The organism is Citrobacter amalonaticus Y19 (assembly GCF_000981805.1).
Lineage (GTDB): Bacteria > Pseudomonadota > Gammaproteobacteria > Enterobacterales > Enterobacteriaceae > Citrobacter_A > Citrobacter_A amalonaticus_C.
Map to the genome: position 1 here is coordinate 1,956,307 of NZ_CP011132.1, position 57,446 is coordinate 2,013,752.

The following is a 57,446-nucleotide window of genomic DNA, read 5'->3' on the forward strand; positions in this document are numbered from 1 at the left end:
CACTACCCTGATCATATTCTTCGCAAGAACTATCAATCACATGAATAAATCCCAGGCCGACGGCCTGCCGCTTCCGCAGCGATATGGCGCCATTTTAACCATTGTCATTGGTATTTCGATGGCCGTGCTGGACGGTGCCATTGCCAACGTGGCGCTCCCCACCATTGCCGGTGATTTACACGCCTCAGCCGCCAGCTCAATCTGGGTGGTCAACGCCTATCAGATTGCCATTGTCGTCTCGTTACTGTCGCTGTCGTTCCTGGGCGATATGTTTGGCTATCGACGTATCTACAAATGCGGGCTGGTCGTCTTTCTGCTGGCTTCACTGTTCTGCGCACTCTCGGACTCGCTGCAGATGTTGACGATGGCGCGTGTCGTGCAAGGGTTTGGCGGCGCGGCGCTGATGAGCGTCAACACCGCGCTGATCCGTCTGATTTATCCTCAGCGTCATCTGGGACGCGGGATGGGCATCAACTCCTTTATCGTGGCTGTCTCTGCAGCGGCAGGCCCGACCATTGCCGCAGCAATCCTCTCGATAGCCTCCTGGAAGTGGTTGTTCCTGATCAACGTGCCATTAGGAATTATTGCCTTGATTCTGGCGATACGATTCCTGCCGCCCAATGGTTCACGCAGCAATAAACCGCGCTTTGATATCCCCAGCGCCGTGATGAACGCACTGACGTTTGGTCTGTTGATCACCGCACTGAGCGGTTTTGCACAGGGACAGTCCCTGACGCTGGTCGGTGCTGAACTGGCGGCGCTGGTCGTGGTGGGCTACTTCTTTATCCGCCGTCAACTCGCATTACCGGTGCCGTTATTGCCGGTCGACCTGCTGCGTATTCCTCTGTTTTCACTGTCGATAGGGACATCAATCTGTTCCTTCTGTGCACAGATGCTGGCGATGGTCTCCCTTCCCTTCTACCTGCAAACGGTACTGGGGCGCAGTGAAGTTGAAACGGGCCTGCTGCTCACTCCCTGGCCGCTGGCAACGATGGTCATGGCGCCGCTGGCCGGGTATTTGATCGAGCGCGTCCATGCCGGTTTGCTGGGCGCGCTGGGCCTGCTGGTGATGGCAAGCGGACTGTTTGCCCTCGTGTTGCTTCCTGCCGTACCGTCCGATCTCAATATCATCTGGCCGATGATCCTCTGCGGTGCCGGGTTTGGTTTATTTCAGTCACCCAATAATCACACGATCATCACGTCAGCGCCGCGCGAACGCAGCGGCGGCGCGAGCGGCATGCTGGGAACCGCCCGTTTGCTGGGACAAAGTTCAGGCGCGGCGCTGGTCGCGCTGCTGTTGAACCAGTTCGGGGATAACGGCACGCATGTTTCTCTGCTGGCGGCGGGGATCCTGGCGACCGTGGCAGCGGTGGTGAGCGGTTTACGCATCACGCAACCCAGGGCGCAGGTATAAAAAAAGCGCGTCCGTGGACGCGCTCTCTCTTTGCCGACAGGCTTACTTCAGGTATTCCCCACTGCGCAGCGCTTCGATACGTTTATCCAGCGGCGGGTGAGTCATAAACAGTTCGCTCAGTGATTTACCTTTACCGTTAATGCAGAAGGCCATCATGCTGGACGCTTCCTGCGGTTCGTAACTGGTTTTCAGACGCTGTAGCGCGGCAATCATCTTTTCACGACCAACCAGTTTGGCAGAACCCGCGTCGGCGTGGAATTCACGATGACGAGAGAACCACATGGTAATAATGCTCGCCAGGATACCGAAGACCAGTTCCAGTACCATCGCGACCGCAAAATAGATCATCGGGTTGCCATTGCTGCCTTCGCCTTCATCGCGGTTGCCACCGAGAAAACCGGCGGCAATCTGCGCCAGAATACGCGAGATAAAGATAACAAAGGTGTTCACGACACCCTGAATCAGCGTCATGGTGACCATGTCACCGTTCGCGATATGGCTAATTTCATGAGCAATAACCGCTTCTGCTTCATCCGGGCTCATGTTTTGCAACAAGCCGGTACTGACCGCGACCAGAGACGCATCACGGCGCGCCCCGGTAGCAAACGCGTTGATATCCGGCGCATGGTAAATAGCGACCTGCGGCATGGCGATACCGGCCTGACGCGCCTGCGTGGCGACCGTATTCATTAACCAGCGTTCTCTTTCGTTACGCGGTTGCTCGATCACTTCCCCACCAACGGAACGTAACGCCATCCATTTGGACATCAGCAGTGAAACGAAGGAACCACCAAAACCGAACAGCAGCGCCATAATCATCAGGCCCTGAACGCTGCTCGACTGAATCCCTGTCAGGCTCAGCACCAGCCCGAAAACGACCATGACGGCAAGGTTCGTCAACAGGAAAAGCGCGATTCGCATCATAATCTTCTTTTAACCTCAACTTAACAAAACGCACTATGCGATTACCCACATCGTATGGGTCGTACCGCTATTTTCAAGTATCAATGCCCGGTAAGTCACCAGAAAGACACAACTTTACATTTTGTTGCACCAGACTGACGACTTCATGCGCTTGTTAAAAAAAACAGGCACAATTTCTTGTGCCTGTCAGGAGGTTACTTCGCGGGGGCGGGTTGTTCCGCAGGCTTCGCTTTCTCAAGCGTCGCCAGATCCAGCGCAATCTTCACCGTTTCATCAAGATACGGATCCGGTTCCTGGTAATCTTTTGGCAGGTCGTCCAGTTTCTTCAGAACCGGTTTTCCTTCACGTTTAAACCGGTCATTGATTCGCGCCAGACGCATCGCATCATCTTCGTTATTCTCTTTTTCACGCTGCGCGTAATTCAGAGACGCGATGTTACGTTTGTCCTTCATCGCATTGAAACGGGCGATATCCTTCATGATGTACTGGAACTCAGGATCCTGCGCGATGCGCGCGTTGTGATCTTTGAGTAACTCAGGACCGAGCGGCGTCAGATCGTCTGATTTCACATACGTTGCGGCGTCGATGCTATCCCACGGCAGCGCATTATCTTCAAACTTCTCGCCGGTTTCTGTCTCTTCATTCCCTGTCGGCATGATGATATCCGGCGTGACGCCTTTACGCTGGGTACTGCCGCCATTCACACGATAAAACTTCTGGATCGTGTACTGGACGGAACCCAGTGCAGGCCATTCCGGACGCAGCATCTGATCGTAAATCCGGTTCAGCGAACGATACTGCTGTACCGTACCTTTACCGAAAGTCGGTTCGCCGACGATCAGCGCACGACCGTAATCTTGCATAGCCGCTGCGAAAATTTCCGATGCCGACGCACTGAAGCGATCGACCAGCACCACCAGCGGACCTTTGTAGTAAACAACGCCATCGGTATCGCTGTCCTCACGGACTTTACCGTTGTTGTCGCGGACCTGAACCACCGGACCAGAAGGAATAAACAGGCCGGACAGTGAAACCGCCTCAGTCAGCGCTCCGCCACCATTGGTCCGCAGATCGATGACGATACTGCTGACGTTCTGTTTTTCCAGTTTCTGCAACTGAACTTTGACATCGTCAGTCAGACCAACATAGAAGCCTGGGATATCCAGTACGCCGACTTTCTCTTTACCCACCGTCTTCACAGACATCTTAACCGCACGGTCTTCCAGACGGATGCGTTCACGCGTCAGTGTGACCGTTCGGGTTTTTGTTCCTTTGCCGGCAGGCAGAACTTCAAGACGGACCTTGCTGCCTTTTGGCCCTTTGATGAGCGCAACAACATCATCCAGGCGCCAGCCGATCACATCGACCATACTCTTGCCGGTCTGACCCACGCCGACGATGCGATCGCCAACGCTAATCGCTTTACTCTTCGCCGCCGGGCCGCCTGCTACCATGGAGTTAATGACCGTATAGTCATCGTCCATCTGCAACACGGCACCAATCCCTTCAAGGGACAGGCTCATCTCGGTATTAAACTGTTCGGTGTTTCGTGGCGAGAGATAGTTGGTATGCGGATCAATTTCGCGAGCAAACGCCGTCATCGCCAGTGAGAAGACGTCTTCACTGTTGGTTTGCGTCAGACGACGGATCGCGGATTTATATCGACGCGTCAGCGTCTCACGAATTTCTTTATCGTCTTTGCCTGTCAGTTTCAGACTTAACTCATCGAACTTCACCTTGCCGTCCCACAGCGCGTTCAGCTCAGCCTCATCTTTCGGCCAGGGCGCTTTGCTGCGATCGAGGTTAAAGGTGTCAGTCCCGGTGAAATCCATCGGGCGTTCAAGCACTTTCAGGGCATACTGAAAACGCTCGAAGCGGCGCTTTTGCGCCAGATTATAGAGATCGTAAAAAACGTCGAGCTTACCCGAGCGCAGTTCGTCGCCCAACTGCCCTTTCTTCTTCGCAAACTGCTCGACATCCCCCGCCAACAGCACGTTGTGGCTGTAGTCGAGTAAATTCAGATAGCGGTCGAAAATTTTGGCGGAAAAGGCCGAATCGAGATCGAACTGACGATAGTGAGAACGCGTAAAACGCGACGTAACGCGTTCACTCACTGTCGCGTGCTGGGTCTCTTCCTTCAGAACAGGAATCTGATCGGCACGCGTGATGTCGTCCACAGCGAAGGTCTGGCCTGCTATTGCAAGCAAGCCAGCTAACGCGGTAAGCCTAAAAAATGTGTTCATGCCAGGCCTGGCCTCCGTTTCAGAACACCAGGTGTTCTGCGCGTACAATCAAAGACATACCCGAATTCAGCTGTACACGGACGCCATCTTTGGTGATTTCTAATACGGTGGCATCCATCGCATCATTACCCGCTTTCACCTTCAGAGACTGTCCAACGCTCAGCGCTGAAATATCCGAAACCGGAGTCAATTTCTCTTCACGAGGTGCGCGCGGCGCTTTCGCAGCCGGTTTTTCAGCATGCGGTTTGCGCTCAGTCGCTTCTTTGCGGCGTGGTGCAGGACGCGGCTTACGTTCACGGCGGGGGGCGTCTTCGCTTTCCCCTGCGGCGGCGGCAGCTTCGCGTTTTTTCGCTTGCTGTTCTGCACGCTGCGCCTGAACGCGAGCTTTCGCTTCTTCAAGCTGTTTACGCGCATGTTCAACGTGCTGCTCGTCCAGCTCCCCGCATGGGTTGCCGTCGAGATCGACACGCGTTGCGCCCGGCTTAACGCCGTACAGGTAACGCCAGCTTGAAGTATAAAGACGTAAAGCGGAACGAAGTTGCGTTTTGCTGAGGTTCATTTCGCCCTCAATACGCTCTACCAGATCCTGAAAAATGCCAATTTTCAGTGGGCGCGCTTCGCCTTCCGCACTAAAACACTGCGGAAAACGCTCGGCCAAAAACGCGATTACTTCTTTACTGCTATTCAACTTAGGTTGATTTTCCATGAAATTTCCTGATTACAACGGACGTAGCCAACAAGCCGCAGGCATGAACAGGCGTCATTATAATGACGCTATCAGTAATTGCTACGGTATCCGTTGATTATCCTGCGATGCTCGCAAAGAATTTTTTGTAATCCGTCATTGCAAGCACGGTTTCAAGCTGCGCAACGAGCCGGCGAAGACCTTGTTCATCTTCAGCGGTGAAGCGCCCAAACGCCGTACTGTCGATGTCCAGCACGCCAATAACATGACCTTTAACGGTTATTGGCAGGACAATTTCCGCATTACTGGCCGCATCGCAGGCAATGTGACCATCAAACGCATGAACGTCGTCAATCCGCTGTACCTGGTTTTGGGCAACAGCAGTGCCGCAAACGCCGCGACCCACCGGGATCCGCACACAGGCAATTTTGCCCTGAAACGGACCTAATACCAGCGTATCGCCCTCGAGCAGGTAAAACCCCGCCCAGTTCACTTGCGAAAGACGTTCGTACAACAGCGCGCTGGTGTTCGCCAGCGTGGCCAGAAAACTGGTCTCTCCTGCCATTAATGCCTGAAAATCGCGGTTCAGATCCGCGTATAGCTCTGTCTTGTTCATTATATAATCACTTAGTTGTCTTACTCTGATACTGCCAGCCTATTAAAATAAGCATTAAATGCGTTAATGCTCAAGATCATTCCCGTCATGAGTTAAGATTACATAATTCTAACACTTTGATTCGCGATACATGGCTCTCAAGACACCCCAGATCACGCCAACGAAAAAAATAGCGATCCGATCCATCAGCGAAGCACTGCCTCGTGCGCACTATCAGCGGTGTCCTCAGTGTGACTTGCTGTTTAGTCTGCCGAAGATGCGCTCTCACCAGAGCGCGTACTGTCCCCGCTGCCAGGCGAAAATTCGTGATGGTCGCGACTGGTCGCTGACGCGCCTGGGGGCGATGGCAGTTACCATGCTGTTGCTGATGCCTTTCGCCTGGGGCGAGCCGCTGCTGCATATCTATCTGCTGGGCATCCGCATTGATGCCAACGTGATGCAGGGGATCTGGCAGATGACAAAGCAAGGCGATCCCATTACCGCGACGATGGTACTGTTTTGCGTCGCGGGCGCGCCGCTGATCCTCGTGACCGCGATTGCTTACCTGTGGTTCGGCAATATTCTCGGCATGAATCTGCGCCCGGTGCTATTGATGCTGGAAAAACTCAAAGAGTGGGTGATGCTGGACATCTATCTGGTGGGCATTGGCGTGGCGTCGATTAAAGTTCAGGATTACGCCTTTTTGCAGCCTGGCGTGGGGCTTTACGCCTTCATCGCGCTGGTGATCCTCAGCATCCTGACGCTGTCGCATCTGAACATTGAGCAATTGTGGGAGCGTTTTTATCCACAGCGACCGGCAAAGCGCCCGGACGAGCAGTTGCGGATTTGTCTCGGTTGTCATTTTACCGGCTATCCGGATCCGCGTGGACGCTGCCCGCGCTGCCATATTCCCTTGCGGGTGCGCCGAAATCAGAGCGTCCAAAAATGCTGGGCGGCGTTGCTGGCATCGATTGTTTTGCTGCTGCCTGCTAACCTGATGCCAATCTCGGTTATCTACGTGAACGGTGGGCGACAGGAAGACACCATCATGTCCGGTATCCTGTCGCTGGCGAACAGCAACGTCGCCGTGGCCGCCGTGGTCTTTATCGCCAGTATTCTGGTGCCATTCACCAAAGTGATCGTCATGTTTACGCTGTTGCTCAGCATTCAGTTCAAATGTGAACAGGGTTTACGCACGCGTATGCAGCTCTTGCGACTGGTCACGTGGATCGGTCGCTGGTCGATGCTGGACCTTTTTGTTATCGCCTTAACCATGTCGCTGATTAACCGCGACCAGATTCTTGCTTTTACTATGGGACCGGCTGCGTTTTATTTCGGCTCAGCGGTCATTTTGACTATTCTTGCAGTGGAATGGCTGGACAGCCGCTTACTTTGGGATGCACATGAGTCAGGAAACGCCCGCTTCGCAGACTGAAGCGCAGATTAAAACTAAACGCCGTATTTCACCGTTCTGGTTACTCCCGCTGATTGCATTAATGATTGCGGGATGGTTGATATGGAACAGCTATGAAGATCGCGGTAACACCGTGACTATCGACTTCATGTCTGCGGATGGCATCGTCCCGGGCCGCACGCCCGTTCGCTATCAGGGCGTCGAGGTGGGTACGGTTCAGGACATCAGCCTGAGTAAGGATCTGCGTAAAATTGAGGTGCGAGTCAGCATCAAGTCCGACATGAAAGATGCCCTGCGCGAAGAGACGCAGTTCTGGCTGGTGACACCTAAAGCGTCGCTCGCTGGGGTCTCTGGCCTTGACGCGCTGGTTGGCGGTAACTACATCGGCATGATGCCGGGTAAAGGCGAAGAGCGAGATCATTTCGTCGCCCTCGATACCCAGCCGAAATATCGCCTGGATAACGGCGATCTGATGATTCATCTCAATGCGCCCGATCTGGGGTCGCTGAACAGCGGTTCGTTGGTCTATTTCCGTAAGATCCCGGTCGGCAGAGTTTACGATTACAGCATTAACCCAAACAAACAGGGCGTCACTATCGATGTCCTGGTTGAACGCCGCTTTACCAACCTGGTGAAGAAAGGCAGCCGTTTCTGGAATGTTTCAGGGGTCAATGCAGACATCAGTCTGAGCGGTGCGAAGGTCAAGCTCGAGAGTCTGGCGGCCCTGGTAAACGGCGCTATCGCCTTTGACTCTCCGGACGACTCAACGGTCGCGGAACAGGATGATACCTTTGGCCTGTACACCGACCTGGCGCACAGCCAGCGCGGCGTCATTGTTAAGCTCGAACTGCCCAGCGGCGAAGGGCTGAAAGCGAACGCCACGCCGCTCATGTATCAGGGGCTGGAAGTGGGTGAGCTCACCAAACTGAATTTAGAGCCGGGCGGTAAAGTCACCGGCGAAATGACCGTTGACCCCAGCGTCGTGACGCTGTTACGCGATGGCACACGCATTGAACTGCGCAGCCCCAAACTCTCGCTAAGTGACGCGAACATCAGCTCATTGCTGACGGGCAAAACCTTTGAACTGGTGCCCGGTACCGGTGAATCGCGCAGCGAGTTCGTGGTTGTTCCCGGTGAAAAAGCGCTGCTTCACGAACCAGACGTTCTGACGTTTACCCTGACCGCGCCCGAAAGTTATGGCATCGATGCGGGTCAACCGCTGATCCTCCACGGTGTCCAGGTAGGCCAGGTGATCGAACGTAAGCTCACCAGCAAAGGAGTCGAGTTCACCGTGGCGGTCGATCCACAGCATCGTGATCTGGTTCAGGGTGACAGTAAATTCGTGGTCAACAGTCGTGTGGATGTCAAAGTGGGTCTGGATGGCGTTGAGTTCCTCGGCGCCAGCGCCAGCGAATGGTTAAGCGGCGGTATCCGCATATTGCCGGGCAGCAAGGGGGAAATGAAGTCCAGTTATCCGCTGTATGCCAACCTGGAAAAAGCGGTGGAGAACAGTCTGAGCGATCTGCCGACCACCACCCTGAGTCTGCGTGCGGAAACGCTGCCGGACGTGCAGGCCGGTTCTGTGGTGCTGTATCGTAAATTTGAGGTGGGTGAAGTGATCACCGTACGCCCCCGCGCCGACGCCTTTGATATTGATCTCCACATTAAGCCGGAGTACCGCAACCTGCTGACCAGCAACAGCGTATTCTGGGCGGAAGGCGGGGCCAAAGTGCAACTCAACGGTAGCGGCCTGACCGTGCAGGCCTCTCCCCTGTCGCGTGCACTGAAAGGGGCCATCAGCTTTGACAACCTGAGCGGTGCCAGCGCCAGCCAGCGCAAAGGCGATAAGCGCATTTTGTATGCCTCCGAAACCGCCGCGCGCGCGGTCGGCGGGCAAATCACACTCCACGCCTTTGATGCCGGGAAACTGGCGGCCGGGATGCCTATTCGCTACCTCGGCATTGATATCGGACAGATTCAGACGCTTGAACTGCTTACCTCGCGCAACGAGGTACAGGCGAAGGCGGTACTGTATCCGGAATACGTGCAGACCTTTGCCCGTGGCGGGACGCGCTTCTCCGTGATTACACCGCAGATCTCGGCCGCTGGCGTGGAGCACCTCGACACTATCCTGCAACCCTACATCAACGTCGAGCCGGGTCGGGGTAATCCGCGTCGAGACTTCGAGTTGCAGGAAGCGACCATTACTGACTCTCGCTATCTTGACGGGCTGAGTATTGTACTCGAAGTTCCCGAAGCGGGTTCGCTGGCGATCGGTACGCCGGTGCTGTTCCGTGGAATTGAAGTCGGTACGGTAACCGGTATGACGCTTGGCACATTGTCTGACCGCGTGATGATCGCCTTGCGCATCAGTCAACGTTACCAGCACCTGGTTCGCAACAACTCTGTCTTCTGGCTGGCCTCCGGATACAGTCTGGACTTTGGCCTGACGGGCGGCGTCGTGAAGACCGGCACCTTTAATCAGTTCATTCGCGGCGGTATTGCCTTCGCCACACCGCCAGGCACTCCGCTGGCGCCGAAAGCGCAGGCGGGGAAACACTTCCTGCTGCTGGAAAGTGAGCCGAAAGAGTGGCGTGAATGGGGTACTGCGCTACCACGTTAATGTCAGGCTCCGGCGTGCTCGCGCCGGAGCCTTTATGCTACACTGCGCGCTTGTTTTACTGCCGGTGGTGCTCCCCCGTGACTCAACACGCTGTTTATTTTCCTGACGCCTTTTTGACGCAAATGCGCGAGGCAATGCCCGCACACCTCTCTTTTGATGATTTTCTCGCCGCCTGCCAGCGCCCGTTACGCCGCAGCATCCGTGTGAATACGCTTAAGATTTCGGTTGCCGATTTTCTCACCTTAACTGCCCCGTATGGCTGGTCGCTAACGCCGGTTCCCTGGTGTGAAGAGGGCTTCTGGATTGAACGCGACAATGAGGATGCATTGCCGTTAGGCAGTACCGCCGAGCATCTTAGCGGTCTGTTTTATATTCAGGAAGCCAGCTCCATGCTACCGGTTGCCGCCCTGTTTGCCGACGATAATTCGCCGAACCGCGTGATGGACGTTGCTGCCGCGCCGGGTTCAAAAACCACGCAAATCGCGGCGCGTATGGGCAATCGTGGGGCGATTCTCGCGAATGAGTACTCCGCCAGTCGGGTGAAAGTGCTGCATGCCAATATCAGTCGCTGCGGGATCAATAACGTGGCGCTGACCCATTTTGACGGCCGCGTATTCGGCGCGGCGCTGCCGGAAATGTTCGACGCGATTTTGCTTGATGCCCCCTGCTCGGGTGAAGGCGTCGTGCGAAAAGATCCGGATGCGCTAAAAAACTGGTCCGTTGAGAGTAATCATGAGATTGCCGCAACCCAGCGCGAACTGATCGAAAGTGCGTTTCACGCCCTGCGCCCTGGCGGCACGCTGGTCTATTCGACCTGTACATTAAACCGTGAAGAAAACGAATCGGTGCTGGCCTGGCTGAAGGAGACCTGGCCTGAGGCGGTAGAATTTTTACCGTTAGGCGATCTTTTCCCTGAGGCGACTCAGGCGCTGACAGCAGAAGGTTTCCTGCATGTATTTCCGCAGATTTATGACTGCGAAGGATTCTTCGTTGCCCGTCTGCGTAAAACGACGTCCATTCCCGCGCTGCCTGCGCCGAAGTACAAAGTGGGTAACTTCCCTTTTACCCCCGTCAAAGGTCGCGAAGCCGCGAGCGTAACTCAGGCGGCTAGCGCCCTCGGCCTGCTCTGGGGTGAAAACCTGCATCTCTGGCAGCGTGATAAAGAGGTCTGGCTATTCCCGGCGGAGATTGAACCGCTGATCGGTAAAGTCCGCTTCTCCCGCCTCGGCATTAAGCTGGCTGAAACCCATAACAAAGGCTATCGCTGGCAGCACGAAGCGGTTATCGCGTTGGCTGATGTGAATCACCGCTGTGCGTTTGAACTGTCTCACCAGGAGGCGGAAGAGTGGTATCGCGGGCGCGATGTCTACCCGCAGACCGCCCCAGCCACTGACGATGTGCTGGTGACCTTCCAGCACCAGCCGATTGGCCTTGCCAAACGGATCGGTTCGCGGCTGAAAAACAGTTACCCGCGTGAACTGGTTCGCGATGGCAAATTGTTTACCCGTAACGTCTGAAATAGGAAAATTTGCGCATTTTTTGACTGGCGCTTTTGTCTGCGTTGTCTACGCTGAGAAATGGACGGTCTAACTGGTCGTACCACAATCAGCGAATCAACGGAGAGCACGATGATGAAAACCAGTGTGCGCATTGGCGCCTTTGAAATTGACGATGCCGAGTTACACGGCGAGTCGCCGGGAGACCGAACGTTAACCATTCCGTGTAAATCCGATCCGGATTTATGCATGCAACTGGATGCCTGGGACGATGAGACCAGCATTCCTGCCATTCTCAACGGAGAACATTCGGTCCTCTTCCGCAACCATTACGATCGACAGTCTGATGCCTGGATCATGCGTCTTGCCTGATTCAAAAAGAACCCGTCTGCCGGCGGGTTATTTATTTCCCCCTTCCCGCTTGCGTTAATTCCTCCTACACTTTTGTCAGGGCTGTACAAAATGAGGATAGGATGTTCGCACTGGTTCTGTTTGTCTGTTATCTGGATGGCGGTTGCGAAGATATCGTAGTGGATGTTTACGATACCGAGCAGCAGTGCCTGTATTATATGAACGATCAACGGATTCGCCAGGGTGGCTGCTTTCCGGTCGAGGATTTTATCGATGGCTTCTGGGCACCCGCGCAGCAATACAGTGACTTTTAATCATTGCAGTTGTACCAGCGTTAACTCACCGCCGAATACCGCCCCCGTATCAATGTAGTGCAGATTGTAGCTGTCAATACGCTGACGCAGCGGCGTATGACCGAACCAGAAATGGTCCGCACCGGTAATCGCGCGCCCTTCTCCCGCCAGATGCGCACTCAGTCGTGCACGCCGCCACAATACTTCCGTCAGGTTAACCGGCTTTTGCCATTGATAGATGTCGTCCGGATAATCGGCATGAGCCACCACATGCATCCCCTCGCGACAATGCAATTCCAGAATCCACGGCAGTTGCTGGCAATACTCCAGTGCCAGCATGGCCTGATGACGCTTCTGCGCAGGCAACATCGTAAACCAGCCTCCGCCATTCATCGTCCATAGCGACCATTGCAACGTGCGCAGGGCATCTATCGCCATCTGCTCATGATTCCCTCTGACCGCTACCATCCAGCGTTTATGCAACAGTTGCAGGCAGCGCAAACTGTCGGGACCACGATCGATGAGATCGCCCACCGAGACCAGCAAATCCTGCCAGGGATCAAAGCGACAGGCCCGTAATTTCGCCATCAACAGTGCAAAACAGCCATGGACATCCCCGACCACCCAGATGTGGCGCCAGTGTGCCCCCTCGATCATTTGGTAACTGTTTTCAGGCTGTTTCATGAGCGTTTTGTCCTCTGTCACGCCCTGATTCAAGTTTAGCAGTAGCAACAAAAAGTGTCTGACTGTAGTGAATTCGGCCACCTGAACAAAGGTGATATGCCCATCTCAGAACAACACGGGTACCCCAATGAAAAGAAGAAATTTTAGTTCCGAATTCAAACGTGAATCGACTCCGTTGGTTTTCGATCAAAATTACACGGTTTCTGATACAGCTAAGGTTATGAACATTGGTTTTCTACGAAGACGAAATAGGTAAAGCGACTGCGTGTGAATGTAAGGGCAAAACGCCTAAAACCCCAAGAACCCTTGAAAAAATTAAAATACGAGAGCTCAGGAATGGACTACAACTAATTAAAATATTAAAAATCTACCACTTTCTTGGTGTCAGACTCCCTGAGCAGTCCTTGATAATCGGGACACCCAGGGGGCGTATCCTGTGGACTCTCTTTGCCATGTGTTCTGGGTTCAACGCAACAGCTACAAATCTAACCTGTTTCTTATATGCCTCAAGTGATACGTCGATCATCGCATACCTATCTGTCGTCTCCAAAACACGGCTATTCATCAAGATCCCACAAATTATCTTTACCGTTAAAGGTCTTCCAGTGTAGTCAACCGCTGGCGATAAGAAGCATATGGTTGCCACCTCAATTCACACTGTATATATGAACAGTATTCTATAATTGATAGGGGATCAGGTGCTGATCAGAGTCGTCAGAGATGTTAAACTCCAGCGCAATGAAAGGAAGGCTCATTTTTTAAGGTTACTAGTATGTCAGTTAAATTTAGGCCTGAGTTGGATGGACTTAGAGCTTTAGCTGTAATGGCTGTTATTTTTTACCACGCTAAGTTGAATATTTCAGGTCACACCGTTTTGCCTGGTGGTTTTTTTGGGGTGGACATATTTTTTGTTTTGTCAGGTTTTCTAATCACAAATATTGTTAGACACTCTTTGCAAAACAAATCTTTTTCTTTTGCAAACTTTTACATTAAAAGAATAAAAAGAATTTTCCCCGCATTATTGTTTGTACTCTTTTCAACATCATTGGCAGCATACTATTTTTTGCTTCCTTCAGACCTTATAAAATTCAGTAATTCTCTACTGTCAGCAATTTCATTTACTTCTAACATATTTTTCTATAACGAAGATCCTTATACATCAAGCGCAAGTGAGCTAAAACCATTATTACATACATGGAGCCTTTCCGTAGAGTGGCAGTATTATATTATATTTCCCGTTCTACTTTATATATTTCATAAAATTTTAAAAGGGAAAATTCTCCCTCCTCTGATCGTTATATTATTCTTGTCATTATTCTATGCAATATATCAATCTCATAATGATATTAGTTATGCATTCTATATGTTGCAGACAAGAGCATGGGAGTTAATTGCGGGTGGATTATGCGCGTGGGTTGTAACACATATAGAAAAGAAAAAAACAGCCGAACTTATTACTGCAACTGGTATAACACTAATATTAATCTCATTTTTTTCATATGATGATTCTATACTGCACCCCTCATTTATAACTATAATTCCTGTTTTGGGAACATGCTGTTTTATTGTTGGATCTCTACGTGGGGAATTATGCGCTTCCCCATTTAGGGTTAGACTTGTAGTGTTCATTGGCGGAATCTCATATTCCTTGTATCTATGGCACCAACCCGTTTTTGCATTCTTCAGAATACAAAATGACCATATTACATGGCATTCTTTTGCTGCACTCACATCAATTACATTCATTTTATCCATTATTACTTATACATATGTAGAAAATGTATTCAGAAAAAATCCACATATTAAATATAACATTATATTTTACGTACCTTTAATTGCTCTAGTGTTATCTGGTTCAATAATTAACATTCAATACAACGGATTACCATCCCGCTTGACACCACTTGCAAGGGACATGTATGAAAACTATTCTCAACCAGAGTTTAAAAGGCTTACTGGTACGCAAGGAATAAAATTAAGGGGTAATATTTTATCCACATCATGTACGATGCGCGATCCATTTTCTGCGTGTAAATTTGGAGATGGCTCTGTAATTGTGCTTGGTGATAGCTATGCAGGAAGTTTTACATATTCATTAAAAAATAAGTTATTAAAAGAAGGAAAGGGACTAATTGCAATGGATTATGAACAATGCCCGTTTGTTTCAGGTCTTTGGTTTGGAAACGTTGCAGAATGTCCAGAAGTTAACAGAAGAAGATGGAAGGTTCTTGATGAAATCAAAGATAAAAATAAAACAACTATTTTTATTGCAACAAACTATGAACAATTTGCGTATCCTAAAGTAGAAACGCAAAATCCGTTATCAGACGGTATAAAAAACATCACTGTAGGTAAATTTGTTGATAGTAGTGTTGCCTGGGAATCCTACAGAAAAAATATTACACAACTGCTAGATAAAGGGTTCAAAGTAATAATCGTATATCCAATACCTTCAGTAAAAGAAGATGTTAAAAATAAATTTTTCAGCCTTATCAAGACATCAAATGCTAAAATAACAGAAGATCATTACGAGAAAGATATCTCAGGCCTAATGAAAGCAAATGACTTAGGAAATAAACTAGATGTTTTGTTCAATAACGAAAAAAGACTGTTAAAAATAAAACCTGTTGATACTTTATGTAATTCTGGAAAATGTAAAATTCTAACACAGCATGGAGCTTTATATAACGTAGGATCGCATCTATCATTTGCAGGAGTGCAAGAAGTTTTAGAATCCACTCAACTTTAATATGTAAAATGGACAGACATGTAAAAACTGTCCATTTTTACCTTGATGAGGTCAATTTCAAGTGATGTTTCCCCAGTGGGATTCCACTCACTATTGGAGCAGTATCATGAAGAAAAAAACTACTGACTGCCAGGTGTAATTAACCTAAAACCTGATGTGACTCCTGTTGCAGGTGACTGGTCTCTCTCTTAAAGAGTATTTGCGTGACGTTTTCACCTTTTTTTAAAACATACTCATACCCACCCTCTTGTCCGAGATAAGAAGTCTGGCCGGGTGGCTGTATGAGAGTGAGCCTGGACAGGATTTCGCTCAACGCTTACTGGGCCACAAAAATTTAACAATGACCAAAAAATACCTGGACGCACGCAGTGCAGAGTATGTTATGGTTTAGACAGGATATGGAAATTTCGAGTAACTTTTGTGTTCTTTCGGGTTAAGACGAAGAAACACCATGTAAAACAGATAGATAAAAAGAGACCGAATACGATTCCTGTATTCGGTCCAGGGAAATGGCTCTTGGGAGAGAGCCGTGCGCTAAAAGTTGGCATTAATGCAGGCTAAGTCGCCTTGCCTTTTAAGAATAGATGACGACGCCAGGTTTTCCAGTCCGCGGCTTATGCGGCCGGAAAAAAACGGCAGTGGTCACTGACTGAAATGTAAAAACCGCAAGACCCTCTTCAGAAGGCTTGCGGTTTTTTATTGGAAATCAGAAAGATATTTCTGGGAATTAACAGAGCTTTTCTGCTCGTTCAATAAACGGTGCCAGGCTCATTTTTTCACCTGGTTTTGCCGGATCGTCAATCTGAATCACTGACAGAGGTTGTGCCGTCGTTTTGCCGCTTGCCACCTGCTCTTGCGCGATATCGTTCAGCGGATACTGCACGAGTGTGCTGGGGTTAATCACATACAGCGCGTTTCCCGGCCGACAGGTCAGCATGACCTCTTCGCGATTGAACGCCCACTTGTCTTTGCCAATTTCAAAGCGGCTCACGGTGATGACCTGCGGCGCCGCCAGCGCAACCCCTGAACTGGTCAGAAGCAGCAAAGAAAGAATCACTTTTTTCATGAATTTTGCCTGTCCCTCAGAACGGTTCCAGCGTCGCAAACAGGCTGACGATTGCCAGCACGACGGCGCCGATTCCCCATTCGATCTTCGTCATCCAGATAAAGTACAGATTGATGCGTCGACTATCCTGGCGCATTCGTGGTACGAGAAGATACCGATTCGCCAGCGCGATTGCCACCATTAGCAGGACAAGTGCACATTTTAGCAAAAGCAGTTGCCCCCACACGGTTCGCCACGGAACTAAAAAAACCTGTATAAACAGGATATTGGCAATACCGGTTAGCAACACGCCAGCCACCGCAAGATGCCCATAACGGGAAAAACGCATCATGGTGTAAACCGCCTGCTGCTGCCAGCGCCCTCTTGCCATCTGCATACAGTAAATCACCGGCAACAGACCGCCAAACCAGGCGGCAGCGCAAATTAAATGCAGCGCATGATTTGTCTGCTGGAGCGCGCCAATAACGCCAGAGTGCAACGTGGCATGCCCAACCCCCGTCAATAGCGCAAACTGCGCGAGGGTTAAGAGCAGCAATAGCCGCGGTAAATTACGCGGCACAATCAGCGCAGCAACCAGCGTGACCAGCGCCAGAACAATCTGCCAGAGCCACACCCCGCCAAACTGGGTTTGCAATACCATGTTCCAGACAGGTACAGAGATAACATCCTGCCAGCCGGACCCCATGAGGCCACCCTGGATAGCCAGCATCAGTAACGCGCTCAGGAAACTCCACAATGCTGCATGCTGTTGCAAACGTAAGAAGCGTCGACTCATCAGACGGCGGACAGATACCGGTGCCAGCCACGCGCCGTAGAGCGCAGAGCCAAACACCAGCATCAGGGCGGTAAAATGGATGAAGCGGAGTGCAACCCAGGTCAGCGTCAGCATGTTTATTTCACGCTAAACGTGTATTGCCCTTTGGTTTTATGTCCATCGACGGACACCACGTGCCAGTTCACCGTGTATTGACCCGGCTTCAGCGTTTCATCAAGCGGGACGATCAACTGTTTCTTATCCTGGTCGTTACGCTTCGCCTGAAGGGTTTTGATTCCCTCTTGCTGTGGACCGGTAATCGTCACGCCACTGAATCCGGGCTCGATACCTTCAGAGAAATTGAGCGTCAGCGCTTGCGGCGCGGCAGTAACTTCTGCATCCGCAGCCGGATACTGGTGTGTCAGATGCGCATGGGCCCATACGGTCGGCGTCGCCAGAACGGAGGCCAGAAAAAGAAGCGTATAACGAAAAGTACGTGCAGGAGAGACCATATCAACTATTCCCTTTTGTTATGCCTTATCCAGAGAGGATAACCTTCAATAATGTTCGCGTCGACAATCTTCAATTGCGGCTTGCCATTCTGGCAGACTCTTAGTAACTTTTGCGCGCAACACCGGAGGAGAAGCCCATGCACAAAAATCTGGCTCAGCTCGAACAGGCTGAAATGGACAAGGTAAACGTTGACCTGGCCGCTGCTGGCGTCGCGTTTAAAGAGCGCTACAACATGCCCGTTGTCGCCGAAGTCGTAGAACGCGAGCAACCCGCCCATCTGCGCGAATGGTTCCGCGAGCGTCTGATCGCCCACCGTCTGGCGTCCGTTTCGTTGTCTCGCTTGCCGTATGAGCCCAAACCCAAATAATATTTTTGATGTAGAGTTACATATCCTTACATATTGCCTGCTACAGTATAAGTATATTCTTATTCTATGATTTAAGGATGATTGTAGACAATATGAAAAGGAAGTCATTATGTCACGCTGGAAAATAGCTGCTGCGCAGTATGAACCGCTAAAAACATCTATTCGCGAACATATCGCTCACCATCTGAATTTCATCGACGCGGCAGCCCGACAACAGTGTGAACTGCTGGTGTTTCCTTCACTCTCATTACTCGGTTGTATGGACGAATCGCAGTCGCTGCCCGCACCGCCGGATATCAGTCTGTTACAGCCGCTCTCTCAGGCCGCCCACGCGCACCGCATGACGATTATTGCTGGCCTTCCGGTCGAGCATAACAACCGCTTTGTCCCTGGTATTGCTGTTTTTGCCCCGGGGATGACCTCTCCGCGCCTGTTTCATCAAAGCCACGGTACGTGTCTGTGCGAAGACCTGAAAACCATCAACGTGGTGGATGAACAACCGGAAGGTGTCGATATGGATCCGGCATGTTCTCTTTTTACGACCAGTCAAAGCGTCAGCGAACCCGAGTTGCTCACCTCAACGTCGCGGTTACAGCATTTCTCGCATAAATTCTCGATTGCCGTACTGATGGCCAATGCGCGGGGGAGTAGCGCATTATGGGATGAAAGCGGGCAACTTATTGTCCGCGCCGATCGCGGTTCGCTATTATTAACCGGACAGCGCACCGCGCAGGGTTGGCAAGGTGATATCATTCCATTACGCTAATCGTTTTCGGTCAGGAGTTTTCCATGCTGCGCATCATCGATACTGAGACCTGTGGCCTGCAGGGCGGGATTGTAGAGATCGCCTCTGTCGACGTGGTTGATGGTAAAATCGTGAACCCTATGAGCCACCTGGTGCGCCCTGACCGACCGATCTCGCCGCAGGCCATGGCGATTCATCGCATTACTGAAGCGATGGTGGCGGATAAGCCGTGGATTGAAGAGGTCATCCCCCACTATTACGGCAGTGAATGGTATGTGGCGCACAACGCCAGCTTTGACCGTCGCGTGCTGCCAGATATGCCGGGCGAGTGGATTTGCACCATGAAACTTTCCCGCCGCCTGTGGCCGGGTATTAAGTACAGCAATATGGCGCTCTACAGGTCGCGCAAACTGAACGTGCAAACCCCTGCGGGACTGCACCACCACCGCGCGCTCTATGACTGTTATATCACCGCCGCGCTGCTCATCGATATCATGAATACCTCCGGCTGGACGACAGAGCAGATGGTCGACATCACCGGGCGACCAGGGTTACTGACCACCTTTACCTTTGGCAAGTATCGCGGCAAAGCCGTCTCGGATGTCGCTGAGCGCGATCCGGGCTATCTGCGCTGGCTGTTTAACAACCTTGACAGCATGAGCCCGGAACTGCGCTTAACGCTCAAGCACTATCTGGATAACGCTTAAGCCTCACGGTTGCCGGGCAATGTCCCCTGCGCCAGGCCTATCAGGAACGCAAATTCCAGCGCAACCCCCTCCCAGGATTTAAAACGACCTGATTTTCCGCCATGCCCGGAATCCATGTCAGTGCACAGCAGCAGCAGATGGTCATCCGTTTTCAGCTCGCGCAGTTTCGCTACCCATTTCGCCGGTTCCCAGTACTGGACCTGCGAGTCATGCAGCCCGGTGGTGACCAACAGATGCGGGTAAGTCTGCGCCCTGACGTTATCGTACGGGCTGTAGCTTTTCATGTAGGTGTAATACTGCGGATCTTTCGGATTCCCCCACTCTTCAAACTCCCCGGTCGTCAGGGGTATCGACTCATCGAGCATTGTGGTCACCACATCCACAAACGGTACCTGGGCAACCACGCCATGAAAGCGTTCGGGGCGCTCGTTGATCGCCACACCCATTAGCATTCCTCCCGCGCTGCCACCCATGCCATAGCACAAAGAGGGCGAGCCGTAGCCCTGGGCGATCAGCGCATCGCAGGCATCGAGATAGTCATTGAAGGTATTGCGCTTTTTCAGGAACTTACCGTCTTCATACCACTGCTGTCCCAGCTCGCCTCCACCACGTACGTGGACGATGGCATAAACAAATCCACGATCCAGCAAACTTAAGCGACTGCTGCTGAAATCGGCGTCCATACTGGCTCCGTAGGAACCGTAGCCGTAGACCAACAGAGGATTTTGTCCCTTGCGAAAATGCTTCTGATGATAAACCAGCGAGACAGGCACCTCGACGCCATCACGCGCGGTGATCCACAGGTGTTCGCTGCGATAGTTCGCGGCGTCAAATCCCGACACCTCTGTCTGTTTAATCACCCGTCGTTCGCCGGTGTCCATATCCAGTTCAAACAGCGTGTCCGGCGTGGTCATTGAGGAGTAGCCATAGCGCAGGCGCGACGTTTCCGGTTCCGGGTTATAAGCAAGCCAGGTGACATACGCCGGATCGTCAAAGGCGATCCCCACAACCTCGTGAGTTTTACGATTAATCTGCCGCAGGCTGGTTAAGCCGCGCTGGCGCTCTTCCACCACCAGCCAGTCGGTAAAGAGGGTAAACCCTTCCAGCATGATAGCGTCGCGTGCCGGGATCAGCGTTTCCCACTGTTTCTCATCGCGCACACGCGTGCGATAGAGGCCAAAATTTTTACCCTCACGGTTCGAGCGCAGATAGAACGCATGCTGATAGTGATCGAGGCTGTATTCATGATCCTTGCGGCGCGGCAGGAAGATGAACGGTTCAGCATCGGCCAGTTCGGCATCCAGCAGCAAAACCTCGCTGGTCGTGGCGCTGGCCAGATGAATGACGATGTAATGTTTGGATGTCGTCTTGTGCAGGCTGACGTAGAAGGTGTCGTCTTTTTCTTCGTAAATCAGTTCGTCCTGCGTCGCCGGTGTGCCGATGGTGTGTCGCCAGACCTGCCAGGGCAACAGCGTCGTCTCATGCTTACGCACATAGTAGAAGGTCAGCGAATCATTCGCCCAGACAAGCTCGGGTTCCACGTTATCCAGCATCTCCGGATACCAGTTACCGTTTTCCAGATTGCGAAAACGGATCCCGTACTGACGGCGCGAAAGGTAATCCTCCGCCAGCGCCATGATGGTATTATCCGGCGTTATCGCCAGTCCCCCCAGCGTGTAAAACTCGCTGTGCGCCGCCCGTTTGTTGCCGTCGAGCAGCGTTTCCCAGTCATCCCACTCTTCGCTTAGCGCCGACTGACGTTGATAAATGGCGTACTCGCATCCAGGTTCATAGAGATGGCGATAACGATAACCGTTCTTCACGTACGGTGCGGAAGTATCACGGGGAGGAATGCGATCGATAATTTCTTTCAGCACACGTTCCTGCAACGCCTGCTGCGTAGACATGACCTGATGTCCGTAGCGGTTTTCTTGCTTCAGATAATCCAGCACATCCGGCTGCGAACGGGTGTCGTCCCGCAGCCAGTAGTAATTATCAATGCGTGTGTCGCCATGGAGAGTCATGGCGTGGGGAATGCGATTGGCTTTCGGCAGCATGTCATTGTTCTTTCGTCTTTATACACCCTCTAAGGGTGGCAAAACTGACGAATGATGCAAGCGAAACATGCCGCCGGAGGTATTGGGTTAACCGGGTAACGCCTGTTTTTGCTGTTTTAAGTCCTGCTCGATACCGTCACGGACATCCTGTGGGATCTTCAGCGCATCGCCCAGCGCGTTCAGGTAGCTGCGTTCCATAAAGTGGTCGATGTCAATCGCTGCACAACTGAGGAAATAGATCTCCAGCGCTTCTTCCTCGTTGCGGATCCCCTGCGCCAGACGCTGCGGATCCAGCGGTTGCTCAATCGCCTGCTCAATGAGCGCGCGCCCCTGCTCTTCAACGCCCGCTTCACGCAGTTGTTGTTCGATTGCCGCCCGCTCTTTGGCGTCGATGTGACCGTCACTTTTCGCCGCGAAAACCAGCGCCAGGATCAGGCGTTCGGTACGGACATCCAGTGGTGTACTTTGTGCGCCAAACTGCGGTTCATCCTGATGAGCCGCGCGGACTTTATCCTTGTACTTGTTCCACAACACGGTACCTGCCACCGCGCCGCCACCAACCAACAGCGCGCTGGTGCCATATTTGCTGAGCAGTTTGCGGGAGGATTTGCTGGCGACCAGTAATCCTGCCAGACCACCCAGCGCACCGGGTACCAGCAGCTTACTTAATCCCTGTTCACCCGAGGAGGATGAAGACGATCCGTTTTGCCCGAGAAGAGAGTGTAATTGATTAAGCCAGTTAGCCATTTTATCCCTCAAGTACTGACAATGAATTCTCAAAGCGTACCCGAGGGGATGTCAGGAAATGTCTGCCAGCGCTAAAGATGCGCAAATGTTCGCACTACTGCGGGCGGTATTCCGCCGTGCCGGCCTTGCAATCGACCTTCACCTGATAATGAATATCCGCGCTTTTCCCGCGTACGGTTAGCGGCACCGTCCATTTTCCGTCCTGCCCGGTAATCTCTTTCGGATTCACCCAAACAACCGGATCGGCCTGCCCCACCCGTTTTTGATCGTCTGCCCAGCGCACCACGCGATTTTGCTGGTAATCACGTTTCACACTTGCGGCAATGCCTGCCGCATCGAGCCCCTCACACTGGGGGAATTTCACAGTTTTACTGTCGGTGTCCGCAGCAGACACCGACAGACTGGCACCTAACAACAACAGGCTGATTAACGCACTTGTTCTTTTCATACTTTTCCTTTACCCGATAGCACATTGATTCAGGAAAAAGCATGGTACAAAACGTCAGGAGCGCAAGTCAGATTCAGGCGGCCTGAGTATCGTCTCCGGCAGAGGCGTCATTCTCAACCGCCTGCGGAGAAGGTAATTTACCGGTTTTAAGAATGGTGCTCAGCACCTCTTTTTGCTCTGCCAGCCACAATGACAGCGCTTCACGCTGTTCGTCTTCCAGTGCTAAGGGTGATTGTTCAAGCCAGGTGTCGAGCAGATCCGCCGTATCCAGCATCTTGTCATACGCATCGGCTTCCTTTTTGCTGGTAAATGACATTTTTTCCTCACCTTCCCGAATGACTACGTATTTAACTTCAACCGCCATGTTGCAGCCTCTTAATATTACTGTATTTATGTACAGTATATTCTATTTTACCGCTGAAATCAACCTGGCAATAAAGACAGACGCAAACGTTTTCGTATATACTGCGGCCAAATTTGTTGGGGGATATCTTCATGACGTTATTAGGCACAGCGCTGCGTCCGGCAGCAACTCGGGTGATGTTATTGGGTTCAGGCGAACTGGGTAAAGAAGTGGCTATCGAGTGCCAACGCCTCGGCGTGGAAGTCATCGCGGTGGACCGATATGCCGACGCGCCGGCCATGCATGTCGCGCATCGTTCACACGTCATCAATATGCTGGATGGCGACGCGCTTCGCCGCATCGTTGAACTGGAAAAACCGCACTATATAGTACCGGAGATTGAAGCCATCGCCACGGACATGCTGGTGACGCTGGAACAGGAAGGGTTGAACGTCGTGCCCTGCGCACGCGCGACCAGACTGACGATGAACCGTGAAGGTATCCGCCGCCTGGCGGCGGAAGAACTGGCGCTACCTACCTCGACCTTCCGTTTTGCCGACAGCGAAGCCACCTTCCGCGACGCGGTGACGGAAATCGGTTATCCCTGCATTGTCAAACCGGTAATGAGTTCTTCCGGCAAAGGACAAAGCTTCATTCGTACTGAAGCCCAACTGGCGCAAGCGTGGGACTACGCGCAACAGGGCGGTCGCGCGGGTGCAGGTCGGGTGATCGTTGAAGGCGTCGTGAAGTTTGATTTTGAAATCACCCTGCTCACCGTCAGCGCCGTCGATGGCGTTCATTTTTGCGCCCCGGTGGGTCATCGTCAGGAAGACGGTGATTACCGTGAATCCTGGCAGCCGCAGCAGATGAGCGCACTGGCGCTGGAACGCGCTCAGGACATTGCCCGTAAGGTAGTGTTAGCTCTGGGAGGTCATGGTCTGTTTGGCGTGGAGCTGTTTGTCTGCGGTGATGAGGTCATTTTCAGCGAAGTCTCCCCTCGCCCGCACGATACCGGCATGGTGACGCTGATTTCTCAGGATCTGTCGGAGTTTGCCCTGCATGTGCGCGCCTTCCTGGACCTGCCCGTAGGCGCCATTCGTCAGTATGGTCCGGCAGCCTCTGCGGTGATTTTACCGCAACTGACCAGTCAGGACGTGACGTTTGGCAATGTTCAGGGCGCCGTCGGTGCCGGTTTGCAGGTCCGATTCTTCGGTAAGCCGGAAATTGAGGGGTCGCGTCGTCTTGGTGTAGCACTGGCAGCGGCTGACAGCGTTGATGAGGCGATTGAACGCGCGAAGAACGCGGCGGCCCAGGTGAAGGTGGCAGGTTAAGGAACAGAGCCCGTAGGCCGGATAGTGGCGCTAACGCGTCTTATCGGGCCTACGGTTTACACATTGATAGCTTACTGCTTCGCGCCTTCAACCGCTTCGCGCGCCAGTTTGGTGATGCGATCGTAATCACCGGCTTCCAGCGCGTCATTCGGCACCAGCCAGGAACCACCGATGCACAGCACACTTTTCAGCGCCAGGTAATCACGGTAGTTGGCCGGAGAGATGCCGCCCGTCGGGCAGAAACGCACCTGAGAGAATGGACCCGCAATGGCCTGCAACGCTTTGGTGCCGCCGTTGGCTTCCGCCGGGAAGAATTTGAACTCTTTCAGACCGTAGTCCATACCCAGCATCAGTTCAGAAACCGTGCTGATGCCCGGGATCAGCGGGATTGTACCTTCGGTTGCCGCTTTCAGCAGGGGCTCAGTCAGGCCCGGGCTGATCGCGAACTGCGCGCCAGCAGCGGTGACGTCAGCCAGCTGCTGCGGATTCAGCACTGTACCTGCCCCGACAATGGCTTCCGGGACTTCTTTGGCGATAGCACGGATAGCATCCATCGCACAGGCGGTACGCAAGGTCACTTCCAGTACGCGCACCCCACCTGCAACCAGCGCTTTTGCCATCGGCACCGCGTGTTCCAGTTTATTCACTACGATCACCGGGACTACCGGGCCGGTGGTCAGGATTGCTTCTGCACTTGTTTTCCAGTTTTTCATCAGAGTTTTTCTCTCGCCTGATTACAAAAAATACCTTAAAAATGAATACAGGTTGCGCCCTGTTCTGCGCCGGATAACTTCTCACGCAGCGCGCTGAACATTTCACGCCCCGTTCCTGTGCGCGAGGCGCTCAGATCCGGGATGTGTGCCTGGCGAGCGTCAAGCTCCGCCTCATCCACCAGCAGCGTCAATTCACCTGTCTGTCCGTTCACCCGAATAATGTCGCCATCGCGTACTTTTGCCAGCAGACCGCCATCATAGGCCTCCGGGGTTACATGGATGGCTGAAGGCACTTTACCGGAAGCACCGGAAAGGCGTCCATCGGTAACCAACGCAATTTTGAAACGACGGTCCAATAATACACCAAGTGGCGGCATGAGTTTATGTAATTCTGGCATTCCGTTCGCTTTTGGTCCCTGATGACGCACAACCACCACGCAGTCACGGTCCAGCAGACCGGCTTCAAAGGCTGGTAAGACATCATGCTGGCTTTCAAAAACAATGGCTGGCGCTTCAATCACCTGATTTTCAACCGGCACAGCGGACGTTTTCATGACCGCACGACCCAGGTTACCGCTCAGCACTTTAGTGCCGCCATGATGAGAGAACGGCTGGTCAAAGGAGGCAATCACATTGCTGTCCAGCGATTTGGCCGCGCCTTCACGCCAGTCGAGTTCGCCATTGTTCAGCCACGGTTCCAGGGTGTAGCGCTGCAGACCAAAACCGGCCACCGTGTTGACGTCTTCATGCAGCAGACCCGCATTCAGCAGTTCGCGCATCAGGACCGGGACACCGCCCGCAGCCTGGAAGTGGTTAATATCCGCCGGACCATTAGGATAAAGACGCGCCATCAGCGGCACGACGTCGGAGAGGTCAGAGAAATCATCCCAGTTAATCTGGATACCTGCAGCACGCGCCATCGCCACCAGGTGCATGGTGTGGTTTGTTGAACCGCCGGTCGCCAACAGCGCGACAATCCCGTTCACCACCACTTTCTCATCAATCATTTTACCGATCGGCATCCATTCGTTGCCGTTACCGGTCAGGCGCGTCACCTGGCGCGCCGCCGCCGCTGTCAGTGCTTCACGCAGCGGGGCATCCGGATGAACAAAAGAAGAGCCCGGCAGTTGCATCCCCATGAACTCCACCACCATCTGGTTGGTGTTTGCAGTGCCGTAGAACGTGCAGGTGCCCGGCGCATGGTAGGAGGCCGCTTCGGATTCCAGCAGCGCCATGCGGTCAACTTTACCTTCGGCATAGAGTTGACGAATACGAACTTTCTCTTTATTGGCCAGGCCACTCGCCATCGGACCTGATGGTACGAAGATGGCGGGCAAATGACCGAATGACAGCGCCGCCATTGCCAGACCCGGGACAATTTTGTCACAGACGCCGAGGAACAGCGCGCCGTCGAACATGTTGTGAGACAACCCTACCGCGGCGGACATCGCGATCACTTCGCGGCTCAGCAGCGAAAGTTCCATACCGTCCTGACCTTGCGTCACCCCGTCGCACATTGCCGGAACGCCGCCTGCGACCTGCCCAACCGAGTTCGCGTCATGCAGCGCTTTGCGAATGATGTCCGGGTAATGTTCGTAGGGTTGATGTGCGGAGAGCATGTCGTTGTAGGAGGTGATGATCGCGATGTTGTTACGCAACATGCTTTTCAGAGAGGCTTTATCGTCTGGCTGGCAGGCCGCGAATCCGTGCGCCAGATTCCCACATGCCAGTTGTGAACGGTGAACGGTCGAGGATTTAGCCTGTTCTATACGAGAGAGGTAGGCGGAACGGGTCTCGCGGGAACGTTCAACAATGCGTTGTGTTACGCGTAACAAATTCGGATTCATAGAGGCTCCTGAAATTTATCTGTCAGAGCTACAGGTTTGGCAAATTCATTTACTGTGGTTATCAACACAGGAAAAGCTTGTTCACCGGAGCTCATGGGGCAAAATCGTTTCAGGCAGTGTAATAAAAAAAGCCTCGCGGGTGAATCCACACGAGGCTTAAAAGTGCAAAAATTGTTCAACAATCTGTGTTAGATCATGTTACCGGTAAAATAACACAGAAGAGGTAGACGCTTTTTTACTCAAATTCATTCCAGGAACGACCGTCACGGGTGATCATCGCCACGGAAGCAACCGGTCCCCAGGTCCCTGCCTGATACGGTTTCGGCGCATCGTTGTCCATCGCCCACGCTTCGGTAATGGAGTCGACCCATTTCCACGCCTCTTCCACTTCATCACGACGCACAAACAGCGCCTGAATACCGCGCATGGTTTCCAGCAGCAGGCGCTCGTAAGCATCCGCCAGATGCGTCTGATTGAAGGTCTCGGAGTAGCTCAGATCCAGCTTGGTAATTTGCAGGTTATGCTTGTGGTCAAGACCCGGAACTTTGTTCAGAACCTGGATATCCACCCCTTCATCCGGCTGCAGACGAATGGTCAGTTTGTTCTGCGGCAGATCCTGCCAGGACTCTTTGAACAGGTTTAGCTCAGGGGTTTTGAAATACACCACCACCTCAGAGCATTTCGTCGGCAGACGCTTACCGGTACGCAGGTAGAACGGCACGCCCGCCCAGCGCCAGTTATCAATGTCCACGCGGATAGCCACAAACGTTTCGGTGTTACTGCTCTTGTTCGCGCCCTCTTCTTCCAGGTAACCCGGCACTTTTTTGCCCTGCGCAAAACCGGTGGTGTACTGACCGCGAACGGTCTTTTCACGGACATTCGAACGATCAATACGACGTAACGATTTCAGTACCTTCACTTTTTCATCGCGAATGGCATCAGCAGTCAGATCTGACGGCGGCGACATCGCAATCATGCACAGAATTTGCAGCAGGTGGTTCTGGATCATGTCGCGCATCTGACCGGCCTGGTCGAAATAGCCCCAGCGTCCTTCAATGCCCACCTCTTCTGCCACGGTGATTTCCACATGATCGATCGTGCGGTTATCCCAGTTATTCACAAACAGGGAGTTGGCAAAACGCAGCGCCAGCAGGTTCAGCACCGTCTCTTTCCCCAGATAGTGGTCGATACGGTAAACCTGACACTCTTCAAAATACTCACCGACCTGATCGTTGATCTCGCGGGAGGTCGCCAGTGAGGTACCGAGCGGTTTTTCCATCACGACTCGCGCCGGTTTGGCATTCAGTTTCGCTTCGCCCAGGCCCTTGCAGATTGCACCGAAAGTGCTTGGCGGCATGGCAAAGTAGTTGATCGTGGTGCGGTTTTTCTGATCGAGCATCTTCCCCAGACGGGTAAATGCTGCGGTGTCGTTCACATCCAGATTGCAGAAATCCAGGCGAGCACTCAGGGTATCCCACAATCCTTCATCGATTTTCTCTTTCATGAAGGTTTCGAGTGCTTCGCGCACGACCTTCGTGTAGGCATCTTTGTCCCAGTCGGCACGGCCTACCCCGATAATGCGGGTGTCCGGGTTGAGCTGACCGGCTTTTTCCAGTTGATACAGGGAAGGCAGCAATTTACGACGCGCAAGGTCGCCTTTCGCGCCGAAAATGACCAGGTCACATGCCTGGGCTGTTTGCGTTACCGCCATGTCATTCTCCTTAGTTAGCTATCCTGGTACTTTGCCAGGCATTACTTGTAATTTTATTACAGTGCACTGTACTGCTTTTACGTGATTCCGGAAACCGTAAACGCGTAACCCACCGTGCGGTTGGCGCTTAACGGCGCAAAATGGTCAAAATCGTCGTCTGTTTGCGACGCATCACGTTGTGTCAAAACACGATGCTGATCATGTAATGAAAAAAAACAACAACTATTCTGACCATTTTGCCCCCTTCTCTGGTTAGCAGGGGTACTATCTACCAAAATTACCTTTCGATTTCTTGTATTACTGAAATCGTCATATCCTTGAGTCTACATCATGAATATGCTGGAAAAGATCCAGTCTCAACTGGAACATTTGAGCAAATCTGAACGCAAAGTCGCCGATGTCATTATTGCCTCACCCGAACGGACCATCCATTGCAGTATTGCCACGCTTGCGCAGGAAGCCAACGTCAGCGAACCGACGGTGAATCGCTTTTGTCGCAGCATGGAAACCCGTGGCTTCCCTGATTTTAAACTGCATCTGGCACAAAGTCTGGCAAATGGTACTCCTTATGTTAATCGTAATGTGGATGAAGATGACAGCGTCGAGTCCTATACGGGCAAAATTTTCGAATCGGCGATGGCCAGTCTTGACCACGTTCGCCAGTCGCTGGACAAATCGGCGATCAACCGCGCAGTGGATCTGCTGACGCAGGCAAAGAAAATCGCGTTCTTTGGGCTGGGGTCTTCTGCCGCCGTCGCGCATGACGCCATGAATAAGTTTTTCCGTTTCAACGTCCCGGTTATCTACTCCGACGACGTCGTTTTACAACGGATGAGCTGTATGAATTGTAGTGACGATGACGTGGTGGTGCTGATTTCGCATACCGGTCGTACCAAGAGTCTGGTCGAGCTGGCGAGACTTGCGCGTGAAAACGATGCCATGGTGATTGCGTTAACCTCCGCCGATACGCCGCTTGCGCATGAAGCAACGCTGGCAATTACCCTCGATGTGCCGGAAGATACTGACATTTATATGCCCATGGTCTCTCGACTTGCGCAGTTGACCGTGATAGATGTGCTGGCTACGGGATTTACTTTGCGTCGTGGGGCAAAATTCAGAGATAACTTGAAGCGTGTCAAAGAAGCGCTCAAGGAATCGCGTTTTGATAAAGAACTGCTCATCAAGAGTAATGACCGCTAACAGCAATAATAAGTCCGACTTAAATTCGTCATCCGGTTTTGTTCGCTATGCTTTGTAGACCCTAAATAATTCGCGTTGCGGGAAGGCGGCAACGCACAGGCAACGTGAAGTATGGCGGGTGTAGAAGGTTTTCAGAACGACCGGTTTATTGTTCACGCAACACCTAGTTGTTTCAGTCAACGGAGTATTACATGTCCAGAAGGCTTCGCAGAACCAAAATCGTTACGACATTGGGCCCGGCTACTGACCGCGATAACAATCTTGAGAAGATTATCGCCGCTGGCGCTAACGTCGTGCGAATGAATTTCTCTCACGGTTCGCCAGAAGATCATAAAATGCGCGCGGATAAAGTTCGTGAGATAGCTGCCAAACTGGGACGCCACGTAGCCATTCTGGGTGACCTCCAGGGGCCAAAAATTCGCGTCTCTACCTTTAAAGAAGGCAAAGTATTCCTCAACATCGGTGACAAATTTCTCCTGGATGCCAACCTGGGTAAAGGTGAAGGCGACAAAGAAAAAGTTGGTATTGACTACAAAGGTCTGCCGGCAGACGTAGTACCTGGCGATATTCTGCTGCTCGACGATGGACGCGTGCAGTTAAAAGTGCTGGAAGTACAGGGCATGAAAGTGTTCACGGAAGTGACCGTGGGCGGCCCGCTCTCCAATAACAAAGGCATCAACAAACTGGGCGGCGGTCTCTCCGCAGAAGCCCTGACCGAAAAAGACAAAGCCGATATCGTTACCGCCGCCCAGATTGGCGTCGATTACCTGGCCGTCTCCTTCCCGCGCTGCGGCGAAGACCTGAACTACGCTCGCCGCCTGGCGCGCGATGCGGGCTGCGATGCCAAGATTGTGGCGAAAGTTGAGCGTGCTGAAGCGGTCTGCGATCAGAACGCGATGGATGACATCATTCTGGCCTCTGACGTGGTGATGGTCGCACGTGGCGACCTCGGCGTGGAAATTGGCGATCCGGAGCTGGTCGGCATCCAGAAGGCCCTGATTCGTCGCGCGCGTCAGTTAAACCGCGCCGTGATTACCGCGACCCAGATGATGGAGTCGATGATTACCAACCCAATGCCAACTCGTGCGGAAGTGATGGACGTCGCTAACGCCGTGCTGGATGGTACCGATGCGGTGATGCTGTCAGCCGAGACTGCCGCAGGCCAGTACCCGGCAGAGACCGTCGCGGCGATGGCCCGCGTCTGCCTGGGTGCAGAAAAAATCCCCAGCATCAACGTCTCTAAACACCGTCTGGATATTCAATTCGACAATGTTGAAGAAGCAATTGCGATGTCCGCCATGTACGCAGCGAACCACCTGAAAGGGGTTACCGCCATCATTACCATGACGGAATCCGGTCGTACTGCGCTGATGACCTCGCGTATCAGCTCTGGTCTGCCGATTTTCGCCATGTCCCGTCATGAGCGTACGCTGAACCTGACGTCGCTGTACCGTGGCGTCACGCCGGTCTATTTCGACAGCGCGGCGGAAGGCGTTGTCGCAGCAAGCGAAGCGGTGAATCTGCTGCGTGACAAAGGCTACCTGGTATCAGGCGATCTGGTTATCGTGACTCAGGGTGACGTGATGAGCACCATCGGTTCGACCAATACTACGCGTATTCTGACCGTCGAGTAATCGTCTACGGATGCAAAAAGGCCTCTCTTTCGAGAGGCCTTTTTTATTTGAGGGGGTAGAGATCTTTGCGCTTATACGGCTGGATTTCCCCCGGTTTTCGGGTCTTCAGCAGTTTCAGGATCCAGGTATATTGCTCGGGATGCGGACCAACAAAAATTTCCACCTCTTCGTTCATTCGCCGGGCAATGGTGTTGTCGTCTGCGGTTAACAGATCGTCCATGGGCGGGCGTACCTGAATCGTCAACCGGTGAGTATCACCGCTGTATACCGGGAACAGCGGGATCACACGCGCCCGGCATACCTTCATCAGTCGGCCAATGGCCGGCAGCGTCGCTTTATAGGTGGCAAAGAAATCAACAAATTCGCTGTGCTCGGGACCATGATCCTGATCCGGGAGATAATATCCCCAGTAACCCTGGCGAACGGATTGAATAAACGGCTTGATGCCGTCATTACGCGCATGCAGACGACCACCAAAACGGCGACGAACCGTGTTCCAGACGTAATCAAACACCGGGTTTCCCTGATTATGGAACATCGCCGCCATCTTCTGGCCCTGAGACGCCATCAGCATCGCCGGGATGTCCACGCCCCAGCCGTGCGGTACCAGGAAGATCACCTTCTCGTTGTTACGGCGCATCTCCTCAATGATTTCAAGTCCTTCCCAGTCAACGCGCGACTGTATTTTCTCCGGGCCGCGAATCGCCAGTTCCGCCATCATCACCATCGCCTGTGGCGCAGTAGAAAACATGGCATCGACGATAGCTTCACGTTCGGCTTCGCTACGCTCAGGAAAACATAAGGACAGGTTAATCCGCGCCCGACGACGCGAGCTTTTGCCCAGACGTCCGGCAAAACGGCCCAGTTTCGCCAGTAACGGATCGCGAAAGGACGCAGGCGTTAAGGCAATGCCCGCCATCGCCGCGACGCCCAGCCATGCGCCCCAGTAGCGCGGATGGCGAAAGGATTTCTCAAACTCAGGGATGTACTCACTATTATTTTTTTTGTTTCCATGCTTATCCAGTGCCTGATGACGCGAAATGTAAATCTGATGATAGTGTAGCGGCGCACCCTGCCGCGCACAAAATAAAAAAGCCGGCACACACGCTGCGTACCGGCTTTGATGCCATGAATGATTAATCGAAGCGTAACTGCGGCAGAACCTCTTTGACCTGCGCCAGGTAATCGGTACGATCTTTACCGGTCAGACCTTCGGTACGCGGCAGTTTCGCCGTCAGCGGGTTAACCGCCTGCTGGTTAATCCACACTTCATAGTGCAGATGCGGGCCAGTAGAACGCCCGGTGTTACCGGAGAGCGCGATACGATCGCCACGTTTGACCTTCTGTCCTGGTTTCACCAGCAGCTTACGCAGGTGCATATAACGGGTGGTATAGGTACGACCGTGACGCACCGCCACATAATACCCAGCCGCTCCACTGCGCTTCGCTACGACGACTTCGCCGTCACCGACGGACAGCACCGGCGTCCCCTGCGGCATCGCAAAATCCACACCTCTGTGCGGTGCAACACGCCCGGTGACCGGGTTGGCTCGACGCGGATTGAAGTTAGACGAAATGCGGAACTGTTTCGCCGTCGGGAAACGCAGGAAACCTTTCGCCAGCCCGGTACCGTTCCGGTCGTAGAACTTACCGTCTTCGGCACGGATAGCGTAGTAATCTTTACCTTCTGAGCGCAGACGCACACCCAGCAACTGGCTCTGCTCGCGCTTGCCGTCCAGCATTTCGCGGGACATCAGCACAGAGAACTCATCGCCTTTTTTCAGTTTGCGGAAGTCCATCTGCCACTGCATCGCTTTGATCACCGCACTGATTTCCGCGCTGGTCAGCCCGGCATCTTTTGCACTGGCCACGAAGCTGTTGCCGACTGTACCTTTCATCAGGCTGTTTACCCAGTCGCCCTGCTGCGTTTCAGCGCTCATCTTAAAGCCGTTCGCCGCAGTACGGTCATAGGTACGGGTTTCACGGCGCGACATTTCCCACGTCAGACGCTGTAAATCGCCATCCGCGGTCAGCGTCCAGGAGAGCTGTTGACCAATCTTCAGATTACGCAGTTCTTTATCGGAGGCGGCAAGCTGAGTGATATCCCCCATATCAATGCCGTACTGATTCAGAATGCTGCTGAGGGTATCGCCCGTCGAAACAACATATTCATGAACACCCGCTTCGCCAGAGGTTTTGTCGTCCAGCTCATCCTGAGGAATGGCTTCATCTTCCTGCGCTGCCTGATCGATAGGCTCGCTGGCCTCCGGGAGCAGTGAACGAATTTCGCTCTTCTCCAGTTCGATCGTTTTAACAATGGGGGTGGATTCCGGGTGATAAACGTAAGGCCGCCAGACAGCGACGGCCAGTGTCAGAACAGTAAGCGACCCCAGCATAACGCGATGGGGTCTTGGCAGATTATTAAATGCCAGGGCGACAGAGCGGGCTATCTGTTGCACGTATTCACTTCCTCATTAATCTCCTTTCAGGCAGCTCGCATACTGGTTCGCTAATTGGTTCAAGAACGCTGAATAGCTCGTTTTACCCAGTTTGATATTTGTCCCGAGGGGATCCAACGTTCCCATTCGAACGGATGTCCCTCTCGCAACGGCTTCAACGACCGCTGGCCTGAACTGTGGCTCAGCAAAAACGCAGGTTGCTTTTTGCTCAACCAACTGTGTTCTTATTTCATGTAAACGCTGCGCACCAGGTTGTATCTCAGGGTTGACGGTGAAATGACCCAACGGAGTGAGTCCGTAGTGTTTTTCGTAATAGCCGTAGGCGTCATGAAAAACGAAATAACCTTTACCCTTGAGCGGTGCGAGCTCGTTACCGACCTGCTTATCGGTTGCGGCTAATTGTGCCTCAAAATCCTTCAGGTTGGCGTCAAGTTTGGCTCGACTTTGCGGCATAAGTTCCACTAATTTTTCATGGATTGCAACCGCTGAGGCCCGCGCTATCTCTGGGGAGAGCCAAAGATGCATGTTGTAATCACCATGATGGTGATGCGCATCACCTTTTTCGGCGTGCTCATGATCGTGGTCGTGATCATCATCGTCATCGTCAGCCCCTTTCATGAGCAACGGTTTCACGTCTTTAAGCTGCGCAATCGTTACCTGTTTAGCCTCAGGAATGTTGCTGACGGACTTTTCCATGAACGCTTCCATTTCAGGTCCAATCCAGACCACTAAGTCCGCGCCCTGTAAGCGTTTTACGTCAGAAGGACGCAATGAATAGTCATGCTCGGATGCCCCATCCGGAAGTAGGACTTGTGTCTCCGTGACGCCATCAGCAATGGCAGAGGCGATAAACCCTAATGGCTTAAGAGAAGCCACAACAGCGGCATTTGCAGCCTGTGTTGCACTGCCCCAAAGAGCGGCGGATAATGCAGCGAAAAGAAGCGTATTTTTATGTAACATAATGCGACCAATCATCGTAATGAATGTGAGAAATGTGATATTATAACATTCTATAACTTCTGCAAGACTAAAATTGACATGACGACTTTGGTTTCACTGGAAAATGTCTCGGTCTCTTTCGGTCAGCGCCGCGTCCTTTCTGACGTTTCGCTTGAACTGAGACCCGGAAAAATTTTAACGCTGCTTGGCCCAAATGGTGCCGGGAAGTCAACGCTGGTTCGGGTCGTCCTCGGACTGGTAGCCCCGGATGAAGGGGTGATCAAGCGTAACGGCAAGCTGCGAATTGGCTACGTTCCGCAGAAATTGTATCTCGATACCACACTGCCGCTCACCGTCAGTCGTTTCTTGCGCCTGCGTCCCGGAACGAAGAAAGATGACATCCTGCCAGCCCTGAAGCGCGTGCAGGCCGGGCATTTGATTGACGCGCCAATGCAAAAGCTCTCCGGAGGAGAAACGCAGCGCGTCCTGTTGGCGCGCGCGCTCCTCAACCAGCCGCAACTTCTGGTGCTTGACGAACCCACCCAGGGCGTGGATGTCAACGGCCAGGTCGCGCTGTATGACCTTATCGATCAGCTCCGTCGCGAACTGGATTGCGCCGTGCTGATGGTGTCTCATGACCTGCATCTGGTGATGGCAAAAACGGACGAAGTGCTGTGTCTGAACCATCATATTTGCTGTTCAGGCACCCCTGAAATCGTTTCCATGCACCCGGAATTTATCTCGATGTTCGGCCCTCGCGGCGCGGAACAACTGGGGATTTATCGTCATCATCATAATCATCGCCACGATCTGCAGGGTCGTATTGTGTTGCGCCGGGGAAATGGTCACTCATGATTGAATTATTACTGCCTGGCTGGTTAGCCGGGATCATGCTGGCCTGTGCGGCTGGTCCACTGGGGTCGTTCGTGGTCTGGCGTCGGATGTCTTATTTTGGCGATACGCTGGCGCATGCGTCGCTGCTTGGCGTCGCCTTCGGTCTGTTGCTGGATGTAAACCCTTTCTATGCGGTCATTGCCGTCACGCTGATGCTGGCGGCGGGCCTGGTGTGGCTGGAGAAACGCCCTCACCTTGCCATTGATACGCTGCTTGGCATTATGGCGCACAGCGCGCTGTCGCTGGGTCTGGTGGTGGTCAGCCTGATGTCAAATATTCGCGTGGATCTGATGGCCTACCTGTTTGGCGATCTGCTGGCGGTGACGCCGGACGATTTGATCGCTATCGCCATTGGCGTGGTTGTCGTGCTGGCAATTCTCTTCTGGCAATGGCGCAATCTGCTGTCGATGACCATCAGCCCCGATCTGGCATTTGTTGACGGCGTGAAGTTGCAGCGCGTGAAGCTGCTGTTAATGCTGGTTACTGCCTTAACCATTGGCGTGGCGATGAAGTTCGTCGGGGCGCTGATCATTACCTCATTGCTGATTATCCCTGCGGCCACGGCGCGTCGTTTTGCCCGTACGCCGGAGCAGATGGCGGGCGTTGCGGTAGGGGTTGGGATGATAGCGGTTACAGGCGGGCTGACCTTCTCGGCCTTCTACGATACCCCTGCGGGCCCGTCAGTCGTGCTGTGCGCCGCAGTGTTGTTTATTTTCAGTATGATGAAAAAGCAGGCCCAGTGAGCCGGTGAGACGCCGGATGGCGGCTGCGCCTTATCCGGCCTACAACATCGAGTAGGCCTGATAAGCGAAGCGCCATCAGGCATCAAGGCATTTCCGGCGGCGTAATACCAAAGTGATTCCAGGCGCGCACCGTCGCCATTCTTCCGCGCGGCGTGCGCTGCAAAAAGCCTTGTTGAATCAGATACGGCTCCAGCACATCCTCAATCGTTTCACGCTCTTCGCCGATGGCCGCCGCCAGGTTATCCAGCCCGACTGGCCCGCCAAAGAATTTGTCGATCACCGCCAGCAGCAGCTTGCGGTCCATGTAATCAAACCCTTCGGCATCAACGTTCAGCATATCCAGCGCCTGCGCGGCAATATCAGCAGAAATGGTGCCGTCATGCTTCACTTCGGCAAAATCCCGCACGCGTCTGAGCAGACGGTTAGCAATACGCGGCGTTCCTCGCGCACGACGCGCCACCTCCAGCGCACCTTCATCGCTCATCTCCAGCCCCATAAAGCGCGCGCTGCGCCCAACGATATACTGAAGATCTGGCACCTGATAAAACTCCAGACGCTGCACAATACCGAAACGATCGCGCAGCGGTGAGGTCAGTGAACCTGCGCGAGTCGTCGCGCCAATCAGGGTAAACGGCGGCAAATCAATTTTAATCGAGCGCGCCGCCGGTCCTTCGCCGATCATAATATCCAGCTGATAATCTTCCATCGCCGGATAAAGCACCTCTTCCACCACCGGTGACAGCCGGTGGATTTCATCGATAAACAGCACGTCGTGCGGTTCAAGGTTAGTCAACATCGCGGCCAGATCGCCCGCTTTTTCCAGCACCGGGCCGGAGGTGGTGCGCAGATTAACGCCCATTTCATTGGCAACGATGTTGGCAAGCGTGGTTTTCCCGAGTCCGGGAGGACCAAAAATCAGCAGGTGGTCGAGTGCATCGCCACGCAGTTTTGCCGCCTGGATGAAAATCTCCATCTGCGAGCGCACCTGCGGTTGGCCGATGTACTCTTCGAGCAGTTTCGGGCGAATGGCGCGATCGGCGACCTCTTCTGGGAGAGTGACACTTGCCGAAATCAGGCGATCTGCTTCTATCATCCTTTACCTCATAACGCGGCGCGCAGGGCTTCGCGGATCAGTGTTTCACTGCTGGCATCCGGGCGAGCGATTTTGCTCACCATGCGGCTGGCTTCCTGTGGTTTATAGCCCAGCGCCACCAGCGCCGCAACCGCTTCCTGTTCGGCATCGTCCGTTGCCGGGCTCGCTGGCGAGGTCAGCACCAGATCGGCGGCTGGCGTAAAGAGATCGCCATGCAACCCTTTGAAGCGGTCTTTCATTTCCACAATCAGTCGTTCGGCCGTTTTCTTGCCGATGCCTGGCAACTTGACCAGCGCACCCAGTTCTTCGCGTTCGACAGCGTTAACGAACTGCTGTGCGGACATCCCGGACAGGATTGCCAGCGCCAGTTTTGGCCCAACGCCGTTGGTTTTGATGAGCTCTTTGAACAGCGTGCGCTCTTGTTTATTGTTAAAGCCGTACAGCAGCTGCGCGTCTTCACGCACCACAAAGTGGGTAAAGACAACGGCTTCTTTTCCGGATTCCGGGAGCTCATAAAAACAGGTCATTGGCATATGCACTTCATAGCCGACGCCGCCCACTTCGAGTAACACCAGCGGGGGTTGTTTTTCCAGAATGATGCCTCTGAGTCTGCCTATCACGTTACGCTCCTGCGTTGGGCCGAAAGTAAAGCGGTATCATAAAAAAAGGCTGGATAAATATCCAGCCTCATTTGTCATTATCGCAAGCGACCTCGCGCCAGATTAAGCCTGGAGTCGCTCACTTGCATTGCATTCTGACTGACGTGGCAGTGGGTTATGGCAATGGCCAGCGCATCTGCCGCATCCGCCTGCGGATTAGCCGGCAGTTTCAGCAAGGTACGCACCATGTGTTGCACCTGGCTTTTCTCTGCGCTGCCAATGCCGACAACCGTCTGCTTCACCTGACGTGCCGCGTACTCAAATACCGGCAGTTCCTGGTTGACCGCCGCCACAATCGCCACCCCGCGCGCCTGCCCCAGTTTGAGCGCAGAATCGGCGTTCTTCGCCATGAACACCTGCTCGATGGCAAAGTAGTCGGGCTGAAACTGGGTGATGATTTCCGTCACGCCGGCATAAATCAGCTTTAGGCGCGACGGAAGATCGTCGACTTTGGTACGAATGCAGCCGCTGCCGAGATACGTCAGTTGTCTGCCTGTCTGACGAATCACGCCGTAACCGGTGATGCGGGAACCCGGATCAATACCGAGAATGATGGACATCACGCGCCTCCGGTGGTAACGGAATTAAACCGCATCATTCTAATGTAGCGGCAACCTCATCAGAGATTTCACCGTTGTGGTAGACTTCCTGCACGTCGTCACAGTCTTCCAGCATGTCAATCAGACGCAACAACTTCGGTGCGGTTTCCGCATCCATGTCCGCTTTGGTCGACGGGATCATAGTGACTTCAGCGCTGTCGGCTTTCAGACCCGCCGCTTCCAGCGCGTCGCGCACTTTACCCATCTCTTCCCATGCCGTGTAGACGTCAATCGCGCCATCATCAAAGGTCACAACGTCTTCCGCACCCGCTTCCAGCGCCGCTTCCATGATGGTGTCTTCATCCCCTTTTACGAAGGAGATCACGCCCTTTTTGCTGAACAGGTAGGAGACCGAGCCATCCGTCCCCAGGTTACCCCCGGTTTTGCTGAAGGCGTGGCGCACTTCGGCAACGGTACGGTTACGGTTGTCAGACAGGCATTCAATCATGACCGCCGTGCCGCCAGGACCGTAACCTTCATAGATGATGGTTTCCATGTTTGCATCATCATCACCGCCCACGCCGCGAGCAATTGCACGGTTCAGAGTGTCACGGGTCATGTTGTTTGCCAGCGCTTTGTCGACAGCAGCACGCAGACGCGGGTTCGCATCCGGATCGCCGCCGCCCAGTTTGGCCGCCGTCACCAGCTCACGAATGATCTTGGTGAAGATTTTGCCGCGCTTGGCATCCTGTGCCGCTTTACGATGTCTGGTGTTGGCCCATTTACTATGACCTGCCATAAATATTTCCTCAAAAAGCATGCCTTCTCAGGCGATGTTAATTACAAACTCTTCAATCGCCTGCCGGTTGCTCCATGACTTGGTGAGTGCCGCCGCAGCGGGCGCATCGAGCCACTGGTAGGTCAGATGTTCGCTAAAAACGATCTGACGCTCGTGCGGCAGCGCAAGGCAGAACCAGGATTCTGTGTTGCGCACCACACCCGGAGCATAGCGATGACGTAAATGTGAAAAAATTTCAAACTCCACCGTGCGCTGACAGTCAATTAAGGTCAGTTGCTCAGACGCAACGTCAATGGCGACCTCTTCCTTTACTTCGCGCATGGCGGCCTGCGACGCGGTCTCTCCCTCTTCCACACTGCCAGTCACCGACTGCCAGAATTCAGGATCGTCGCGTCGCTGCAACATCAGCACCCGTTTCGTCTCCTGGGCAAAAATCACGACCAGGACAGAAACAGGACGCTTATACACATTATCCTTCACGCCACCTCTTTGTTGGCTGCCTTCGTTCATCCCATTCACAGTGTTATCTATGCTCATGGGAATTCACTCAGTTGCCGCCGCGATGCAGCGCGAATGATTTCGTGTATATCTGCCATATCAGTTTTTCTCTTCCTTTTTCACCACGTCGATACCCAGCTCAGCCAGGGCTGCCTGGTTCGCAAAGCTCGGCGCTTCAGTCATCAGACAGGCCGCAGCAGTGGTTTTCGGGAAGGCGATAACGTCACGAATGTTATCGGTGCCGGTCAGCAGCATGGTCAAACGGTCAAGACCGAATGCCAGACCTGCGTGCGGCGGCGTACCGTATTTCAGCGCGTCAAGCAGGAAGCCGAACTTCTCACGCTGTTCCTGTTCATTGATGCCCAGAATACCAAACACGGTCTGCTGCATTTCACCACTGTGAATACGCACGGAGCCGCCACCCACTTCGTAGCCGTTGATGACCATATCGTAGGCGTTCGCCACCGCGTCTTCCGGTGCCGCTTTCAGTTCGCTCGCGGTCATGTCTTTCGGTGAGGTGAACGGGTGGTGCATTGCGGTAAGACCGCCTTCGCCGTCGTCTTCAAACATCGGGAAGTCGATGACCCACAGCGGTGCCCATTTCGTTTCGTCAGTCAGGCCCAGGTCTTTACCCAGTTTGAGGCGCAGTGCGCCCATAGCGTCGGCAACCACCTTCTTGTTGTCCGCGCCGAAGAAAATCATATCGCCATCTTGCGCGCCTGTGCGCTCAAGAAGGGCTTCCACGATTTCCGCATTGAGGAATTTCGCCACCGGGCTGTTGATGCCGTCCAGGCCTTTCGCACGCTCGGTGACTTTAATGTAAGCCAGACCTTTCGCGCCGTAGATCTTAATGAAGTTACCGTAGTCGTCGATCTGCTTACGGCTCAGTGCGGCACCACCAGGTACGCGCAGCGCAGCGACGCGTCCTTTCGGATCGTTTGCCGGGCCGGAGAAGACCGCGAATTCGACGGTTTTCAGCAGGTCGGCAACATCCACCAGTTCCATCGGGTTACGCAGATCCGGTTTATCGGAACCATAACGGCGTTCAGCTTCAGCAAAGGTCATGATCGGGAAATCACCCAGTTCCACGCCTTTCACATCATTCCACACGCTGCGCACCAGCGCTTCCATCACTTCACGCACCTGTTCGGCGGTCATGAAGGACGTTTCCACATCGATCTGGGTAAATTCTGGCTGACGGTCAGCACGCAGGTCTTCGTCGCGGAAGCATTTGACTATCTGATAGTAGCGGTCAAAACCGGACATCATCAGCAGCTGTTTGAACAACTGTGGTGACTGTGGCAGCGCGTAGAATTTGCCCTTGTGCACACGCGAAGGCACCAGATAGTCACGCGCACCTTCCGGCGTGGCTTTGGTCAGCATCGGAGTTTCGATATCGAGGAAACCGTGATCGTCCATAAAGCGACGCACCAGGCTTGTAATCTTCGCGCGCGTTTTCAGGCGCTGGGCCATTTCCGGGCGACGCAGATCCAGATAGCGGTACTTCAGACGCGCTTCTTCGGTGTTCACATGGTTAGAGTCAAGCGGCAGTGATTCTGCACGGTTGATGATCGTCAGCGAAGAGGCCAGCACTTCGATTTCGCCCGTCGCCATCTCGCCATTGACGTTTTTCTCGTCACGCGCACGCACGGTGCCCGTCACCTGGATGCAGAACTCATTACGCAGTTCAGAGGCCAGCTTTAACGCGTCCGCACGATCCGGATCGAAAAACACCTGCACGATACCTTCGCGATCGCGCATGTCGATGAAGATCAGGCTACCAAGATCACGACGACGGTTGACCCAACCACACAGAGTCACCTGCTGCCCCACGTGGGACAAACGGAGCTGTCCGCAATATTCTGTACGCATGAGATATCCCTTAATTAGCCGCAGGCGGATTGTCGCCTGTCTTGCAGGCCACGATGTCGCAGCTTTAACTGTATGTCACAACTGAATGAAAAAGGCGGCTATTATACTGGAAATTCTGCCGCACGATAAGTCCGGTACTGACTGTACGCCTGTTTCCTGGACGGGCCTTGCGAATTCTCACAAAAAATAACAAAAATTGTCGCTCCTTACACACGCAATCGCGATTAAGGTGTAACGGAATTTTGATTTTTGACGGGAGTTACCATGTTACAACTGAACGCTAAAACAACAGCGCTGGTCATTATTGACCTGCAGGAAGGGATCCTGCCCTTCGCCGGCGGCCCTCATTCAGCCAATGACGTGGTGGCGCGCGCCGCACGACTGGCACAGACATTTCGCGCTAAAGGTTCCCCGGTGGTGATGGTTCGCGTGGGCTGGTCTGACGATTATGCCGAAGCGCTCAAACAGCCCGTTGACGCACAGGCCCCGGCCAAAGCGCTACCGGACAACTGGTGGACGTATCCAAAGGCGCTGGGCAAAACCGACAGCGATCTGGAAGTGACCAAACGCCAGTGGGGCGCATTCTATGGCACAGACCTGGAGCTTCAGTTGCGCCGTCGCGGTATCGACACCATCGTACTGTGCGGGATTTCGACCAACATCGGCGTCGAGTCCACCGCGCGTAACGCCTGGGAACTGGGCTTTAGCCTGGTGATAGCCGAAGACGCCTGTAGCGCCGCCAGTGCCGACCAGCATCAGAACAGCCTGGCCCACATCTTCCCCCGCATTGCGCGCGTGCGCAGTACCGAAGAGATCGTCAACGCCTTATGATCTACATAGGACTGCCGCAATGGTCGCACCCAAAATGGGTGCGTCTTGGCATCACCGGTCTTGAAGAGTATGCCCGCCACTTCAACTGCGTGGAGGGCAACACCACGCTGTACGCGTTGCCAAAAGCGGAGATTGTTGCACGCTGGCACGCGCAAACGACGGATGCGTTTCGCTTCTGTTTTAAATTTCCGGCGACCATTTCCCACCAGGCGGCCCTGCGTAATTGCGATGCTCTGCTCCACGAATTTCTGACCCGGATGTCACCGCTGGAAACCCGCATCGGTCAGTACTGGCTGCAATTGCCCGCCAGCTTTGGTCCACGCGATCTCCCTGCCCTCTGGCATTTTCTCGATACCTTGCCGCAGACGTTTACCTATGGCGTCGAGGTGCGCCACCCGGAGTTCTTCGCCAAAGGCGACGCGGAACAGCAGCTCAATAGCGGGTTGCATCAGCGCGGGGTCAATCGGGTGATCCTCGACAGTCGTCCGGTACACGCGGCCCACGCGCATAATGAAGCCATCCGCGATGCCCAGCGCAAGAAACCGAAGCTGCCAGTTCATGCGGTAGTGACCGCGAACCATCCGCTGGTGCGCTTTATCGGCAGCGATGACATGCGACAAAACCGGGAATTTTTTGCCGCATGGCTAAAAAAATTACCGCTCTGGGAACAGACCACCACGCCGTATCTTTTTTTGCATACCCCGGATATCGCGCAGGCTCCGGAACTGGTCGACACTCTGTGGCAGGACTTGCTCACCGCCTTACCGGACATCGGAACTGCTCCGTCCATTCCACAGCAATCTTCTCTTTTCTGAAATTGCCACCTATCATAGACAGTGCCATCAGCCATTTTAAAGGGAGTTTGTATGGTAAGCGCGCTGTATGCCGTTTTGGGTGCGTTGTTGTTGATGAAGTTTTCTTTTGACGTTGTCCGCCTGCGGATGCAATACCGCGTTGCCTATGGCGACGGCGGCTTCAGTGAACTCCAGACCGCCATCCGCATTCATGGTAATGCGGTGGAATATGTTCCCGTCGCATTAGTGCTGTTGCTGTTTATGGAAATGAACGGTGCAGAAACCTGGATGGTGCATATTTGCGGCATTATTCTGCTTGTGGGTCGGCTGATGCATTATTACGGTTTCCACCACCGTCTGTTCCGCTGGCGTCGCTCTGGCATGAGCGCCACCTGGTGTGCATTGTTGCTGATGGTGTTAGCGAACCTTTGGTATATGCCGTGGGAGTTGGTTTTCTCCCTGCATTAGCGCACAATACGCCACTTTATTTTTCCCGGATTTTTACGTTATGTCTCACCGCGACACGCTTTTTTCTGCGCCAATCGCCAGCCTGGGCGACTGGACCTTCGATGAACGGGTAGCCGAAGTCTTCCCGGATATGATCCAGCGTTCTGTCCCCGGCTATTCCAATATTATCTCGATGATTGGCATGCTTGCCGAGCGCTTTGTGCAGCCGGATACCCAGGTTTATGACCTGGGATGTTCGCTGGGTGCGGCAACGCTCTCAGTCCGTCGCAATATTCATCATGAAAACTGCAAAATCATCGCCGTTGATAACTCCCCGGCGATGATCGAACGCTGCCGCCGTCATATCGACGCGTACAAGGCACCGACGCCGGTCGAGGTCGTGGAAGGCGACATACGCACGATTACTATTGAGAACGCCTCAATGGTGGTACTGAATTTTACCCTGCAATTCCTTGAGCCACCGGAGCGCCAGGCGTTGTTGGATAAGATTTATCAGGGGTTGAATCCGGGCGGCGCGCTGGTGCTGTCGGAAAAATTCAGCTTCGAAGATGCGAAAGTCGGTGAACTGCTGTTCAACATGCATCACGACTTCAAGCGGGCCAACGGCTACAGCGAACTGGAGATCAGCCAGAAGCGCAGCATGCTGGAAAACGTGATGCTGACCGATTCGGTCGAAACCCATAAGGCGCGCCTGCGTCAGGCCGGTTTTGAGCACAGCGAACTGTGGTTCCAGTGCTTTAACTTTGGCTCCCTGGTGGCGCTGAAAGCCGGGGCGAGCGCATGATCTACTTTGGTAACTTCTATCAACTGATTGCCAAAAATCACCTTGCCCACTGGCTGGAAACGCTGCCCGCGCAGATTGCCGCCTGGCAGCGCGATCAGCACGGACTGTTCAAACAGTGGTCAAACGCGGTGGAATTTCTGCCGGAACTGACGCCGTACCGTCTGGATTTATTGCACAGCGTGACGGCGGAAAGTGAAGAGCCGCTGAGCCCGGGGCAGATCAAGCGTATCGATACCCTGATGCGCAATCTGATGCCGTGGCGTAAAGGGCCATATTCGTTGTATGGCGTGAACATTGATACCGAATGGCGCTCCGACTGGAAATGGGATCGCGTGCTGCCACATCTGTCGGATCTGACCGGTCGCACGATTCTGGATGTCGGCTGCGGCAGCGGCTACCACATGTGGCGCATGATTGGCGCAGGTGCGCACCTGGCCGTCGGCATTGACCCGACGCAACTGTTCCTGTGCCAGTTTGAAGCGGTGCGTAAACTGTTGGGTAACGATCAACGCGCGCATCTGCTGCCGCTGGGCATAGAGCAGCTTCCGGCGCTGAATGCGTTTGATACCGTCTTTTCGATGGGCGTGCTTTACCATCGCCGCTCCCCGCTGGAGCATCTCTGGCAGTTGAAAGATCAACTGGTGAAAGACGGCGAACTGGTGCTTGAAACGCTGGTGGTGGAAGGCGACGAAAACACCGTGCTGGTGCCGGGCGATCGCTACGCGCAGATGCGTAATGTCTATTTCATCCCTTCCGCGCTGGCGCTGAAAAGCTGGCTGGAGAAATGCGGCTTCGTCGATGTTCGCATCGCAGATGTTTGCATCACCTCAACTGAAGAGCAGCGCCGTACCGAATGGATGGTCACCGAATCGCTGGCCGACTTCCTCGACCCGAACGATCACAGCAAAACCATCGAAGGTTACCCTGCCCCGTTACGCGCGGTATTAATTGCGCGGAAACCGTGATGGAATGAAGTCCTTTCTCCAAAATAGTTCGGTTTGCAACAAGGCGGCGACACAGCGAATCCCTGGGAGCTTACATAAGTAAGTGACCGGGGTGAGCGCGGAAAGCCAACACAGTTGCAGGCCGAAATATGCAGGAGAAAGATAAAAAAAGGCCCCTGTTGAATGGGCAGGGGCCTGGTACGAGCAAGCATCATATTGGGCGACATGATGCAACGGTAAAAATCATTTGGCCTGATGGCGAACAATGATTCCTTTCATTTCAGCAACCGACTTGCCGTCTACCGCATAGCGGGAATATTCATCCGCTTGCTTGTCTGTCGACATTGACAGACCCTGATTGCGATAACGCATCGGCGAAACCATCAAGATTCCGGCGGAGCTGTGTACTTCCCGTACCCCGACATCCAGGAAACGCGGCAGATTTTCTGCGCGAACCCCTGCTCCGGCCATAATGATTGGAGCACCGGGTTGAGCAATAAGTTCCAAAATATTTGCTAAACCTTGCACTGCGTCAGATTTTTGCCCCGACGTCAGCACTCTGGCAATCCCCAATTCGGCGAGATTCTCTAGCGCATTTAACGGATTAGCACACATGTCAAAGGCGCGATGGAAGGTCACGGCCAGTGGGCCCGCTGCCGCCATAATCTGCCGCATGCGTGGCATATCGACATGGCCGTCAGGATCAAGAATCCCCGTCACCAGTCCAGGAAAACCTAGTTCGCGCACGGTCCGTACATCGTCGAGCATCGCAGCAAACTCACCGTCGGTATAACAAAAATCTCCACCGCGCGGACGGATGATCGGATGCACCGGAATCGTCACCGCCTGACGAACCGAGCGCAGTACGCCCAGTGATGGCGTTAAGCCCCCTTCTTTTGGCGCGGCGCACAGTTCAATACGGTCCGCACCGTTTTGCTGCGCCGTAAGCGCGCACTCCATGCTGTAACAACAGATTTCCAGCAATGTCATATTCACTCCTGTTGCTGTTCGCTGGCGACAATCGCCTCAATCGACCACGGGTGGAATTTGACGGTGACCTTCCCGTCAGTGACCGCCAGCGTCGGGTTCGGCAGACGTTCGTGTTCCCCTTTCGGTGAACTGGTTTTCACAAAAATGCCCGGCTGGCTCAGCCCGTCATCTGAAAGCAGCGCCAGTGCGCGCGCATTCAGGTTTTCAGGATCGCCCGGCAGGACAATTTCAATATGTTCCCACCCTTCATGAGGATACCGCTTTTCTCCGGGCCACGGCAGTTCCACCACACAAAAACGCCAGTGCGCGACGCACACCGGCTCATGCAGTTTAAACAGGCAAATCGGTCTGCCGTTGATGGTATTTTCCGACAGCAGCTCGCCACACTGTTCAAATCCGCGACGCCAGCGTTCGGCAGTGGCATCCTGATGACAGCGCAAAGAAATGTGATCGGCCTCAAGCGGTGAAACATCCAGACCGAGGCGAGTGGAAAGTTCCGTGAACGCCTGAGTGAATCGCGGTAAATCTGCGGAAATATCATGCAGTTCGTCAATGGTTTGCCAGTTCGCCATAATGAGAGCTCTTATTGGTGTTCAAAGCCGCTAATTTACTCTGTTGGCCTCTCGCAACCAACCGTAGATTACCGGTTTTGCGGAATGCATGCTTATGCACTCCTTTAACGCTTATTTTCTGCGCGCGCTTGCGGCTGTGCAGGGCTGACGCAGGGGGGCATTTGCAGTATACTCCCGCCCTTAATTCTTAAACTGGTGCGGTAAATAACATCCCGCTTCATCAACGTAAGGTATTCCGGTGAATATTCAGGCTCTTCTCTCAGAAAAAGTCAGTCAGGCCATGATTGCTGCAGGCGCGCCTGCAGATTGCGAACCGCAGGTTCGTCAGTCAGCAAAAGTACAGTTCGGCGACTATCAGGCCAACGGCATGATGGCAGTTGCTAAAAAACTGGGTATGGCTCCGCGACAACTGGCTGAGCAGGTGCTGACTCATCTGGATCTGAACGGTATCGCCAGCAAAGTTGAAATCGCGGGCCCTGGCTTTATCAACATTTTCCTCGACCCGGCGTTCCTGGCAAAACACGTGGAACAGGCGCTGACCTCCGATCGTCTTGGCGTGGCAAAACCGGCGAAGCAGACGGTGGTGATAGATTATTCCGCGCCAAACGTGGCGAAAGAGATGCACGTCGGCCATCTGCGTTCCACCATTATCGGTGATGCTGCCGTACGTACCCTTGAGTTCCTCGGCCACCACGTTATTCGCGCCAACCACGTCGGCGACTGGGGCACCCAGTTTGGTATGCTGATCGCCTGGCTGGAAAAACAGCAGCAGGAAAATGCCGGTGAAATGGCGCTGGCAGACCTCGAAGGTTTCTACCGTGAAGCCAAAAAACACTACGACGAAGACGAAGCCTTCGCCGAGCGCGCACGTAGCTACGTGGTAAAACTGCAGGGTGGCGACGAGTACTTCCTGCAAATGTGGCGCAAGCTGGTCGACATCACCATGTCCCAGAATCAGATCACCTATGACCGTCTGAACGTAACCCTGACCCGCGACGATGTGATGGGCGAAAGCCTGTACAACCCGATGCTGCCGGGGATCGTGGCCGATCTGAAAGCCAAAGGTCTGGCCGTCGAGAGCGAAGGCGCCACCGTGGTATTCCTTGATGAGTATAAAAACAAGGAAGGCGAACCGATGGGCGTCATCATTCAGAAGAAAGATGGCGGTTATCTGTACACCACCACCGATATTGCCTGCGCCAGGTACCGTTATGAGACGCTGCATGCCGATCGCGTGCTCTATTACATCGACTCCCGTCAGCACCAGCACCTGATGCAGGCGTGGACCATCGTGCGTAAAGCCGGTTACGTACCGGATTCCGTGCCGCTGGAACACCACATGTTCGGCATGATGCTGGGCAAAGACGGCAAACCGTTCAAAACCCGCGCGGGCGGCACGGTGAAACTGGCTGACCTGCTGGACGAAGCGCTGGAACGCGCGCGCCGTCTGGTGAGCGAGAAGAACCCGGATATGCCGGCAGACGAGCTGGAAAAACTGGCCAATGCCGTCGGTATTGGCGCGGTGAAATACGCCGATCTGTCGAAAAACCGCACCACCGACTACATTTTCGACTGGGACAACATGCTGGCGTTCGAAGGTAACACCGCGCCATACATGCAGTACGCCTACACTCGCGTGCTATCGGTATTCCGTAAGTCCGGTCTGGATGAAAGTGACCTGGCGAATGCGAAGGTACAGCTCAGTGAAGATCGTGAAGCACAGCTGGCTGCTCGTCTGCTGCAGTTCGAAGAGACGCTGACCGTTGTCGCGCGTGAAGGCACGCCGCACGTAATGTGCGCGTATCTGTATGACGTCGCCGGGCTGTTCTCTGGCTTCTACGAGCACTGCCCAATTCTGAGCGCAGAAAACGAAGAAGTGCGTAACAGTCGCCTGAAACTGGCGCTGCTGACGGCGAAAACGTTGAAGCTCGGACTGGATACATTAGGTATCGAAACTGTAGAACGGATGTAAATAACAGCAAAAACCCGGCAACCGCCGGGTTTTTTGATGCCCACCTACCCTACTGCCGCTAACGGGTAAACACATCAAACTCCAGGCGTTCACCATCGGGACCGCGAATAAGCAAGAAACGCACGTTATCTTCCTCAACAGGCCCCTCGTCCACTGGATAACCGAGCGTAGCCAGTTTTCGCTGCACGGCATCAAGATCGCTGACTTCAAGCGCAAGATGATCGATACCGCAGCGAGGGACGTCAAACGGTGTCCCCTCGGGGAGCTGGTACAGCTCCAGAACTGCCCCGCCCATTTCAATGAATGCCACGTCAATATTTCCCTGTGGCGACGCTTTGCTAAACCGCTGCTGACGCTTAAAACCCAGAGGTTCATAAAAAGCCAGCGAGCGTGTTAAGTTACTGACCTGATAGCCAATATGGGCAACAGTCTTGATTAATTCGCGCATGCTATACCCCCTTACGCACACACCAGAAACCGTAGAAAGCAACGTAAACAAAACACAACAACGGGGCGATAAAGGCGATTTGCATGTTGCCGCCGTTCATATCAGAGATGATGCCCATCACCAGCGGGATCACTGCGCCGCCAATAATTGACATCACCACGATCGAACCTGCGGTTTGGGTATCTTTCCCCATGCCTTTGATGACCAGGCCAAAGTTCGTCGGCCAGCACGGTGCCATGCAGAAACTCACAAGGATAAGTGCGTACACGGCCAGCATTGAACTACTAAACACCGCGATCAACAAAAGCCCGGTCGCCGCTAAGGCGAAACTGCCAAGCAGAAGAGCCGGATTCAGGCGATTCATCAGCCAGGTGGCAACCGTTTTGCCAATAGCGTAAATCACCAGTGAGGCAAGCAACCAGTAAGTCGCAGAGTGTTCGCTCGTTCCCTGTTGTACAAGCTGAACAAAACGAATTGTGAAACTCCATACGCCAACCTGCGCTCCGACATAAAGGAACTGCGACAGTATGCCGAGACGAAAACGCGGCATTGCAAACAGACGCTTCACGGTGGGCCCCATCTTTTCAGCAGAAACCTGTTGCTGAGATTGCGCCCCTTTACATGACGGGAATTTAATAAATACAAAAATCAGAGCCAGCACAACCAGCACCGAGCCAATAATCAGATACGGCCCGACCACCTGGCTAACCATTTGATGGCGAGCCACATCCGCAACCGCAGTCGGCATTGCCTGCAACGCTTCATGGCTGGGATCGTTTTCACCAAAGACCATTACCTGACCGATAAGCACGCCGGAAATGACGCCCAGCGAATTAAATATCTGCGAGAAATTAATGCGCTGAGTGGAGGATTGAATGGGGCCCAGCAAACTTGAGTAGGTATTCGCCGAGGTTTCCAGGAAAGAGAGCCCACAGGCAATCACCCCGAGGCAGGCGAGGAACGCGCCATAGGTCATTATCTGAGCGGCAGGAACAAAAAGGAAACATCCCAGGGCATACAGACATAATCCAATAATAATCGCCACTTTATACGAATAGCGCTTAATCAGCGCCGCCGCAGGCAGAGCGACAAAAAAGTAACCCAGGAAAAAAATCGACTGTACCAGCGCAGTCTGGGTATCCGTCAGATCGAACCCCTTTTTAAACTGGGCAATCAAAATATCATTCAGGTTACCCGCCATCCCCCATAGCGCAAACAAGCAGCAAACCAGTAAAAACTGTAGCCATGGGGTATGCGATAAATAAGCGCTGGTATCCAGTTTTTCGTTCTGGACCACCGCTTTATCGACCTTATCCGTAATTAGCGTACTCATTGAGCTATCCTCATAATGGTTTTTATACAGTAGGGTTCATGCCATTTCATCCTCAGAAGCGGCATGGAAAAGATGTTCATGTTCGCCATGAAAGCCTGCGTGTTCGTCCATGGCGTCGGCATGTAATCTGTCGGCCCAGGGCTCGCAAAAACGCACCCGTTCCGTCAGTTCTATGTTCTCTATGTCGCAACGCATAAGGCCCCTTCATTACGGCAACCCGGTGATTTCCGGGCAAAAGCTCTCCCCGCCGCACGCAGCAGCGTTTCAACAATGCACGTATTAGCCGTCACAACATGACGGTGTACTCAGGCGATTTGACTGCCGACGTTATGCCGGCTTTTTTGGGTACAAGAGCGTCAGACTCTCTGTCCCTCGTCATGCCGGTTTTCTCATCTCCGCCCTGTTAATTAAAAGCAAATGAAAATAAAAAAATGCTAAATTGATCACATTATTTTCATTTGATGCGTTTTTAAATGGATTTACGCGCTAAAACAGCGTCAAATGAAACCAATTAAAAGCAAAGAGCAGGATATAACCATGAATGAAACAACCCGTCGTTTTGCACGTTTAATCGATCTGAGCGCAGTACAGGCGACCAGTACCGAAGCTGATGTTCGCGCCTGCGCTGAGCTGGCAACCCGTTACAACATTATTTCCGTACATGTGCTGCCTTGCTGGACGCGCTTTCTCAGCACGTTGCTACCTCAGCAAGGGACTGGAGAGGTGATGATTGGCGGGCCCGTTGGCTTTCCCGGCGGCGGGCATGCCACCGATACCAAGGTTCAGGAAGTGAGGCAGCTTATTGCCGATGGTGCTCGTGAAGTGGATATGGTGGTAAACATTGGCAAAGTGTTATCCGGGGATTATGACTATATGCGCAACGATTTACGCCGCGTGGTGGAAGCCGCAGCGCCGGTACCGGCGAAAGTGATTCTTGAAACACACTATTTGAACGAAGAACAAATTCGCCGCGTTTGCGATATTGCCGTAGAAGTCGGGATGAAGTGGGTTAAAACCTCTACCGGCTGGGCCCCGACTGGCGCAACGGTAGAAAAAGTCAGCATCATCGCCGATCAGCTTAAGGGACGAATCGACATCAAAGGTGCCGGGGGCATCCGCGATCTGGAAACAGTCCGCGCGCTCTACCAACTGGGCGTCCGCCGTTTCGGCATGAGCCATGGCGCGGTCACAAAAGTGCTGGCGGAACTGGAGCAATATCCTGAACGTTTTCCTGAGTTGAACGCCGATTAAACCGAAGGGCTGCGGGCCTGATGGCCCGCCTGAAACGTCACCGGAGTCAGTGATGAAAGATAAAATACTCACGATCGATGTTGGCACTGGCAGTACTCGCGCAGCGATTCTGCATGTCGATGGCACCATGGTCGGCTTTGCTCAAAGAGAGTATGAGCAGACGACGCCACAGGCGGGCTGGTCAGAACAGTCCCCTTCTTTATGGTGGCAGAACGCCTGTGAATGCGTACGCGAGGTTCTCTACCGCTATCCTGAAACGGCTTCGCAGATAGCGGTCATCGGCGTTTGCGGGCAGATGCATGGAACCGTGCTGTTGGACAATCATGGCGAACTGGTTGAAGACAGGGCGCTATTGTGGAATGACAAACGCAGCCAACCGCAGGTTGACGCCTTTGTTGCGCGTGAAGGGCGGGAAAAATGGCTGTCGCATTTAAATAACCCGCCTGCGGCCGCCTGGCCCGCATTCAAATTAGCCTGGTGGCGAGAGCATAAGCCAGAGAGTTGGTCGAAAATCGCCACTGTCTTTATGCCGAAGGATTACATCAATTTCATGTTAACCGGCGCGCTGGCGACCGATTATAGTGAAGCATCCTGTTATTTTCTGATGGACAGCGTGACCCGCCAATGGTCTGCCCAGGCCTGCGCTCTGTTTGGCTTACGCGTTGAGCAATTGCCGGCGCTGAAGTTATCCAGCGATATCATTGGCTACGTGACGCCGGACGCCTCCCGTCTGACCAACCTCCCAGGCGGGATCCCGGTTGTGGCAGGAACATCTGATATGGCAGCCTCCCTGCTGGGCTCTGGGGTGTATGAACCGGGGATGGCATCCGACTCGACAGGGACATCGACGTTACTCACGGTCGTCGCAAAAAACCCGTTACAGCATCCCCTGGTTAATAATCTTCATCTGGCCAACGCTGCCTGGGGCGGATTCACTATTCTGGATGCTGGCGGCGATGCGGTTCGCTGGGCGCGGCTGGCGCTTGCCGACAATCAGATTACGCACCCGCAGCTTTTACAGGAAGCAGCAGAGGTACAGGCGGGCGCTAAAGGGCTGCTATTTCTTCCCTATCTGACGGGAGAGCGACTGGCTGAAAAAAATAATTCGCGCGCGCAGTTCTTCGGCTTGCAACGAAAACATCGCCGCGGTCATTTATTTCGTGCGGTCCTGGAAGGCGTGGCTTTTGCTTCCTGGCGCAATCTTCGCCAGTTACAGGCGTGCGGGCAATACCCTGAACAAATGATCGCTTCCGGCGGTGGCGCACGCAGCCCACTATGGCTTGAAATCAAAGCGGCGGCATACAATCTCCCGATATTATCTACGCGTAATCAGGAGAATGGCGTCACCGGATGCGGTATTATCGCAGGGGTTGGCGTGGGGCTGTACGCTGATTTTGCCAGCGGCGTGCGGCAGACGGTTCAGTTCGACAAACTGATTTCGCCAGATCCTCGCCTGCGGGATTATTACCAGGCCTGCACTGAGCTTTTTGATACGCTCTACCAGCAGTCCGCCGCCTTTTATGACAGGCTGGATGTCCTGAGCGCAGGACCAGACTAAAGATAAGCCAGCGCGCTATCGTGCGGAACGCGCCGTAAATAAGAGAGGAAGAATGTTTGCAGAAGAAAGACAGGAGAAGTTGCTCAGTATTCTCAGGGAAAAACGCAAAGTCACTGTTTCTGAAATGTGCGATCTCTTTAATGTGTCCGGCGCAACCATTCGAGCCGATCTCCGTCAGCTGGAAGATGAAGGGTTGCTTACCCGAACGCATGGCGGTGCCGTTCTCCGCACGCGGGCGAGTTTTGAACAGGCCTCTGACACCCGCGAAATTGTCAACCTGAGCGCGAAGGAACGGATTGGTCAACGCGCTGCGGCGCTGGTTGAAGATGGCGACATTATTGTGCTGGATACGGGCACAACGACCCTGCACATTGCGCGCAATATCCGCGATCGACAGAACGTGACCGTGGTGACCAATGATTATCAGATCGCCCGCGAACTGGAATCCAGCCCCTCCATCCAGACCATCCTGCTGGGCGGGATCGTGAAGAAAGGATACCACTGTGTTGTGGCGATCAACGGACGGTCCATTCTCGATACGCTGAACGTCGATAAAGCGTTTATGGGTACCAATTCGCTCTCGCTGAAACAGGGCGCCTGCGTGGCTGATATTATGCTGGCCGAAACGAAACGGGGCATGGTTGAGCATGCAAGCCAGGTGATTATCGTCTGCGACTACAGCAAACTGAAGAACACGTCACTGGCTCAATTTACTTCAGCAGAGCGAATCAATACCATCGTGATTGATCGCGTACCCGATGAGGCAGCAGAGTATCGCAATGCAGGGATACAGATTATTTCCCTGGAAGAAGAGGCTCGTCTGTAGACGTTGGCGTGGGGAAATGCCCGGATGCGGCGACGGCCTTATCCGGGCTTCCCGTCCCGTCGTCCCGGAGTGCGACGCGCTCCAGGAAGACGGATCAGAAGTACTTGCGTAAATACTCCGTCAGACACAGCATCGCCATCGCCTGACCGTAAGGCATCGAGGTTAATGGGATCGCCCGATAGAAATCGAGGTCGTGGCCCATTCCCGTACCGAACGAAGTCTGTAGCAACTCCCCTTGCGGTGAAATGTTCCGTACAATTCCGCGAATCGCTTTTTCCGCCACATCAGCATAGTCTGCGCTGACATAGCGCTTACGCACGGCTTTTAAAATCCCGTAGGCGAACCCGGCGGTGGCCGAGGCTTCCAGGTAGGAGTGCGGGTCGTCAAGCAGCGTGTGCCACAGTCCGCTCTCATCCTGACAGTTCGCCAGCGCGGCAATCTGTGCATTCAGCACCTGCACCAGATAGCGACGTACGGCGTTGTTTTCCGGCAAATCCACCAGTTCGAGGAAATCCGGGATCACAATGGTGAGCCAGCTATTACCGCGAGCCCAGCGGGCATTGGCAAAGTTATGATGACCGTCGTAATTCCAGCCGTGGAACCACAGACCGGTCTCCCGATCCATCAGATTCTGTACGTGCAGCAGAAACTGATAGGTCGCCTCTTCCACATATTCAGGACGGTTAAGCAACTGTCCGATTTTCGCCAGCGGTAATACCGTCATCATCAACGTGTCATCCCACATCTGCTGATGGTTCTCTTCCGCCAGCGTGATGTGCTGCATGCCGCCGTGATCGGTACGCGGCATTTCATACATTGCCCATTCCGCCCAAGCGTCGAGCCACGGCAGATAAGCCGGATTACGTGTCTCCTCATAGCGATACGCCAGAGTCAAAAACGGCGCCATCGTATTGACGTTTTTGGTCGTCGTCCCTTCAGCAAAACGGTCAGCGAACCAGTTGTCGATGATATCGCGCATCGTCTCATCGCCGGTCTGCTGGTAGTACTGATACATCCCATACAGCCCGACGCCGTGCGTCCATTCCCACCCTGCCCAACCTTTGGTGTCAATCACGCGTCCGTCGTCCAGGCGCAGCAGAAATTGACCCGTCTCGTCCTTGATGTTCACCAGATTGTTCGTCACCGTCTGAATTAACGCTTCCAGCGCTTCCCGGGAGATAAAACGTTCCGGTTGACGCAGTAACGGGCTATGTTTGACAGGCCAAACCTTCATATCCTTAACCTCTGTTGTAAGTCGAATTCAAAATCGCGGCCTGCTTCAGTGAAGGAGCCGTGGGTTTATTACGATTCAGGTAACCAATATTGTTGTTACCCCAAAGTGATTCATACGGCAGTCCGGCGAGCATCTCGACGGTGGCGCGCGCCTGCGGCGTAATGCTTTCCGGCAGTGCGCAACCTGATTCGCGCATTTTCGCTGTCTCTTCGCGCAGCGTGCTGTGGGTTTGTAAATTCAGTTTGAAGCGCAGGGAGACCAGGAAGCCGCAGGCCAGCACCAGTAGCGTACCGCAACTGAGGATTAGCAGGATGGTATGGCTGACCGCTTCGGGTTGCGTGCTCTGTCCTGAGACAAAGCCCGACATTTGCATGACAATCCCGACCAGCATCACCGCCCCTGCCTGTGACGCTTTACGCGTCAGGGTCATGATCCCGGCGAAGATCCCTTCGCGGCGTTGACCAGTAATGACTTCATCCACATCCGCAATGTAGGTGTAGGTGTTCCACGGTACATAGTTGATACCGCCGCGTCCCAGACCCGCCACCGCAGAAACCAGCAGCAACAGGGAGTACGCATCGCTCAATCCGGCGTAGTAAAGCACTGCATAGGAGAGTGAACTCAGACCGAACAGTACCACGACCACCCGATAGGACGGCGCGGGCCCAAAACGGATACATAGCGGGATCATGGCAATGACCGCAATAAACTGGAAGATGGCCATCGTACCAAGCAGATTCGACGCCATTGACGCCTCCTGCATCAGGACAAACACCACGTAATAGGTAAAGACGGCGTTGAACACGTCCTGGGCAATATAGCCGCCGAGGTACATCCCCAGATGCTGACGGAAAATCTTAATCCGCAGTGTGGAACTCAACTCCACGAACAGGCGGTTCATGCTCTGGCTGAACGTCAGGCTCTTTTTCTCTTCTTCCGCACGTAACGCCGCTTCAGTCCACGCTTCACGCGGGCGTTCCCAGGTAAAGAACCAGACAAAGGTCAGCATTAATGCGCACAGCACCGAGAACACGAGGCTTGCATAAAAGAAGGAGATCGGGTTGTGCTTACCGAAAGCGGTTAACAAAATGCCGGGCAGGAAAGAGGCCAGAATAGCGGACATTTGCGCCATACCGATACGCGCACCGGAAAACTTAGTTTTCTGTTTGAAATCATCGGTCATTTCCGGCACCAGCGTCTCGTAAGGCACCAGGATCATGGTATAGACAATATCAAACAGCAAATAGGTCAGCAGGTAATACCAGAAGCTCATATCCCCTACCCACATCAGC

Annotated in this window: 54 protein-coding genes and 1 pseudogene (1 of these 55 running past the window's edge); 25 read left to right on the forward strand and 30 right to left on the reverse strand. The window is 53.5% G+C overall.

Features of this window, described 5'->3' with window-relative positions:
* Positions 1-40: 40 nt before the first annotated feature.
* On the forward strand, positions 41-1,414 hold the full coding sequence (locus F384_RS08810) for an MFS transporter (protein WP_046481146.1): 1,374 nt from the start codon (positions 41-43) through the stop codon (positions 1,412-1,414).
* Between the two features lie 42 nt (positions 1,415-1,456).
* Here the strand turns inward: F384_RS08810 and htpX are convergent, their stop codons facing one another.
* The 4 genes from htpX to F384_RS08830 all read right to left on the reverse strand — a co-directional run bounded on the left by htpX (position 1,457) and on the right by F384_RS08830 (position 5,882).
* Positions 1,457-2,338 carry a protease HtpX gene (gene htpX, locus F384_RS08815; protein WP_042318474.1) on the reverse strand — a complete coding sequence of 294 codons (882 nt, stop codon included), beginning with the start codon at positions 2,336-2,338 and terminating at the stop codon, positions 1,457-1,459.
* A 194-nt stretch (positions 2,339-2,532) separates the two neighbouring features.
* Positions 2,533-4,581 carry a carboxy terminal-processing peptidase gene (gene prc / locus F384_RS08820; RefSeq protein ID WP_046481147.1) on the reverse strand — a complete coding sequence of 683 codons (2,049 nt, stop codon included), beginning with the start codon at positions 4,579-4,581 and terminating at the stop codon, positions 2,533-2,535.
* 19 nt (positions 4,582-4,600) lie between these two features.
* Positions 4,601-5,287 (reverse strand): RNA chaperone ProQ, encoded by a 687-nt coding sequence (gene proQ, locus F384_RS08825; RefSeq protein ID WP_046481148.1) that lies wholly within the window; start codon positions 5,285-5,287, stop codon positions 4,601-4,603.
* 97 nt (positions 5,288-5,384) lie between these two features.
* The gene (locus F384_RS08830; protein WP_046481149.1) at positions 5,385-5,882 is read right to left on the reverse strand and encodes a GAF domain-containing protein; all 498 of its coding nucleotides are present in this window, start codon (positions 5,880-5,882) and stop codon (positions 5,385-5,387) included.
* 130 nt (positions 5,883-6,012) lie between these two features.
* Here F384_RS08830 and yebS point away from each other — a divergent pair, with 130 nt between their 5' ends.
* The 5 genes from yebS (at position 6,013) to F384_RS08855 (ending at position 12,059) form a co-directional block, all read left to right on the forward strand.
* Positions 6,013-7,296, forward strand: a complete 1,284-nt coding sequence (gene yebS / locus F384_RS08835; protein ID WP_046481150.1) for a membrane integrity lipid transport subunit YebS — start codon at positions 6,013-6,015, stop codon at positions 7,294-7,296.
* Positions 7,265-9,898 (forward strand): PqiB family protein, encoded by a 2,634-nt coding sequence (locus F384_RS08840; protein ID WP_046481151.1) that lies wholly within the window; start codon positions 7,265-7,267, stop codon positions 9,896-9,898. Before yebS ends, F384_RS08840 begins: the two co-directional genes overlap by 32 nt.
* Positions 9,899-9,975: 77 nt before the next feature.
* Entirely contained in the window at positions 9,976-11,415 is a 1,440-nt protein-coding gene (gene rsmF, locus F384_RS08845; RefSeq protein ID WP_052747003.1) for a 16S rRNA (cytosine(1407)-C(5))-methyltransferase RsmF, read from the forward strand.
* Between the two features lie 114 nt (positions 11,416-11,529).
* A complete protein-coding gene (locus tag F384_RS08850; protein WP_162200265.1) occupies positions 11,530-11,766 on the forward strand; it encodes a YebV family protein in 237 nt (78 codons plus the stop codon).
* 101 nt (positions 11,767-11,867) lie between these two features.
* Complete coding sequence (locus tag F384_RS08855; protein ID WP_046481154.1) at positions 11,868-12,059, forward strand: YebW family protein; 192 nt, start codon at positions 11,868-11,870, stop codon at positions 12,057-12,059.
* Here F384_RS08855 and pphA read toward each other — a convergent pair whose 3' ends face one another.
* Positions 12,060-12,722, reverse strand: coding sequence for a protein-serine/threonine phosphatase (gene pphA, locus F384_RS08860; protein WP_046481155.1), 663 nt, complete (start codon positions 12,720-12,722; stop codon positions 12,060-12,062).
* A 772-nt stretch (positions 12,723-13,494) separates the two neighbouring features.
* Here pphA and F384_RS28235 point away from each other — a divergent pair.
* Both F384_RS28235 and F384_RS30675 read left to right on the forward strand, forming a co-directional pair.
* Positions 13,495-15,471, forward strand: a complete 1,977-nt coding sequence (locus F384_RS28235; protein ID WP_046481157.1) for an acyltransferase family protein — start codon at positions 13,495-13,497, stop codon at positions 15,469-15,471.
* Positions 15,472-15,709: 238 nt separating this feature from the next.
* A pseudogene (locus F384_RS30675) lies at positions 15,710-15,862 on the forward strand (tyrosine-type recombinase/integrase); the annotation flags it as partial.
* A 336-nt stretch (positions 15,863-16,198) separates the two neighbouring features.
* Here F384_RS30675 and F384_RS08875 read toward each other — a convergent pair.
* From F384_RS08875 to yobA, 3 genes are read right to left on the reverse strand one after another with little or no spacing between them, the layout of a single operon-like run.
* Positions 16,199-16,537, reverse strand: coding sequence for a YebY family protein (locus F384_RS08875; RefSeq protein WP_046481158.1), 339 nt, complete (start codon positions 16,535-16,537; stop codon positions 16,199-16,201).
* 16 nt (positions 16,538-16,553) lie between these two features.
* Complete coding sequence (gene copD, locus F384_RS08880) at positions 16,554-17,426, reverse strand: copper homeostasis membrane protein CopD (protein WP_046481159.1); 873 nt, start codon at positions 17,424-17,426, stop codon at positions 16,554-16,556.
* Positions 17,427-17,428: 2 nt separating this feature from the next.
* The gene (yobA, locus tag F384_RS08885) at positions 17,429-17,803 is read right to left on the reverse strand and encodes a CopC domain-containing protein YobA (RefSeq protein ID WP_046481160.1); all 375 of its coding nucleotides are present in this window, start codon (positions 17,801-17,803) and stop codon (positions 17,429-17,431) included.
* Between the two features lie 137 nt (positions 17,804-17,940).
* Here yobA and F384_RS08890 point away from each other — a divergent pair, with 137 nt between their 5' ends.
* From F384_RS08890 to exoX, 3 genes are all read left to right on the forward strand, one after another.
* The gene (locus F384_RS08890; protein ID WP_046481161.1) at positions 17,941-18,171 is read left to right on the forward strand and encodes a DNA polymerase III subunit theta; all 231 of its coding nucleotides are present in this window, start codon (positions 17,941-17,943) and stop codon (positions 18,169-18,171) included.
* A 109-nt stretch (positions 18,172-18,280) separates the two neighbouring features.
* On the forward strand, positions 18,281-18,937 hold the full coding sequence (locus tag F384_RS08895; protein WP_046481162.1) for a carbon-nitrogen hydrolase family protein: 657 nt from the start codon (positions 18,281-18,283) through the stop codon (positions 18,935-18,937).
* A 23-nt stretch (positions 18,938-18,960) separates the two neighbouring features.
* Positions 18,961-19,623 carry an exodeoxyribonuclease X gene (gene exoX, locus F384_RS08900; RefSeq protein WP_046481163.1) on the forward strand — a complete coding sequence of 221 codons (663 nt, stop codon included), beginning with the start codon at positions 18,961-18,963 and terminating at the stop codon, positions 19,621-19,623.
* Here the strand turns inward: exoX and ptrB are convergent.
* From ptrB to yebG, 4 genes are all read right to left on the reverse strand, one after another.
* Complete coding sequence (ptrB, locus tag F384_RS08905) at positions 19,620-21,680, reverse strand: oligopeptidase B (RefSeq protein ID WP_046481164.1); 2,061 nt, start codon at positions 21,678-21,680, stop codon at positions 19,620-19,622. The genes exoX and ptrB overlap by 4 nt on opposite strands.
* A gap of 87 nt (positions 21,681-21,767) precedes the next feature.
* A complete protein-coding gene (locus F384_RS08910) occupies positions 21,768-22,427 on the reverse strand; it encodes a tellurite resistance TerB family protein (RefSeq protein WP_046481165.1) in 660 nt (219 codons plus the stop codon).
* Positions 22,428-22,521: 94 nt separating this feature from the next.
* A complete protein-coding gene (gene yebF / locus F384_RS08915; protein WP_046481166.1) occupies positions 22,522-22,875 on the reverse strand; it encodes a protein YebF in 354 nt (117 codons plus the stop codon).
* Positions 22,876-22,948: 73 nt separating this feature from the next.
* A complete protein-coding gene (gene yebG, locus F384_RS08920) occupies positions 22,949-23,239 on the reverse strand; it encodes a DNA damage-inducible protein YebG (protein ID WP_046481167.1) in 291 nt (96 codons plus the stop codon).
* Between the two features lie 131 nt (positions 23,240-23,370).
* Here yebG and purT point away from each other — a divergent pair, with 131 nt between their 5' ends.
* The gene (gene purT, locus F384_RS08925) at positions 23,371-24,549 is read left to right on the forward strand and encodes a formate-dependent phosphoribosylglycinamide formyltransferase (RefSeq protein ID WP_046481168.1); all 1,179 of its coding nucleotides are present in this window, start codon (positions 23,371-23,373) and stop codon (positions 24,547-24,549) included.
* Between the two features lie 71 nt (positions 24,550-24,620).
* On the opposite strand, the gene kdgA is transcribed toward purT, so the two are convergent.
* The 3 genes from kdgA to zwf form a co-directional block, all read right to left on the reverse strand.
* Positions 24,621-25,262, reverse strand: a complete 642-nt coding sequence (kdgA, locus tag F384_RS08930; RefSeq protein WP_046481169.1) for a bifunctional 4-hydroxy-2-oxoglutarate aldolase/2-dehydro-3-deoxy-phosphogluconate aldolase — start codon at positions 25,260-25,262, stop codon at positions 24,621-24,623.
* Positions 25,263-25,297: 35 nt separating this feature from the next.
* Positions 25,298-27,109 carry a phosphogluconate dehydratase gene (gene edd / locus F384_RS08935; protein WP_046481170.1) on the reverse strand — a complete coding sequence of 604 codons (1,812 nt, stop codon included), beginning with the start codon at positions 27,107-27,109 and terminating at the stop codon, positions 25,298-25,300.
* A gap of 235 nt (positions 27,110-27,344) precedes the next feature.
* Entirely contained in the window at positions 27,345-28,820 is a 1,476-nt protein-coding gene (gene zwf, locus F384_RS08940) for a glucose-6-phosphate dehydrogenase (protein ID WP_046481171.1), read from the reverse strand.
* A gap of 330 nt (positions 28,821-29,150) precedes the next feature.
* On the opposite strand from zwf, the gene F384_RS08945 reads away from it, so the two are divergent.
* Together F384_RS08945 and pyk are read left to right on the forward strand one after the other, a co-directional pair.
* Entirely contained in the window at positions 29,151-30,020 is an 870-nt protein-coding gene (locus tag F384_RS08945) for a MurR/RpiR family transcriptional regulator (RefSeq protein ID WP_046481172.1), read from the forward strand.
* Between the two features lie 191 nt (positions 30,021-30,211).
* A complete protein-coding gene (pyk, locus tag F384_RS08950; RefSeq protein WP_046481173.1) occupies positions 30,212-31,654 on the forward strand; it encodes a pyruvate kinase in 1,443 nt (480 codons plus the stop codon).
* A 43-nt stretch (positions 31,655-31,697) separates the two neighbouring features.
* On the opposite strand, the gene lpxM is transcribed toward pyk, so the two are convergent.
* The 3 genes from lpxM to znuA all read right to left on the reverse strand — a co-directional run bounded on the left by lpxM (position 31,698) and on the right by znuA (position 35,073).
* Positions 31,698-32,678: a lauroyl-Kdo(2)-lipid IV(A) myristoyltransferase gene (lpxM, locus tag F384_RS08955; protein ID WP_080950061.1), complete on the reverse strand. Its 981-nt coding sequence runs from the start codon at positions 32,676-32,678 to the stop codon at positions 31,698-31,700.
* A gap of 112 nt (positions 32,679-32,790) precedes the next feature.
* Positions 32,791-34,113: a murein DD-endopeptidase MepM gene (mepM, locus tag F384_RS08960; RefSeq protein WP_052746907.1), complete on the reverse strand. Its 1,323-nt coding sequence runs from the start codon at positions 34,111-34,113 to the stop codon at positions 32,791-32,793.
* Between the two features lie 15 nt (positions 34,114-34,128).
* Complete coding sequence (znuA, locus tag F384_RS08965; RefSeq protein WP_046481175.1) at positions 34,129-35,073, reverse strand: zinc ABC transporter substrate-binding protein ZnuA; 945 nt, start codon at positions 35,071-35,073, stop codon at positions 34,129-34,131.
* 78 nt (positions 35,074-35,151) lie between these two features.
* Between znuA and znuC the strand changes: the two genes are divergently transcribed.
* On the forward strand, positions 35,152-35,907 hold the full coding sequence (gene znuC, locus F384_RS08970) for a zinc ABC transporter ATP-binding protein ZnuC (protein WP_046481176.1): 756 nt from the start codon (positions 35,152-35,154) through the stop codon (positions 35,905-35,907).
* The gene (znuB, locus tag F384_RS08975; protein WP_046481177.1) at positions 35,904-36,689 is read left to right on the forward strand and encodes a zinc ABC transporter permease subunit ZnuB; all 786 of its coding nucleotides are present in this window, start codon (positions 35,904-35,906) and stop codon (positions 36,687-36,689) included. Before znuC ends, znuB begins: the two co-directional genes overlap by 4 nt.
* Positions 36,690-36,771: 82 nt before the next feature.
* Here the strand turns inward: znuB and ruvB are convergent, their stop codons facing one another.
* From ruvB to aspS, 6 genes are all read right to left on the reverse strand, one after another.
* Positions 36,772-37,782 (reverse strand): Holliday junction branch migration DNA helicase RuvB, encoded by a 1,011-nt coding sequence (gene ruvB, locus F384_RS08980; protein ID WP_046481178.1) that lies wholly within the window; start codon positions 37,780-37,782, stop codon positions 36,772-36,774.
* Positions 37,783-37,790: 8 nt separating this feature from the next.
* Positions 37,791-38,402, reverse strand: a complete 612-nt coding sequence (gene ruvA / locus F384_RS08985) for a Holliday junction branch migration protein RuvA (RefSeq protein WP_043000358.1) — start codon at positions 38,400-38,402, stop codon at positions 37,791-37,793.
* Positions 38,403-38,479: 77 nt separating this feature from the next.
* A complete protein-coding gene (gene ruvC, locus F384_RS08990; RefSeq protein ID WP_046481179.1) occupies positions 38,480-39,001 on the reverse strand; it encodes a crossover junction endodeoxyribonuclease RuvC in 522 nt (173 codons plus the stop codon).
* Positions 39,002-39,035: 34 nt separating this feature from the next.
* A complete protein-coding gene (locus tag F384_RS08995) occupies positions 39,036-39,779 on the reverse strand; it encodes a YebC/PmpR family DNA-binding transcriptional regulator (RefSeq protein WP_046481180.1) in 744 nt (247 codons plus the stop codon).
* A gap of 27 nt (positions 39,780-39,806) precedes the next feature.
* Positions 39,807-40,259, reverse strand: coding sequence for a dihydroneopterin triphosphate diphosphatase (nudB, locus tag F384_RS09000; protein ID WP_052747006.1), 453 nt, complete (start codon positions 40,257-40,259; stop codon positions 39,807-39,809).
* A gap of 117 nt (positions 40,260-40,376) precedes the next feature.
* A complete protein-coding gene (gene aspS, locus F384_RS09005) occupies positions 40,377-42,149 on the reverse strand; it encodes an aspartate--tRNA ligase (protein WP_046481182.1) in 1,773 nt (590 codons plus the stop codon).
* A 264-nt stretch (positions 42,150-42,413) separates the two neighbouring features.
* Here aspS and F384_RS09010 point away from each other — a divergent pair, with 264 nt between their 5' ends.
* Genes F384_RS09010 through cmoB form a run of 5 tightly spaced genes read left to right on the forward strand, consistent with a single transcriptional unit; the run spans position 42,414 to position 45,991 of the window.
* On the forward strand, positions 42,414-42,980 hold the full coding sequence (locus tag F384_RS09010; RefSeq protein WP_046481183.1) for a hydrolase: 567 nt from the start codon (positions 42,414-42,416) through the stop codon (positions 42,978-42,980).
* Positions 42,977-43,795, forward strand: a complete 819-nt coding sequence (locus F384_RS09015; RefSeq protein ID WP_046481184.1) for a DUF72 domain-containing protein — start codon at positions 42,977-42,979, stop codon at positions 43,793-43,795. The genes F384_RS09010 and F384_RS09015 overlap by 4 nt, the downstream gene beginning before the upstream one ends.
* A gap of 51 nt (positions 43,796-43,846) precedes the next feature.
* On the forward strand, positions 43,847-44,242 hold the full coding sequence (locus F384_RS09020) for an MAPEG family protein (RefSeq protein ID WP_046481185.1): 396 nt from the start codon (positions 43,847-43,849) through the stop codon (positions 44,240-44,242).
* A 40-nt stretch (positions 44,243-44,282) separates the two neighbouring features.
* The gene (cmoA, locus tag F384_RS09025; RefSeq protein ID WP_046481186.1) at positions 44,283-45,026 is read left to right on the forward strand and encodes a carboxy-S-adenosyl-L-methionine synthase CmoA; all 744 of its coding nucleotides are present in this window, start codon (positions 44,283-44,285) and stop codon (positions 45,024-45,026) included.
* The gene (gene cmoB / locus F384_RS09030) at positions 45,023-45,991 is read left to right on the forward strand and encodes a tRNA 5-methoxyuridine(34)/uridine 5-oxyacetic acid(34) synthase CmoB (RefSeq protein WP_046481187.1); all 969 of its coding nucleotides are present in this window, start codon (positions 45,023-45,025) and stop codon (positions 45,989-45,991) included. The genes cmoA and cmoB overlap by 4 nt, the downstream gene beginning before the upstream one ends.
* A gap of 222 nt (positions 45,992-46,213) precedes the next feature.
* Here cmoB and cutC read toward each other — a convergent pair whose 3' ends face one another.
* Positions 46,214-46,960: a copper homeostasis protein CutC gene (gene cutC, locus F384_RS09035; RefSeq protein ID WP_046481188.1), complete on the reverse strand. Its 747-nt coding sequence runs from the start codon at positions 46,958-46,960 to the stop codon at positions 46,214-46,216.
* A gap of 2 nt (positions 46,961-46,962) precedes the next feature.
* The gene (locus F384_RS09040) at positions 46,963-47,532 is read right to left on the reverse strand and encodes a VOC family protein (RefSeq protein ID WP_046481189.1); all 570 of its coding nucleotides are present in this window, start codon (positions 47,530-47,532) and stop codon (positions 46,963-46,965) included.
* Between the two features lie 238 nt (positions 47,533-47,770).
* Between F384_RS09040 and argS the strand changes: the two genes are divergently transcribed.
* A complete protein-coding gene (argS, locus tag F384_RS09045; protein ID WP_046481190.1) occupies positions 47,771-49,504 on the forward strand; it encodes an arginine--tRNA ligase in 1,734 nt (577 codons plus the stop codon).
* Positions 49,505-49,562: 58 nt separating this feature from the next.
* On the opposite strand, the gene F384_RS09050 is transcribed toward argS, so the two are convergent.
* Positions 49,563-49,952, reverse strand: coding sequence for a VOC family protein (locus tag F384_RS09050; RefSeq protein ID WP_046481191.1), 390 nt, complete (start codon positions 49,950-49,952; stop codon positions 49,563-49,565).
* A 1-nt stretch (position 49,953) separates the two neighbouring features.
* Positions 49,954-51,285, reverse strand: coding sequence for an L-fucose:H+ symporter permease (fucP, locus tag F384_RS09055; RefSeq protein ID WP_046481192.1), 1,332 nt, complete (start codon positions 51,283-51,285; stop codon positions 49,954-49,956).
* Between the two features lie 501 nt (positions 51,286-51,786).
* Here fucP and deoC point away from each other — a divergent pair.
* Genes deoC through F384_RS09070 form a run of 3 tightly spaced genes read left to right on the forward strand, consistent with a single transcriptional unit; the run spans position 51,787 to position 54,920 of the window.
* A complete protein-coding gene (gene deoC, locus F384_RS09060) occupies positions 51,787-52,536 on the forward strand; it encodes a deoxyribose-phosphate aldolase (RefSeq protein ID WP_046481193.1) in 750 nt (249 codons plus the stop codon).
* A 52-nt stretch (positions 52,537-52,588) separates the two neighbouring features.
* Complete coding sequence (locus tag F384_RS09065; RefSeq protein ID WP_046481194.1) at positions 52,589-54,094, forward strand: xylulokinase; 1,506 nt, start codon at positions 52,589-52,591, stop codon at positions 54,092-54,094.
* Between the two features lie 52 nt (positions 54,095-54,146).
* Positions 54,147-54,920 carry a DeoR/GlpR family DNA-binding transcription regulator gene (locus F384_RS09070; protein ID WP_046481195.1) on the forward strand — a complete coding sequence of 258 codons (774 nt, stop codon included), beginning with the start codon at positions 54,147-54,149 and terminating at the stop codon, positions 54,918-54,920.
* A gap of 94 nt (positions 54,921-55,014) precedes the next feature.
* Here F384_RS09070 and F384_RS09075 read toward each other — a convergent pair whose 3' ends face one another.
* Both F384_RS09075 and F384_RS09080 read right to left on the reverse strand, forming a co-directional pair.
* Complete coding sequence (locus tag F384_RS09075) at positions 55,015-56,154, reverse strand: glycoside hydrolase family 105 protein (protein ID WP_046481196.1); 1,140 nt, start codon at positions 56,152-56,154, stop codon at positions 55,015-55,017.
* A 4-nt stretch (positions 56,155-56,158) separates the two neighbouring features.
* Positions 56,159-57,446: the 3' portion of an MFS transporter gene (locus F384_RS09080; protein ID WP_046481197.1), read on the reverse strand. The gene runs 296 nt beyond the window's last position; 1,288 of the gene's 1,584 nt are visible here — the last part of the coding sequence; its start codon lies beyond the right edge, outside the window; the stop codon is at positions 56,159-56,161.

What these genes read in the sequence shown, in the direction of transcription:
- F384_RS08810 (WP_046481146.1), top strand. Translation starts at nt 41, where the DNA reads ATGAATAAATCCCAGGCCGACGGCCTGCCGCTTCCGCAGCGATATGGC.
- htpX (WP_042318474.1), bottom strand. Translation starts at nt 2,338, where the DNA reads ATGATGCGAATCGCGCTTTTCCTGTTGACGAACCTTGCCGTCATGGTC.
- prc (WP_046481147.1), bottom strand. Translation starts at nt 4,581, where the DNA reads ATGAACACATTTTTTAGGCTTACCGCGTTAGCTGGCTTGCTTGCAATA.
- proQ (WP_046481148.1), bottom strand. Translation starts at nt 5,287, where the DNA reads ATGGAAAATCAACCTAAGTTGAATAGCAGTAAAGAAGTAATCGCGTTT.
- F384_RS08830 (WP_046481149.1), bottom strand. Translation starts at nt 5,882, where the DNA reads ATGAACAAGACAGAGCTATACGCGGATCTGAACCGCGATTTTCAGGCA.
- yebS (WP_046481150.1), top strand. Translation starts at nt 6,013, where the DNA reads ATGGCTCTCAAGACACCCCAGATCACGCCAACGAAAAAAATAGCGATC.
- F384_RS08840 (WP_046481151.1), top strand. Translation starts at nt 7,265, where the DNA reads ATGAGTCAGGAAACGCCCGCTTCGCAGACTGAAGCGCAGATTAAAACT.
- F384_RS08850 (WP_162200265.1), top strand. Translation starts at nt 11,530, where the DNA reads ATGAAAACCAGTGTGCGCATTGGCGCCTTTGAAATTGACGATGCCGAG.
- F384_RS08855 (WP_046481154.1), top strand. Translation starts at nt 11,868, where the DNA reads ATGTTCGCACTGGTTCTGTTTGTCTGTTATCTGGATGGCGGTTGCGAA.
- pphA (WP_046481155.1), bottom strand. Translation starts at nt 12,722, where the DNA reads ATGAAACAGCCTGAAAACAGTTACCAAATGATCGAGGGGGCACACTGG.
- F384_RS28235 (WP_046481157.1), top strand. Translation starts at nt 13,495, where the DNA reads ATGTCAGTTAAATTTAGGCCTGAGTTGGATGGACTTAGAGCTTTAGCT.
- F384_RS08875 (WP_046481158.1), bottom strand. Translation starts at nt 16,537, where the DNA reads ATGAAAAAAGTGATTCTTTCTTTGCTGCTTCTGACCAGTTCAGGGGTT.
- copD (WP_046481159.1), bottom strand. Translation starts at nt 17,426, where the DNA reads ATGCTGACGCTGACCTGGGTTGCACTCCGCTTCATCCATTTTACCGCC.
- yobA (WP_046481160.1), bottom strand. Translation starts at nt 17,803, where the DNA reads ATGGTCTCTCCTGCACGTACTTTTCGTTATACGCTTCTTTTTCTGGCC.
- F384_RS08890 (WP_046481161.1), top strand. Translation starts at nt 17,941, where the DNA reads ATGCACAAAAATCTGGCTCAGCTCGAACAGGCTGAAATGGACAAGGTA.
- F384_RS08895 (WP_046481162.1), top strand. Translation starts at nt 18,281, where the DNA reads ATGTCACGCTGGAAAATAGCTGCTGCGCAGTATGAACCGCTAAAAACA.
- exoX (WP_046481163.1), top strand. Translation starts at nt 18,961, where the DNA reads ATGCTGCGCATCATCGATACTGAGACCTGTGGCCTGCAGGGCGGGATT.
- ptrB (WP_046481164.1), bottom strand. Translation starts at nt 21,680, where the DNA reads ATGCTGCCGAAAGCCAATCGCATTCCCCACGCCATGACTCTCCATGGC.
- F384_RS08910 (WP_046481165.1), bottom strand. Translation starts at nt 22,427, where the DNA reads ATGGCTAACTGGCTTAATCAATTACACTCTCTTCTCGGGCAAAACGGA.
- yebF (WP_046481166.1), bottom strand. Translation starts at nt 22,875, where the DNA reads ATGAAAAGAACAAGTGCGTTAATCAGCCTGTTGTTGTTAGGTGCCAGT.
- yebG (WP_046481167.1), bottom strand. Translation starts at nt 23,239, where the DNA reads ATGGCGGTTGAAGTTAAATACGTAGTCATTCGGGAAGGTGAGGAAAAA.
- purT (WP_046481168.1), top strand. Translation starts at nt 23,371, where the DNA reads ATGACGTTATTAGGCACAGCGCTGCGTCCGGCAGCAACTCGGGTGATG.
- kdgA (WP_046481169.1), bottom strand. Translation starts at nt 25,262, where the DNA reads ATGAAAAACTGGAAAACAAGTGCAGAAGCAATCCTGACCACCGGCCCG.
- edd (WP_046481170.1), bottom strand. Translation starts at nt 27,109, where the DNA reads ATGAATCCGAATTTGTTACGCGTAACACAACGCATTGTTGAACGTTCC.
- zwf (WP_046481171.1), bottom strand. Translation starts at nt 28,820, where the DNA reads ATGGCGGTAACGCAAACAGCCCAGGCATGTGACCTGGTCATTTTCGGC.
- F384_RS08945 (WP_046481172.1), top strand. Translation starts at nt 29,151, where the DNA reads ATGAATATGCTGGAAAAGATCCAGTCTCAACTGGAACATTTGAGCAAA.
- pyk (WP_046481173.1), top strand. Translation starts at nt 30,212, where the DNA reads ATGTCCAGAAGGCTTCGCAGAACCAAAATCGTTACGACATTGGGCCCG.
- znuA (WP_046481175.1), bottom strand. Translation starts at nt 35,073, where the DNA reads ATGTTACATAAAAATACGCTTCTTTTCGCTGCATTATCCGCCGCTCTT.
- znuC (WP_046481176.1), top strand. Translation starts at nt 35,152, where the DNA reads ATGACGACTTTGGTTTCACTGGAAAATGTCTCGGTCTCTTTCGGTCAG.
- znuB (WP_046481177.1), top strand. Translation starts at nt 35,904, where the DNA reads ATGATTGAATTATTACTGCCTGGCTGGTTAGCCGGGATCATGCTGGCC.
- ruvB (WP_046481178.1), bottom strand. Translation starts at nt 37,782, where the DNA reads ATGATAGAAGCAGATCGCCTGATTTCGGCAAGTGTCACTCTCCCAGAA.
- ruvC (WP_046481179.1), bottom strand. Translation starts at nt 39,001, where the DNA reads ATGTCCATCATTCTCGGTATTGATCCGGGTTCCCGCATCACCGGTTAC.
- F384_RS08995 (WP_046481180.1), bottom strand. Translation starts at nt 39,779, where the DNA reads ATGGCAGGTCATAGTAAATGGGCCAACACCAGACATCGTAAAGCGGCA.
- aspS (WP_046481182.1), bottom strand. Translation starts at nt 42,149, where the DNA reads ATGCGTACAGAATATTGCGGACAGCTCCGTTTGTCCCACGTGGGGCAG.
- F384_RS09010 (WP_046481183.1), top strand. Translation starts at nt 42,414, where the DNA reads ATGTTACAACTGAACGCTAAAACAACAGCGCTGGTCATTATTGACCTG.
- F384_RS09015 (WP_046481184.1), top strand. Translation starts at nt 42,977, where the DNA reads ATGATCTACATAGGACTGCCGCAATGGTCGCACCCAAAATGGGTGCGT.
- F384_RS09020 (WP_046481185.1), top strand. Translation starts at nt 43,847, where the DNA reads ATGGTAAGCGCGCTGTATGCCGTTTTGGGTGCGTTGTTGTTGATGAAG.
- cmoA (WP_046481186.1), top strand. Translation starts at nt 44,283, where the DNA reads ATGTCTCACCGCGACACGCTTTTTTCTGCGCCAATCGCCAGCCTGGGC.
- cmoB (WP_046481187.1), top strand. Translation starts at nt 45,023, where the DNA reads ATGATCTACTTTGGTAACTTCTATCAACTGATTGCCAAAAATCACCTT.
- cutC (WP_046481188.1), bottom strand. Translation starts at nt 46,960, where the DNA reads ATGACATTGCTGGAAATCTGTTGTTACAGCATGGAGTGCGCGCTTACG.
- F384_RS09040 (WP_046481189.1), bottom strand. Translation starts at nt 47,532, where the DNA reads ATGGCGAACTGGCAAACCATTGACGAACTGCATGATATTTCCGCAGAT.
- F384_RS09050 (WP_046481191.1), bottom strand. Translation starts at nt 49,952, where the DNA reads ATGCGCGAATTAATCAAGACTGTTGCCCATATTGGCTATCAGGTCAGT.
- fucP (WP_046481192.1), bottom strand. Translation starts at nt 51,285, where the DNA reads ATGAGTACGCTAATTACGGATAAGGTCGATAAAGCGGTGGTCCAGAAC.
- deoC (WP_046481193.1), top strand. Translation starts at nt 51,787, where the DNA reads ATGAAACCAATTAAAAGCAAAGAGCAGGATATAACCATGAATGAAACA.
- F384_RS09065 (WP_046481194.1), top strand. Translation starts at nt 52,589, where the DNA reads ATGAAAGATAAAATACTCACGATCGATGTTGGCACTGGCAGTACTCGC.
- F384_RS09070 (WP_046481195.1), top strand. Translation starts at nt 54,147, where the DNA reads ATGTTTGCAGAAGAAAGACAGGAGAAGTTGCTCAGTATTCTCAGGGAA.
- F384_RS09075 (WP_046481196.1), bottom strand. Translation starts at nt 56,154, where the DNA reads ATGAAGGTTTGGCCTGTCAAACATAGCCCGTTACTGCGTCAACCGGAA.